Source organism: Nocardia aobensis NBRC 100429, assembly GCF_000308375.1.
In the GTDB taxonomy this organism is placed as follows: Bacteria; Actinomycetota; Actinomycetes; order Mycobacteriales; family Mycobacteriaceae; genus Nocardia; species Nocardia aobensis.
On record NZ_BAFQ01000062.1, the window covers coordinates 1 to 57,671 of the forward strand.

Here is a 57,671-nt window from a genome sequence, read left to right on the forward strand (position 1 = left end):
CAGACCGTGGCGGGTACCGTGGAACCCACTGCGGCACAGTCGAATCAGGTCGCCGACACGCAGATGTCGGATCTCAACCAGGCCGTCGCGGCGGCCGGACCGCACATGGGTCTGGCGATGGCGGTCGGCGGTATGGCCGGTTCGGTGATCGGCGCGGCCATCGGCTGCCCCCTCGGTATCGCCACCGGCGGCACCCTGATCTCCGTCGCCACCGCCGGCACCATGACCGTGCCCGCGATGGCCGCGGCCTGCCTGGTCGGCGTGGTCGCGGTGGGCGGCCTCGGTGCGAGTGTCGGCGGAATCGCGGTCGCCATTCCGGTCGGAATCGCCGCGGGCACACAGAAGTACAACCAGCTGCAGGCCGAACACGCCCAGGGCGTGACGCACTGAGCCATCGCCGTGCCCGGCTCTCCGCGCATGCGGCCGGGCACGGCGCCGGACAGCAGGCGACGGCGTGTCGGCGTGACCGGGAGTGTTGCGCGGCGGACAGTGTGCACGACGTCGAGCGGCCGAAGGTCGAGCGGAAGAAGTAGGCACCGATGAGTTTGTCCACCCTGGCCCTGGTGCTGGCGCTCGGGCTGGCGGGACCGCTGCTGGCGTGGCGCGCAGCCTGGCACATACCGGTGATCGTCGGCGAACTGCTCGCCGGAATCATCTGCGGCGTCACCGGATTCGGGCTGCTCGACGCCTCGGATCCGGTGTTCGCCTTCCTGGCCGATATGGGTTTCGCGCTGGTGATGTTCGTGGCCGGCACCCATGTCCCGATCCGTGATCCGCGGATCCGCTCGGCACTCGGAATCGGCGCCGTACGCGCCGTGCTGGTCGGTGCGGCCGCGGCCGTCATCGGCTACCTGCTGGCCGGATTCTTCGATACCGGACACGGCGCGATCTATGCGGTCCTGCTCGCCTCCTCCTCCGCGGCACTGGTGCTGCCGATCATCGATTCCCAAGGGCTGCAGGGCAGATCGGTGCTGGAGCTCACGGCGCAGGTGGCCATCGCCGACACCGCGTCGATCGTCGCGCTACCGCTGGTGATCGACGCGGGCAATGCCGCCCGCGCGGCACTGGGTGCGCTGGCGGTGATCGGCACCGCGCTGCTGTTGTTCTTCCTGCTGCGATGGCTGGAACGATCCGGTCTGCGCCGGCGTGCGCACCGGGTCTCCGAGCGCCGCAAATTCGCCCTCGAACTGCGGGTCAGTCTGGCCATCGTGTTCGGGATGGCCGCCCTCGCCACCCGCACGCACGTCTCGATCATGCTGGCCGGGTTCGCGGCCGGACTGGCCGTCGCGGCCGTCGGCGAACCGCGCCGCGTGGCGCGGCAATTGTTCGCCGCGACCGACGGATTCCTGGCTCCCCTGTTCTTCGTCTGGCTGGGCGCTCGGCTGAATCTGCGCGAATTCGCCGACCGCCCGCGGCTGGTCCTGCTCGGACTCGCGCTGGGAGCCGGTGCGCTGCTGGTGCATCTGCTCATGAGGATGCTGGGGCAGCCGGTTGCCTTCGGTGCGCTGGCCGCCGCGCAGATCGGTGTGCCGGTCGCGGCCGTCACCGTCGGCACCCAGCTGCACGTGCTGGTTCCGGCCGAGGCGGCGGCGATGATGCTGGGCGCGCTGGTGACGATCGTCGCGGCGGCGCTGGCCGCCGCGCTCGCGGCACGACGGCCGCCGGTGGCGGATCCGGTCGCGCCGTGAGCGAGGGTCAGGGTTTGTGCGCCACCACCGCGAACATGGTCACCGAGAAGTGATAGTCCCCGGTCTCGGCACCACGCCGGATTTCGGCGAGAACGTACTCGCGCTGGGCAGCGGTGATCAATCCGTCGGCCACACCTCGCTCGGTGACCGCCGTGAACATCGGGAGGATCGACTCCGGCTCCCAGATCACGGCCTCGGAACCGATATCGTCGATCACCAGCCCCGCGTCGACCAGCCGGCCTCGTAAACGCCTGCCGGAGTTGCGATTCGGGCTGTTGGTTTCCATCCGCTGCTGCAAGGCGGCGACGACCTCCGGATCGCCGGGATGGAAGATGGCCGTCGACCAGTCGCTGTCGATCAGCACCACCCGGCCGCCCGGCCGCAGCACCCGCGCGATCTCGGCGGTGGCCTTCGCCGGATCGTCGAGGTGCTGATAGACCCGCTCGCAGCGAACCGCGTCGACGGAGGCGTCCGGCAGCGGCAGATCGTAGGCCGATCCCTCGATGAATTCGGCCTTCACGTCGGCGGCGCGCTCGCGAGCCACTGTGAGCATCGACGGATTCGGATCGATACCGATGGCACGACCGGACTCCCCCACCAGAGCGGCCAGCTCCACCACTTCGGTGCCGGTGCCCGAGCCGAGGTCGAGGGCGGTTTCGCCGGGGCGCAGGGCCAGCGCGGCGCGCGCCCATTCGCGCATCCGCACCACGCCGGGTAGCGCGGCCTGATTGTCGAGTATTCGGACGATCAGGTCTTGTTCCGGGTGGTCGACCTGGTCGATGTGGAAGGACGGAACGCCTTGTTCATCGCTCACCCCGCCAGTATGCCCGCGCGGTCAGTCGAACAGCAGCTGCGCGGCGTGGGCGAGCACATCCGATCTGCTCTGTCCGGGGTGTTCGGCCTTGATCAGGCGATTGGCGATGACAATCGAAAAAGACAGCAGCGCAACCGCTTCCACGTCTTCCGAGGCGACACCGGAGTTCCGCAGGAGGGTGCGCAGGTAGTCCATTCTGGCGTTGTCCACTTTCCGCAACCGCGCCTCCACGTCCGGGTCGCGCCGGGCCCAGGCCCGGATGGCGAGGTCCAGCGGCGTCAAATCCTCGGCGAAGGTGAGCGTGCCGGCCCGCCGGATCTTGCGCTTCGGATCGCCGCCCTCGCGTTCGACCTGTTCGCGCACATCGTCGACGGCTCGCCGCTCCCAGTCGTCGAGCATCGCCTCGAGTAGTTCGTCGCGGGAACGGAACTGCCGGTAGAAACCACCGCGGGTCACGCCGAGCTGAGCCGCCAGCGCTTCCACCCGGACCGCGTCGGGGCCGTGGTGCTCGAGCACGGAGAGGCCGGCATCGACCCACGCCTGCCGCGGAGTGCGCACCGGTGGTGCCATCACGTCCTCCTTTCGACAGGCTCGCTACGCCCTTGATTAGATCACCCTCCAATAGATACAGTACTGTTCTGTATCTATTGCGCAGTATCGAAACCAGAAGGTTCTCGTCATGTCCGTGCACACCTCCCCCCGCGTCCGGCAATGCGGAATCACCGCCGAGCTGCTCACCCTCACCACCCTGGACGACGTCGTCTACATCGACAGCCACGTGCTGGAAACCCCCGCCGCCACCGGCCGCACCGCCGAGCAGTGGGCCCGCACGATCATGGAGGACGTCCCCGAGGAGGTCCGGGCGCGATTGCGTGCGGCGTGGGCCGGCATCGAACTCGACCTCACCCCCGGTGCGCCGGAGACCGTCGCCGGCTGGCGCATCACCTTCTCCGCACCGGATTGCCTTCTGCTGCGGGCCGATTCGGGACTCGGCTTCCACGGCGAACTGGCACTCGAGGTCCGCGACGGCGTCGTCGCGCTGTCGACCTTCGTGGCCATGCGGGGCACGCGCGCGCCGGATGTGTGGTTCGGCGTGGTGCCCGGCCATCTGGCGTTCGTGCGTTCACTGCTCGAACGAGCCGGCAGTACGGAGCCGGCGGCAAGCTGACGAACGCGCGGGTCAGTACCTCCACCGGCACGCGTCGGTGATCTGCTCGGGCGTGGCGTCGGCGAACAGCGCGATCTCACCGCGCCGGACGCTGCCGATGGTGTCGGCGAGGTCGTCGCCGAATGCCTCCCACAGCACCTCGTCCGCGTCGAAAGCCGCCACCGCGTCCGCGAGCGTGGTGGGCAACGGAGTGATCCCGCGCGCCGACCGGGTGGCGGAGTCGAGGCGAGCCGGATCGCCGGCGACCGGTTCGGGCAGGGTCGCGCCCGCACCCAAACCCGCCCGGCCCGCCGCCAGCAGGCCCGCGAGCGCCAGGTAGGGGTTGGCGGCGGCGTCGAACGTCTTGATCTCGATATTGGCCGCGCGGTCGCGTTCCCCCTCACTTCCGGTGACGTAGCGCAGGGCGGCCTCGCGGTTCTCCAACCCCCAGCAGCGGAAGACCCCGGCCCAGTGACTGGGCTGCAATCGCAGAAAGCTCGCCACCGCCGGGCAGCCGACGGCCAGCAGCGCGGGCAGATGGTCCAGGATCCCCGCGGCGAAACGCTCCCCTTCCGCACCGATGCCGAACGGACCCGGACCGCCGCACATCCGATTCACACCCTCGCGCCACAGGCTCAGATGGACGTGGCCGCCGTTGCCGACGACCCCGGGCACGACCATCGGGCTGAACGTCGCCCGCAATCCGTGGGCGTGGCTGACGGCCCGGACGACCTCGCGCACCAGCACGGCGTTGTCGGCGGTGCGGACCGGATCGGCGGAGGCAATCGACAGTTCGAACTGGCCCACCTCGTATTCGGGATGGATCTGCTCGACGCCGATGCCGCTGTCGCGCACGTTCGTCACCACATCGCGCAGATACGGGGCCAGTTCGCCGAGTCTGGCCATGCCGTAGGCGGGCGCCGAGGTAGCAGGGATGAAAGTGTCCGGGTCGAGTGGATCGGGGCGCGATATCGTCCATTCGAATTCGATCGCGGTGCGCAATTCGTAGCCGTCGCCGGCCAGTTCGGCGACGAGCCGGCGCAGCAGCAACCGCGAATCGCGTGCATGCGGCGTGCCACTTTGCGTGTAGCGATCCGCGGGTGCCCATCCCCAGCCCGGTAGTGCGGCCACGGCGGTGGCCCGGTCGACGTCGGGGTACAGCCGCAGGTCACCGGTCGGGCCACCGGCGACGTGTTCGGTCAGGATGGAGTCGTCGACCAGGAAGGCGTCGAAAACCGGCGACGCCCCGATGCCCCAGGCGGCCGCGTGCGAGAACCGTTCCACCGGAACGGCTTTCATCCGGACGATGCCGCCGGTGTCGACCCAGGTGACGGCCACGGCGTCGACATCCCGGGCACTCAGGGCGGCAGCGACGGCGCTCGCCCGATCCGCGCGGTCGCGGCGCAGCCGCTCGGTCAGTGGTTCCACGTCGACTCCCGGGAGTTCGAGGGAAGCCGGCACAACCAGACACAGACGCCGGCGGGTTGCCGCGTTCGAGACTACGCGCCGACATCCCGATCGCTCGCACTTCCGCCCCTGCCGCTCCGGATCCCCCGACCACCCCACACCCGTGCGGAACCGGCACGAGGACCGTGGCGTGGCGGTGTGTGGTCACCGCATCGACAGGCAGCCCTGGAAGGTCTGGAAATCGCCCGCGAAGCCCGGGCCGCCGGTACATACCGGGGTCCCCACGCCGGAGACGGTGACCGTGGCGCCCGGCCCCGCGATGCCGATGGCAAGACCCGGCCGGACCCCGGACAGGTCGGCGGTCGCGCCGGAACCCACCGCGATCGCCGCGGGCCCCGACCACGGACCCGAGGCGGACCGGGCGGTGCCACCACCTTGCGCGATGGCCAGCGACAAGCTCGTCGGCCCCGCGTTCGCGGTGGCCGTACCGTTGATGCCGTAGGCGGCAGCCGCGCTCCCGCCGGTGCTGGTGGCCGAACACGCGGCATCGGCTCCCGTATCGGCGACCGATGTGGCACCCGGCGCCGGGCAGCTGGTGGAGTCGGCTTGGGCCGGCGCGGCCGACAACGCGGCCGAGGTCAATGCGATACCGCCGCCGGAGATGAGAGCGAACAGCGCGCGACGCGCGGAAGAACGAGACATGAGGGCCTCCTCTGATTGGTTCGTCTCAGCCAGAATACCCGCAATTCGATGCATAAACGATGCAATTTCCCTTTTGCCGCCTCCGGCTGCAACGGCAACCTGCCGAACCAGGCCCACCTCGTACGAGTCGACCAGCAGCCCTCCTGCGCCTACACGACACACAGTCGACCACGGCAGATGAATACGGTTTTCACTGCATCATTTATGCATCGTTTGCTGTAGCCTTGGGGTCGGAAGTCGAGGGAGGATCGTTCACCCGGACCGGAAGACGCGGTCCCGATCCCGCCTCGCAGACCCGGCCGGCACCCGCATCGCCGCACCACCGAACCGAGGAGTGGACGTGAGCGTCACCATCGACAATTCACGCCGATTGTGTTCCCCCGCAACAATTCTGGCCGACCACCCGGTGAACGTGGCGGACGGTGTGGCATGGTGGCGCGCCGCGGTGCGGGATCGAGTGCTGACCGAACTGGACGCCTTCCTGCGCGCGAACCGGATCGGCGCCGTCCACGGGATCGCGGTCGACGACATCGCACGCCGATACGTGGCAGGCGGCAAATGCCTTCGATCGACGTTCATGTACATCGGCTGGTTGTGCGGCGAGGCCCCGGATGCGGCCGCGCTGCGAGCCGCCGCCGCGCTGGAACTGGTCCACGCCTTCGCGTTGATCCAGGACGATGTGATGGACGAGTCGGCGCTGCGTCGCGGCGCGCCCACCGGACACGTCGCCTTCGCCGACGCGCACCGGGATCGGCGAATGCCCGGCGACGCCGCACGATTCGGCGAGTCGGCGGCCGTGCTCCTCGGCGATATCTGCCTGGTCTGGGCGGACAAGATGCTGCGCGACAGCGGAATTCGACCCGATTGCCTCTACCGTGTGTGGCCCCGCTTCGACGCGATGCGAATCGAGCTGGCAGTGGGACAGTTCGGCGATCTGCTCAACGACGTGCGCACCGAACCGGATTTCGGGCAGGTGCTGGCGCTGGCGCGCGCGAAATCCGGCAACTACACCGTGCGCCGGCCACTCGAACTCGGCGCGGCGATGGCCGGATGCGACGAGCCGACCCTGTCGGCGCTGAGCCGGTACGGACGCGCCGTGGGCGAGGCGTTCCAGATGCGCGACGACCTGCTGGGGGTCTTCGGAAGCGCCGATGCCACAGGCAAACCCGGCGACGGAGACCTGACTCAGCACAAGGCGACCACCGTGGTGATCGCCGCCCGGCAGCTCGCCGAACCCGCCGCCCGCCGCGAACTCGACACCCTGCTGTCGGCGCCGGTCGTCGACGCCGGCGCCACCGACAGACTGCGCGCCCTGATCACCGCCTCCGGAGCGCCCGCCCGGATCGAGGCGATGATCAGCGACCGCATCGGCGAGGCGCGGCACGCCGCCGAGAGCGCGACCCTGCCCGAACCGATGCGCCGCGTACTCGACGGCATGGGACTCATCTGCGTCACCCGCCACCCCTGAGGAGGAAGACCAATGCGCACGACCACAGGTCGCAGCGACCATATCGTCGTAGTCGGAGCGGGGCTGGCCGGACTGTCGGCGGCACTGCACCTGGCCGGCCGCGGCCGTACCGTCACTCTGCTGGAACGTGATTCGGTTCCCGGCGGCCGCACCGGTCGCGTCGATGTGGACGGCTACCGCCTGGACACGGGTCCGACCGTGCTGACCATGCCGCATCTGGTCGAGGAGACGTTCGCCGCGGTCGGTGAGCGGATGGACGACCGCCTGGCGCTGGTGCCGGTGGATCCGGCCTATCGTGCCCATTTCGCCGACGGGCGTCACCTCGAGGTCCACAGCGACGCCGATCGCATGGCGGCCGCGATCACCGAGTTCGCCGGACCCGGGCAGGCGGCGGGATACCGCCGACTGCGCGCCTGGCTGACCCGGCTCTACCGGGCCGAATTCGACTCGTTCATCGCGGCGAATTTCGATTCCCCGCTGTCGGCGCTGCGTCCCTCGCTGGCGCGGCTGGCGGCGATGGGCGGATTTCGCCGCTGGGACCGTGCGGTCGCCCAGCACATCCACGATTCGGAATTGCGGCGCCTGTTCACCTTTCAGTCCCTGTACGCCGGAGTCGCGCCCAGGCGGGCGATAGCGGCGTACGCGGTGATCGCGTATATGGACACGATCGCCGGTGTCTGGTTCCCGCGCGGCGGTATGCGAGCGCTGCCCGACGCGCTCGCCGCGGCCGCGCACGACGCCGGTGTGGAGATTCGCTACGACACCGCCGTGACGAGCCTGGACCGCACCGGATCCCGGATCCGCGCGGTCGTCACCTCGTCCGGCGAGCGCATCCCGTGCGATGCGGTCGTGCTCACCACCGAGTTGTCCGAGACCTACCGGTTGACGGGCCACTCCCCGCGCCGCCCGCTGCGTCCCACGGCGGCACCGTCCGCCTTCGTATTGCACGTAGGCTGCGAGGCGATGCCCCGGGCTGCCCACCACCATCTACTCTTCGGCCGCGCCTGGGACGAAGCCTTCGACGACATCATCGCCCGCGGCAGCGTGATGACGGATCCTTCGCTGTTGCTCACCCGGCCCACCGCAGGAGATCCGAGCCTCGCCCCACCCGGTCGCGACCTGCTCTACATTCTCGCTCCGGTACCGAATCTTGTTCGGGGGCCGATCAATTGGGATCGCTTCGGTCCCGCCTACGCCGAGGAGATCCTGACCACGGTCCGGGATCGCCTGCCGTTCCCGCTGTCGGATCCCCGGTTGCTCCACATCACCACGCCCGCCGACTGGGCTCGGCGCGGCATGCTGGCCGGCAGCCCGTTCGCGTTGGCGCACACCGTCACTCAGACCGGTCCCTTCCGCCCGTCCAATGTGATCCGCGGACTCGAGAACGTGGTGCTGGCCGGTGGCAGCACCGTCCCCGGCGTGGGCATACCGCCCGTGCTGATCTCCGGGCGGCTCGCCGCGGACCGCGTCACCGGGCCGATTTCTTCGCCACGGCCCGCACGCCGACCCGCGTCTGCCCTTACCGCACCGGCCGCCGCCATCGTCCGCTGATCGGAAACTCATGTCCCCCATCGCTTTCCTCGACAACGGCCGCACCGATACGCAGTTGCAGCGGTCCTATCGCGCCTGCCGGACGCTCAACGCGCGCCACGGCAAGACCTTCTTCCTCGCCACCCGGTTACTCGCCCCCGATCAGCGTCCGGCGATCCACGCGCTCTACGGCTTCGCCCGCCGCGCCGACGACATCCTCGACGACATCGATCCGAGCCGCCCGGTCACCGAACGCGCGGCGCGACTGACTGCGCTGGCCACGCAGTTCACCACCGAGGACGCCGATGCCGACGCGGTCCTCCCGGCCGTGCTGCACACGGCACACTCCTACCGCATCGCTGCGTCGCTGTTCGACTCGTTCCTGGAATCGATGCGGATGGATCTCACCGTCACCGACTATCCGGATCGGCGCGCGCTGGACCACTACGTCTACGGTTCCGCCGAAGTCATCGGGTTACAGGTGCTGCCGGTGCTGGGCACGGTGTGCCCGGTGGACGAGGCCGCCCCCTACGCCGCCGCGCTCGGAAAAGCCTTCCAGCTCACCAACTTTCTGCGCGATGTGGACGAGGACCTGGTCCGGGACCGGGTGTATCTGCCGGCGGACGAACTGGCCGCCCACGGCGTCGACCGGGATCTGCTGCTGTGGTGCCAGGCGCACCGCCGCACCGACGCCCGAGTCCGGCGTGCCCTGATCGCCCAGCACGCCCACACTCGCGGCATCTACGACTACGCCCGTGCCGGTATCGCCCTGCTCGATCCGCGGTCGCGCCCGTGCGTCACCACCGCGCTCACCCTCTATTCGGAAATCCTGGATCGCATCGAGAGCCTGGACTTCGACATCTTCGCTCATCGTGCCCGCGTCGGTATTCCGCGACGTGTCACGGTGGGCACCCGCGGTCTCGCCGCTGCCGTCCGGTCTCGGAGTCGCGTTGGCGGCGCTATGAAACCGACTGGGACACAGCCTCTTCGGCCGCTCCGGTGATATTGCGGGTCATTCCGCCGAAGATGAGCGCGTGGAAGGGAGCGATCGCCTTCCAGTAGAGGTGACCGGCCAGGCCGTGCGGGTCGAATACGGCCCGCTGCCGGTAGACCGTGCCCCGCGCATCCGTGTCCACGCTCAGCTCCAGCCACGCCCGCCCCGGCACCCGCATTTCCGCGCGCAACACGAGGGTGCGCGGGCGTTCGATGCGTTCCACTCGCCACCAGTCCAGCGCCTCGCCGGCGTGCAGCCGATGCGGATCCCGTCTCCCCCGGCGTAATCCGGCACCGCCCGCGAGCCGGTCGATCCAGCCGCGCAACGACCAGGCCAGCGGAAACGAATACCAGCCGTATTCGCCGCCGATGGATTCGATCACCGCCCACAGCGTCGCCGGATCGGCGCGGGTGTGGCGTTCTCGCACATCGACGTAGAGGGAACCGCCCGACCACGCGGGATCGGTAGGCAGCGGGGACGACGGTTCACGACCGAGCTGGTCGGCATCCGACCAGCGGGTGGGGACGTCGAGGTCGCGGATACGAGTCAACGCCAGTTCCACCGCGGTGCGGTAGTCGATCAATCCGCGCGCCGGGTCGGGGATGTGCTCGGCGATCGTGTGGTCTTCGCAGACCACGTCGTTGACCAGCGATTCCATCAGCGGCACCGCGATCGCCTTGGGGACCGGGGTGACGAGATTGACCCACTGCGCCGACAGCCACGGGGTGAGCACCGGGACCGGGACGATCACGCGCCGCGGCAGCCGCGCCACTTCGGCGTAGTCACGCATCATCTGCTCGTAGGTGAGCACGTCCGGGCCGCCGATATCGAAGGCGCCGCGCACGTCCGGCGGTAGTTCGGCCGCCCGCGTCAGGTAGTACAGCACATCGCGCACCGCGATCGGCTGGATGCGGTTGCGCACCCAGCGCGGCGTGACCATCACCGGCAGCCGTTCGGTGAGATACCGCAGCATTTCGAAACTGGCCGAACCGGATCCGATGATCACCGCGGCCTGCATCGCTATCGCCGGAACCGACCCCGCGAGCAGGATTCGCCCGACTTCGGCACGGGAGGACAGGTGCCGCGACAGTCGCTGACCGGGCGGAACGATGCCGCCCAGATACACGATCCGGCGTACCCCTGCCCGGGCCGCCTGCTCGGCGACCAGTGTCGCCGCGCGGCGGTCGACATCGTCGAAATCCGTACGCGTCAGCGAATGCACCAGGTAATAGAGCACATCCGTCCCGGCGCAGGCCGCGGCCACATCGTCGGCGCGGAGCACATCACCGCGCAGGACTTCCACGCTGTCGCGCCAGGCGGCGTCGTCGAGTTTGGCCGGGGTGCGGGCCAGCACCCGCACCTCGTGGCCCGCGGCCAGTAGCTCGGGCACCAGCCGGCCACCGATGTAGCCGGTCGCACCGAACACCACACATCGCATACCGTCTCCTGATCACCGCATCGATTACATGCCGGGCACTTCCACGATCGGCGCCGGATAGGTCGCATTGTCGACGTCCTCGCGCCACGGGCGGTGCACCGCCGCGCCGGACAGGTGGGCGAGTTCGGGCAGCCAGCGGCGTACGTACTCACCCTCCGGATCGAAACGGTGCGCTTGCCGCAATGGATTGAGCGTGCGATTGGGGCGGGTGTCGGTCCCGGTGCCCGCGACCCACTGCCAGTTCATCTGGTTGTTCGCCACATCACCGTCGACCAGCCAATACCGGAAATGGGCTGCGCCGATTCGCCAATCCAGCCGCAGGGTTTTGGCCAGGAACGATGCGGTGATCAGCCGCGCGCGTCCCGGCATCCACCCTTCGTCACGCAGTTGGCGCATCGGCGCGTCGACGATCGGAAAACCGGTGCGACCGTGCGTCCACGCCTCGAAGGCCTGCTCATCCTTGCGGATCTCGACCGGACCCGAGCGGTAATCGGACCACGCCGCCGCGGGGCGGGCCGCCAGCACCTGATGATGGAAGTCGCGCCAGGCCAATTGCCGGGCGAAACTGTGCGCGCCCGGGTCCGACATGTCCAGCCTCGACACCACCTCCGCGGCGGACAGGCATCCGAAATGCAGGTACGGCGACAGGTGTGACGTGGCGTCGGCGGCGAGGTCGTCATTGGTCTCGTCATACGCGGTGACCCCATCGGACAGCCAGCGGCGCAACATCTTTCGCCCGGTGGTCTCGCCGCCGACGCGCAGATTCGGTGAGGTCCGCGCGGTGCGCAGTTCGTCGAGACCCGGCTGTTCGCCATCCAGCCGCGGCACCTCGAGATTTTTCGGCGGCGGCAGCGGACGCCGATGGCGAGCGCTTTCCCAACGCCGGAAGTACGGCGTGAACACCGCGAAATGATCGCGTCCGGTGCTCGGCTCGATCGCGTCGAGGTCGACACTGGTCACCGTGGCGGCGTGCGTCTGCACCTGGCAATCGTGGGATTCGAGCCTGTCACGCAGAGCCGACTGGCGTCGTTTGCCGTAGTAGCTGACTTCGGCCGCGAGGTGGACCGACTCCGCCTGCGTCTGGGCGACGATCCGCTCGACCTCGTCGACCACCTTGCCGTGCCGTAGAACGAGATGCCCACCGCGTGACTGTAATTCGTCGTCGAGTTCGTCCAGGGCCGCGGCGAGGAATCGCACCCGGTTGGGTGCGGCCCCTGAGCCGGTGATCAGCGATTCGTCGAGGACGAACAGTGGAACCACCGCATCGCCGGCACGCTGCGCCGCGGTCAGCATCGGATTGTCGTGAACCCGCAGATCACGAGTGAACAAAGCTACCGCCACACCCATCGCTACTCACCTCCACTCGCCGGAGCGGCCATGGCTTGTACGCACCGAGCCGGGTTCACAGCCGGCACAGTGGGGTGATGTCGCCGCGTCCACCCGTCACCGGCGAGGTCAGGTACAGGCAGGGTTGCTCACCAGCCGCCACGATCGCCGCGACGACCTGGTTCCACTGATCCGCATCCAGTGCGGGCGTGCGGGAGAGCACGAATCCGGAGATCCGGTAGGGGTCTGTGACGAGGGCCCAGGAGTAGTCCGGACCGAGTGCGGTCACGACATAGTTGGGCGGACCGTCCAGGCTTTCCTGGGTCGGCACTCCCGGGAACGCCACGCGTAATTGCGCTCCCGTCACCGGATCGACCACGCGCGCCGCACCCTGGATCTCGTTTCCCGTACCCGACCAGGTGGTGCACGAATTGTGCACCGACACATCACCGTTCGGCAGTGCCGCGTACTCGGCGCGCGTATCGCGGGCGCAGACGAGATTGAAATACTGAGGAACCGCGGCGACCTGATACCACGTGCCGACGTAACGGCTCAGATCCAGCGCGGGAACGGGAGCCGGACCGGCCGCCGGACTCGCACCCGCGGGCGCCGCGACGGCGCCGAATACGACCATCGCCGAGACAGCGACACCGGCCAGCCGAGCCGGGCGCATCGCTGCCGCAGCGAACGCGGTCACACGGCGAAGGGCGCCGGTCAGCATTCGCGCCACCTTCCCTTCGAAGCCACCGGGCCGATCTACCTGCGAACGATGTTCGAGCACCTGCGACTCCTCTGTTCGATGAGCATGGGTTCGACGACACAGACGATCCTACAGCAATCGATGCGTAATCGATGCATACTGGAGGTGCCACCCGCGCATCACTCCCACCGCGCGGGTGCCGCAGCACTGTGACGTTGCGGTGCCCATGCCCGCGAAAGGCAGAATGATCGTCATGTCCGATGCCTCGCCTCCCGACAACGACGCGACCGGATTCTCGGTACGCACCGTCGCGGAGCGCATCGGCATCCCCACCGCGACACTGCGCAGTTGGAATCAGCGCTACGGCATCGGCCCCTCCCAGCATCGGCGCGGTCGCCACCGCCTGTACTCCGAGGCCGATATCGCCCGGCTCGAGCGCATGGTCGTACTCGTCCGAGGCGGATCGAGCCCCGCGCGAGCGGCCGAGTCCGTGCGCGGACCATTGCCGGTCGCCGGAGACCACGCGTCACTCCTGGAAGCCGCCTTCGCCTCCGACCCCACCACACTGCAGTCGTTGCTGCTCGCCCACATTCGCGCCTTCGGCGTGGTCGACACCTGGGATCGACTGTGCCGCCCGGCCTTCGCCGAGATCGTCCAGCGGCAAGGAGCGGGCATCGGATGCATCGACGTCGAACACCTGCTGTCCTGGTGCATTACGGCCGCACTGCACCGCGCGGTCCCGCCACCGGCCGACGCGCCCGCCACCCCGGTACTGCTCGCCTGCACCAGCGGTGAAGCGCACTCCCTGCCACTCGAGGTCCTGCGCGCCGCCCTCGCCGAGCGCGACGTCCCGGCCACCATGCTCGGCCCCAACGTCCCCACCCCCGCCCTCGGCGACGCCCTGGATCGCAGCGTGCCGGAGTCGGTAGCGGTGCTGTGGTCCCAGCAGGAATCGACCGCCCTCCTCTCGGCCGTGCGCACCTGCGCCGACCGCGGCGCCCGCGTCCTGCTGGCAGGCCCCGGCTGGTACGACATACCCGCCCCCGACACCGCCGAAATCGTCGACGACCTCCAGTCCGCACTGGCGGAACTGACCCACGCCCACCCGGCAGAGGTGTCGGCTCAACCACGCTGATCGGGAATCACCGGTCGGCCGGCCCGCAGCGCAGTACCCCTTGCTCCGCCGCCGAGAACTTGCCGGACCTTGTCCCGCGGCATGCGTGATGCTAATTTTCGTATACGAGAATTACATTCTCATCTGGCCGACACCGGCAGCTCGAAAGGTCGATCACGTGCGCGTCATTCAGTGGACCACCGGGAAGGTCGGAAAGCTCAGTCTGCGAGGGATTCTCGACGATCCGCGACTCGAATTGGCCGGTGTCTACGCCTATTCCGACGACAAGGCCGGGGTGGATGCGGGCACGCTGTGCGGGCGGCCCGATACGGGAGTGCTCGCCACCACCGATATCGATGCGCTGCTCGCCCTCGATGCGGATACCGTCATCTACACGCCGTTCATGGCCGACCTCGACCATGCGACACGATTGCTCGAGAGCGGCCTCGATGTCATCAGCACCAACCTGTTCCTCAACGTCGGCGGAATTCAGGGCGAGACGGAACAGAAACTCGCCGCCGCCTGCGAACGCGGCAACAGCTCGCTGCACATCACCGGCATCAACCCGGGCTGGATCAACGCCGTGACCACCGCGTTGACCGCGGTGTGCCGTGACGTCCGATCGATCTCGATCTTCGAATCGGCCGATGTCTCGGTCTACGAATCCGCGGAAACATGGCAGGCCCTGGGTATTTCACGACCCGAGGCCACCCCGGAGCTGATCGAGATCGCGAAACTGTGGATGAGCACCTTCCGTGATTCGGTGCGGCGCATGGGCGTGGCTCTGGGCTACGAATTCGACGATATGGATTTCTCCATCGAGTACGCGACCGCCGCCGAAACGGTGGATCTGGGCTGGATCCGCATCGAGAAGGACACCATTGCCGCTGTGCGCGGCGGATGGGCCGGCAAAGTCGGCGAGAAATCCGTCGTCCGCTCGAAGGTCGCCTGGTATCTGACCGAAAAGCTCAACGAGAGCTGGGAATTCGACGACGACCACTATCACATCGTCATCGAGGGAGAACCCGAAGTGCGGACCCGGATCAGGTTCGTCCCGCCGGACAGCTGGGGAAATCACGAGTGGGACACCATGACCGCGATGCCCGCGGTGAATTCCGTCTTCGACGTCGCCCGAGCGCCCGCCGGCATCTCGACGCTGAAAGAAGTGGGATTGCCGTGCGCGCCCGCCGATCTGTGGTTGTCGAGGTGACGCGGTGGGATATGCCGACGAGCTGTTCGATCTGACCGGCAAGGTGGTTCTGGTCACCGGCGGCAGCCGCGGCCTGGGGCGTGAGATGGCCTTCGCCGCCGCACGCTGCGGCGCCGATGTCATCATCGCCAGTCGCAACTACGACACTTGCGTAGACACCGCCGGCGGGATCGCACGCGAAACCGGTCGCGCCGCCATGCCCTACGGCGTGCACATCGGCCGCTGGGACCAGCTCGACGGGCTGGTCGACGCCTGCTACGACCGGTTCGGCAAGGTCGATGTCCTCATCAACAATGCCGGGATGCAACCGGTCTACGACGATCTGCCGTCGGTGAGCGAGAAACTGTTCGACGCCATCATCGCCCTGAATCTCAAAGGGCCCTTTCGTTTGTCGGCACTCCTCGGCGAGCGCATGGTGGCCGCGGGCCGCGGATCCATCGTCAACGTCAGTTCCACCGGTTCCATCCGGCCGCGCCCGTCGATCGTGCCCTACGCCGCGGCCAAGGCGGGACTCAATGCCATGACCGAGGGCTTGGCCCTGGCATTCGGCCCGGCCGTCCGAGTCAACACCCTGATGGCCGGCCCCTACCGCACCGACGCCACCGCCGGATGGGATCTCGACAACCTGGGCCCAGACGACAACCCGTTCGCCGCCCATGCGCTCCAACGCATCGGCCACCCCAGCGAAATCGTCGGAGCCGCTCTATTTCTCGCCTCCGACGCTTCCAGTTACACCACCGGATCGATCCTCCGCTCCGACGGCGGCATGCCGTAACGACCTGCGCGGCTGCAGGCCTCAGCTCAACGGCTCTGTTCCGACGTCGACGCGCCCGCGGCGACCGGTGACGCCGACAGTTCCGAATCGACCGGCGCCACATCCCGAATCCAGCGTCCCGGCCACCAGATCCTCGGACCGATCAGCGCGAACAGGGCGGGGATCACCAGGGTTCGGATGACGAAGGTATCGAGCAGAATTCCGACGCCGACCACGATGCCCAGCTGGGTCAGCGTGATCAGGGGAAGGACGCCGAGGACGGCGAACACTGCCGCCAGCACGATTCCGGCGCTGGTGATCACCCCGCCTGTGGAGCCGACCGCGCGGACGATGCCGCCGGTCACGCCGTGGCCGGGCGTCTCCTCGCGCGCTCGCGTCACCAGGAAGATCGTGTAATCGACACCGAGCGCCACCAGGAACAGGAAGGCGAACAGCGGCACGTTGGTGTCCAATGCCGGGAACCCGAAAACGTAAGTGCTGAGCAGGCTTCCGATCCCCAGCGCGGCCAGGGCGCTGAGCACCGTGACCGCCACCAGCAGTATCGCGGCCGGCAGTGCCCGCAACAGCACCAGCAGCACCAGCAGGACGACCACCAGAATGAGCGGAATGATCACGTGCTGATCGCGCCGGGCCGCGTCCCGGGTGTCCATGGCGACGGCGTCGGAGCCGCCGACCAGCGCCTCGGCGCCGGGCACCGAGGACAGTGCGGTGCGCAGGCGACTCACATCGGCGAATGCGGCGTCGGAGGCCGGTGGCGCGTCCAGGATCACCGACCAGCGCGTCGACCCGTTGTCCGACACGCCGGCGGGGGTCGCGCGCACGACGCCCGGGGTGCCGTCGAGGACCGCCTGCACCCGCTGCGCGGTTTCGGTGCGCGCCAGCACTATCGCGGGATCGCTTGCGCCGGAGGAGAAATGCTCGCTGACAGCCCGCAGGCCGTCGACCGATTCCGCGTGTACGCGGAACTGCTCGGACTGCGCGAGGCCGACATGAGCGAACGGCAGCGCGGCGGCACAGGCGGCCGCGACCACCAGGAAGACGCCGGCCACCGTCGCCGGTCGCCGGACGACCTTTTCCGCGACGGTATGCCAGGCGCCGGAGGTCGCGGTGTCATGACCGTCGACTCGGGGAATGAACGGCCAGAACACCTTTCGTCCACACAGGGCCAGCGCGGGAGGCAGCGCGACCAGGACGAAGACCGCAGCGATCACCAGCCCCAGTGCACCGAACGCGCCCAGGCCGCGGGTATTGGGGAGCAGCGCGAGCAGCAATATCAACAGGGCCAGCACAACCGTCAGGTTGCTGGCGAGCACCGCGGGCCCGGCTCGCCGCGCGGCGATCCGCAGCGCGGCCCGATGGTCCTCGGTCCGATACAACTCGTCGCGATAGCGAGACACCAGCAGCAACGCATAGTTCGTGCCGGCCCCGAATACCAGCACGCTGGTGATTCCCGCGGTCGAACCGTCGAACGTCAGACCACTCACCTGGGCGAGCGCGTTTCCCGCCGCGGAGGCGACCCGGTCGGCGACCGCCACCACCGACAGCGGAATCAACCACAGCACCGGGGAACGGTAGGTCGCTATCAGCAGCACCATCACCACGGCGGCGGTGACCGCGAGCAACAGGGTGTTGGCGCCGGAGAAGGAGTCGGCGATATCGGCGCCGAAGGCCGGGCCGCCGGTGATGCGCACCTGCAGATCGGCGGGTGCGCCGGCCCGCGCGGCCGCACGCAATTCATCGATACGGTCGGTCAGGGCGAAGCCGTTCAGCTCGGACGGAATCGGAGTCTGCCCGAGTGCGGCGCGCTGGTCGGGCGACAGCACGAGACCCGGCCCACTCGCGCCGGAACGAATCCGGGCCAGCGCCGCCTCGGCCTGCGCTCGGTCGCCGGGGGTGAGGACTTCGCCGTCGGCGCGGGTGACGATCAGGACCGCCGCCGCCGAATCCCCGCCGGGAAACTGCCGCAGCAACCGCTGCACCTGCGCGGATTCGGCGTCGTCCGGTAACGAGTTCGGTGCCGAGCCACCCGACTCGCCCCCACCGGACAGGCCGAGGACCGCGACGGCGGCGACCACCATCGCCGCGAGGATGATCCACCCTCTCCGTCCGGAGACGATCCGCGCATATCGGTCCCATCCGCCCATCCCGGAACTATTTCAGAAACTGAAATAGTTTGCAAAGGGTTCGCCCCTCGGTCCGATTACCCTGTGTGCACGCCCACCGGCGGGAGAAGGGAGACAGAGGTGACCGAGCGCTCGACCGACGCGGCGCCCATCGAGCGCGACCGCGACGAACTCGAGACGGCGATCGCCCGCGACATCCGCGCGCTCAGCGCCGTCTCGGATCAGATCTCGCACCTCTTCGCCCATTCGAACGATCTGCGCCCCAACGACTTCCGCGCCCTCATGCATATCGCCACCGCCGACGCGGAAGGAACGCCCCTGACCGCCGGACGACTCGGGGCGCTGCTGGGCGTCTCCCCCGGCGCGATCACCTACTTGATCGAGCGCATGATCGAGTCGGGCCATATCGAACGCGAAGCCGACGACACCGACAAACGCCGTGTGCTACTGCACTACAGCGACCACGGCATGACCGTGGCCGCGGGCTTCTTCACCCCCATCGGCATACAAACCCGAGCCGCACTCGCCGACCTCCCCGACTCCGACCTGCAGGCCACCCACCGCGTACTGACCGCCATAGTCGGCGCTCTACGCGACCACAGCGCGGCGATCACTTCCGAGCGACCACACGCAGAACGATAAGACGCCTGCATCTACGCTCGACCAGCGGCCAAGCCGCGGCCCACCTTGCGAATACCCTCGGCGCAGATTGCGACCTTCTCCAGAACTGAATCCTCGGACACGACCGAAGGGACGAAGAATTTCACTGCCTGGCCGGTGATTCGCAACGAGTTCGAAAAGCCATGTCCGTTCTGCCCGAACCCTGCATCCTGGACCAGTGGGTAATGGTGCATCGAACGCATCTGAAGGGGAACATCCGCTATCTGGATGTTCTCCGCGCGGAGCGCAGCCACGAACTGTTCACGCGGATAACCACATTCCGCAGGATCGAACAAAGCCACCAGGCTGTAGTACGAGTGCCTCGTCGAGCCGGTCGATCTGCTGAGTACGCGCACTCCCGGCAATTCGTTCAAAGCGGCACAGATCATATCTGCCGGTTCCTGTCTGGCATCCACAAGCGCAGCAAGGTCATCCAACTGCGCGAGCGCCATCGCCAAAGCCAGTGGATGCGCACGGTACTTCAGACCGGTACCGGTGAATGCATACCTGGCATTGCTCGAGTCCGGCCGGATACCCTGCACAGCGCGCTGGTTGAAATGTCCGAGCAACAAAGCGCGTTCGAAGATGTCCTCGTTATTCGTTGCCAGCACACCACCTTCGCCCGCGCACAAGGTCTTCTTCGCCTGCATGCTCCACGCCGCACCGTCTCCGAAAGAACCGACCACACGCTCACCGATCCTGCTGTCGTAGGCGTGTGAACAGTCCTCGAACAACAACAGCCCGCGGTCGTCGCAAATTCGGCGAAGAGTCACGACGTCGGCCGGCTGACCCCACATGTGCGTAGCCACAACGGCCTTGGTCCTGCCGGTACACGCACTGTCGATCTGCGCCACATCGATGGTGCCATCTGCGGTCGAGTCGACCAACACCAAACGCACCCCCAGGTGCAGCAACGGCGTGATGGTGGCGAAAAACCCGTAGTCGGAGCAGATGACCTCATCACCCGCCCCGAGTCGAGAACCGTAGTACAACGAATGTAACGCCGCTGTTCCGGAACACACAGCGAGCGTTCTCGTCTGCGACGAGTAGCACGCGAAGGCATCCTCGAAACGACCGACAATGCCACTCCGGTCGTACAGCGAAGTAGCCTCGCGCAACTGCGTTACGACAGCCGATGCGATGCGGTCCGTCATGACAGGCCATTCAAACCGGATCGGAGACGACGCCAGCGGTGGACCACCCTGAATCGCTAGCCGACTTGAATCAACTGTCATAGCAGGGTACCTCGCGCGCCGAGTCGGAGTGGCGGTAGAGAGACTCGATGAGGGCGAGCACCGATTCCTGTTCATACAATGCAGCACGCCAGTTTCCCTGGCCGGTCAGGAATCCCGCTTCTACGAGGTCTCGGATCTGTACGAGTACCGGATCACTCACAGCATGCGCAGATGCTCGTGCCGGCACCACGGGGACGGAACTCCATCCACCAGGGCCGGGGGCGGCACCATCCCGGACCATTAGTCGCCTTCTGGACTCCCGTCTCGACCAAGCACCCAGCAGCAGTTGGACTCGGATTCCGGTCGATGCGTACTCCAGGGAAATGCGCGCTTCTCGCTCGCACGCGCGTGCTTCCGCACCTCGCGAATCGAGCACGGCATGAGCGATGGTGGGCGTACCCAGACATAGGTTGATCAGATCAAAGTAGTGGTAACCGAGGTCGATCAATACCCCACCACCGCTTCGACTACGGTCCGTGCGCCAACCGTGCACCCCAGGATCGAACGGAACTTTGACGTCGATCATAAATTCTGCGGGCCCGTGTTGCGCGCCGAAGGCAGTTACTATTGCCATACCGAACTCACTGTGCCGCATCGACAACAACGGCGCCAAAGGCGTCTCGAAATCGATTGCCGCGCGACGTAACAACACCAGATCCGTCGCTTTGGTCACCAACGGCTTCTCGATCAGAGTAGGTACCCCCGCGCGCAGCAGGGCTATTCCGATCGGCAGGTGCGTGTCGTGCGGAGTAGCGACCACCGCCAGATCCGGACGTACGATCCGAACTGCATCTGCAAGATTCTCGAATACCGGTACTTCCATCACACTGCGTTGCAGACTCCACGCCCTGTGCCGCTCCTCCACAATCGCTACGACTGCCATGTCGGCCATAGCCGCCATCGCCGGATAGTACGTTTCCAAGCCCCGTTTTCCGGCGCCGACGAGGAGGACACCGATGTTCATCGCTCTGCACTGCCCGGAGACTTGTTCATGATCTGGCGGGTTGCGTCCCGCGCAAATTCAAGCCAGTCGCGAGCGCGAAGTTCGTAGGGATGTGCGACGAACTTCTCATCCGTAAAGAACGGCAGAATGTGAGCGCCGCCGTCATTCGCAATGAGGCGAATTCCGTCGTGTGACCATTCACCGCGAGAAACTACTCGACCGATCACTGCTGCCGACGGATATTCGCTAGCGACTTTCGGGGCGGCGAGAGCTTCGAACTCCGCCGCCCTTTCGGGTTGTACGGTTACCAATACCTCCCAATCGTGGCCGGCATTCATCGCGAACAGAAAAGGGGCGATACCCAGTTCGGCAGCCAGCCGACGGACGTCATCATTGATCAAGCGATCCAGCCTGCTCACGTCGATCTCCAATCCGACGCCGGACGCCTCACCGACGAGCTGAGCGCACGCCAGCAGACCGTCGCTGGTATCGATGGCCGCCGTCGCGATATTTCGATTCGCGATCTCGCGCATGATGTCGACGGCCAGACCGAGGTCGTTGAATTTTGCATTCCGATCGACGAGCGGCCTCGTCGCTGCCTTCATCCGCTCGGAGAGGTGGGGAAGCAACTCGTGCGCCCATCGGGTGCCCAACCCGTTTACTACTCCGTCGGCGCCGGCGGAAAGGGTGAGAACCACCGCGTCACCCACCCGCGCCCCAGAGCGGCGCAAGGCTCCCCCACGCGGAATCTTGCCAACTACGGTGGTGGTGAGACTGTCGGCCGGACGTTCTTTGAGGTCGCCGCCGATCACCGCCGCGCCGAACTTCGCGGCTTCCATGGCGACCGCTTGGAGGAGCGCGCGTGTCCACGACGCGGCGGTGGTGCGCTGAAGGTGCAGATTGAGCAAAATTCCAAGCGGCTCGCCGCCCATCGCAATGATGTCGGACAGCGAGCTGACGACAGCGAACCGGGCAGCGTAGTGAGCCGATTCCAGATCGCTGGTACGCAACAGCGCGGGCGGCACAGAGTCGGTCGAGACGGCGAAATCCTCGGTGGGACTTATCCGCAATATGGCGGCATCGTCACCAACGCTCAACACGATGTTGTCGGAATTCATCCGGTGGCGGCTGATGAGTCCGTGGGCGATCCAGTTATGTACCGAAAATTCGCCGACTCCGGTCATCTCGATATCATCATCTATTTGATTCGGCAAAACCATATTGTGAGTAAGGTGCGCCATCTCGGCACGAATTGCCGCCTGGGCTACCTTATGGTCGTTGTCACCGAGGGAGCCCAGCGTTTCGGTGAGTAGCCGCATAGCCCCGTCTAGGTCGCCGATATGCGCGAGACAGCGGGCGACGAGACGGGCAGAGTTCGCAGCTTCCGGCACCTTGCCGAGCCGGTTGAACTCACGTTGCGCGAACTCGTAGCGGTCCATCGCCTCAGGCGAATTGCCGAGAGAATACTCCAGATCTCCCATACCTGCAGTAACCCGGGCAATCATATAGTCGTGCCCCCGCCGTTCCCCGACACGAAGTACTTTCCGCAGAGTCGGGCGCAACATACCCACCTGCGTATCACTGTGACTAGAGAAATCCATTTCGAGCCGCACAATCGATTCGAGGACACCAGCCAATCGAATCGGGTTGTCGTATTGCTGCAGCTGCTTATAGCTGGATTGAAGGATATCTTTCGCGGATTCGTAGTCATGATCGATCGCGTAATTTACGCGAGCCAATTGGTACGCGATTACGCTGGTGAGATACCCTGCGGAACGCATATTCACAGGACGGGTCTCTTCCAGCGCGCGATTGAGCAGTCGCTGTGCGGAATCGAGGTTTCCTGCTCGCCGCTCCAGAGTGGCGAGCTCGCGCAGGCAGTCGGCGTGCAGCATCCTGCGAGCACCCGAGGAGGGTATCCGAGACTTCAGCAATGCCGTATCTCGCAGGTCTTCGGAATAGTGGGACGCGCGCTGGAGATGCTCTCGCGCCGAGGAATACCGTCCCTGTTCTTTATGAATCATCCCCAACAGCCGGTGAGTGCAGATGATCATCGGCCAATCGGATGCTGCCAGGCATTTCGCCAGAATCGTTTCGCCTCGCCCGACGGCTCCATAGACTCGGCCGAGCTCGAACTCCAGCGATAACAGATCCAAGCTGATCGCCAGCGTAGTGGAGGTCTCTTGGGCGATCATCTCGGTCAAGGGTTCCGCGGTGAGCACTTCGAGCGCGGTTGTCCAGTCACCCACGAAACGCCGGACCGCCGCATAGGCCAGGACCGTAGCAAGGCGATGTTCATGCATTGGTGGCATTTCGTAGACCGCAAATCGGTATGCCTCCTCGGCCGCTCTGGCCGCCGCCCGATCGAGGCAGAATTTATCAGCGAGCAGATGAAAGGGAGTACCGTCGTTCAACCTGAGGGAGCGTTCGGTCAGGTCGGTGTCGATGGCGGCGTCGAACCGCCGTCGCGGTTGACGATGCTGAGGTCTACGGTGCCGCGCCAGCCCGCTCGTCACCGCACCGTTCAGTTCGAGCACCGACGCCCCCGCCGGCGGCGGATGCCCGTTCGCCAATGTCAAATAGATCACTGCCTGGACCCGCGTTACCGCATTTCGCAGCACCTGCGCTATTTCTGGGCTTTCTCTCGCCGCCGACGTCCACAGCACGGCTACTGCGCCATCCTCGCCACCCGCCGACGTGGCGACGCCGGCACTGTAATACTTGACATCATCGACACCCAATTTCACCAATCGCTCGTGCACTGTGTCGACGAGATAGCTGTCCTCCCAGTCGTACACGACGGTGAAATCGGCCGAGCTTATACTTTCGACCTCAACCTGGGCTTGTTTCCGCGCCGGATGGCGATAGTTTTCGCGAATAGCCGCTACCAATTTGTCGAACGAGTTCGGGGTCATTTCGAGGCGAAAATAAGTACGCCCCTTGATCACTCGCAGAAGATCTTTACCTGCCTCTGTTTCGGGCTCGGGGTCGGCGCCGATCACAATAGGTATCAGGTTGCTGTCACGATTCGCCAGAGTTGTCGACACCTCGATTTCCGTAAAGTGTCGGTCGAGATATTGAGAGGACACGAGGGCGAGTACGACCGTCGCTCGATGCAGCGCTCTTCCGATGTTGACCATCACGGAACGACCAGGCTCGAACTCATCGTCCATGATTACGTCGATGCCGCGTGAGGCCAGTTCCGCGCGGACTGCCATCGCCCTGCTCCGCTCCGATCCGGCGTAGCTGAGAAACACCTGCGGCGCGGTGACCGTGTCGACCATTTATTGCCTCTCTGCCGGTTTTTCCTGACCCATTGGCGAGCAACCATCGTAATGCGAGAAGTTCAATAATATCTGCACAGGCACTTGCACCTTCACCCCCGAATGGCCGGTGCCCGATACCTGACGTAGAGTCATCGGCAAACTTCGACGAGATGAGGTATGGAAAAGATGATCGACGACGGGCTGCTGCACACTCTGACGACGCAGGCCGCCACTGAGGGCATACAGCGATTGATCGTGGGTGCGGTGGTTCCTTGTGATGCCGGCGTGCTGCTTCTCAAACGTCCCGAAGGCGACTTCATGGGCGGTATCTTCGAATTGCCCAGCGGCAAAGTTGAACACGGCGAAAGCCTGACCGAAGCGCTGGCTCGTGAAGTTCACGAGGAGAGCGGGCTGATCGTCACTGATATTCGCGGATACCTGGGTAGCTTCGATTACATATCGGGCAGCGGCAAGAAGAGCCGGCAGTTCAATTTCGCAGTGAACGTGGACCGGACGGAACCTGTCGAGTTGTCCGAACATGACGCCTTCCTCTGGGCCGCACCGACCGGCGACCTACCGGTCACTGATTCCGTCGAGCGAATTATTCAGGCATACCGCCGGACGTTCAGCTGACGCCGCGTAGAACGATCTTCCGTCGACGATCAACACCCCAGCCGTCGACTCGACATCCGGCATCCCGATCCCCTACCGACTCTTGCTCGATGCGGCACTGTTACCGGCACATCTTACGCCACACCGGCTGAACTTGTTGGGGCGGCGAACATTTGGCGTGCCACTTCTCGGCCAGTAGCCTATCGCTCGCGCCACCTGCCGATCGCACTTGTCCGGTAGGTCGCGCTTGTCTCTCACCACACCCAGGCGTAGAGCATTGCGATCACGAGCCCGGTCACTACCAACGGCACGTAGACCGGTGCGACGGACCAAGATTTCCAGTCTCGTAGATCGGGCCAGTAGTTGCGCCGCTTTCTATCGGCCCCGGCCACTGCGGGATTCATCGAGAACGCGGGGACAGGGCCATCGCCTGCAACCTCGTCGTACAGCTGACGAAATGCGCGTTCCTCTTTGAGGTAGTTGGCGTCCAGGAGCGCAAAGACCATCACAGCGACAACTCCGAGCAATGCGATCCCCGGCGCGTTCTTCGTGATGGCGTAACCGTACGTTGCGGTCACGATAGGGAGGAGCCACGCCTTGGCGGTGGAGGACGCCTGCGCTAGTCGCGCGACGACAGACTGGACGAATACCAGATGTTGCCGACGGTCCTCCGCGGACGTGGTCGAGGTGCCTCCGGGAAGGGCTGCGGTGATCCGGCGTGCGGCACTTGCCATATCGGTGCTGGTCTCCTCGGTGCCGGCAGGCCAGAACTCGGTCATCCGATCGTTCTCCCACCGGGGCACCACATGCACGTGCACGTGCCCGACTGTCTGGGCCGCGGCACGCCCGTTGGACTGGATGATGTTGAGCCCTTCAGGAGCCAGCGCGGTGCGGATCGCTTTCGCCACTTTGATCGTCACGAAAGACAACGATGTGAGGTCTGAATCCGCTAGTTCCCACACGTGCCGAACATGCCTCGTCGGCACTACCAGAGTGTGACCATGTGTGGCCGGCTCCAGCGGGAAGAACGCGACGGTGTTCGCATCGCGGTAGATCTCACGAGCAGACGGGTCTTCCCCAGAGACAATGACACAAAAGGGGCACGCAGCATCCGTCACGGTCGAACACGCCTGCGGTCAGTCCGATCCTCGGTCACGCCTCGATCCTCCCTGTCGAATCTGATGGCGATCAGACTACGGTCTCTCGCTGTCACGTTCAGAAGTACTCGACAACTGAAATACGAAAGACCCTCTCGCACGGGCGGTTGCGTCGACCGATCAGCGCCACGATGATTCCCGGCCCGACAGGCCACCTTCGACCCGATGGATCAGCCGGCCAGGAATTCCACGCGATTGCCCACCGGATCGGCGGTGTGGAAACGGCGGCGACCGGGGATTTCGGCCGGATCCGCCCATCGGACCTCATATCCGGCAGCCGTGACCGCGTCCGCCGTCGCGTCGACATCGACGACGAAGGCGGGATGAGCTTTGCGTGCGGGATGGAAGGACTCCTCGACACCCACGTGGAGTTCACCGTCCGGACCGCCCACTCCCAGGACCAGGAACCAACAGCCGCCAGTGGCTGCGAGTAACGGGGGTTTGGGGAGTTCCGCCCAGCCGAGTACGCCGGTGTAGAAGGCTCGCATGCGGGCTTCGGCGCCCGGCGGACAAGCGATTTGCACGTGATGGATCACAGCATCTCCTGACATCCGTTGCAGGACAAGAATAGTCGGCGCGACGAGCTGTGAGCACGTCACCGCCGGAGCGCGAAAGCCGCGCTCGAGAACGGCGGCATCGGCCTGCCGGCGCATTCGATCAGGAGTGCTGCGGCGCCGGGCACTGCCCGGTCTGCTCACCGATCGAATTGATCTCCGCATTCGGCCGCGGATCACCCGCATAGTTGATCTGATCGGTGCACTTCACGGCGGCGGGTGCTGCTTCCGGTGGCGGCCCGGCGGGTGTCGCGGCGGGCGGGCCGGAGGGGTCGCGCGGCCCTTGGGGCGACGCCTGCGGCGGGGCGGAATCTGTCCCATCCGTACCTTCGTGCGCCGAGGGCGACGGGACTTGGGCGGCCGCGGTGGTCGAGGCCGGACCTGTCGAAGCCGGAGCCGTAACGGACGTCCGAGCACTCGAACCGGCCGACGTCTCAGGTGCGGAAGTGCTTCCCCCGGAGGAGCATCCGGCGATCGCGAGCGCGCATGCGGCGAATACCGCGAGGCCGATCCGGGAGATCGTTCGCGTCGGCCGTGCGGCCGGTGCGGAATCGTCGAATGTCATGCGCGGCATCGCTTTCTGTCGAGGGCCGAGACGAGGTGGCTACGTTCGAGAGATACGCCCACTTCGGCCGGCCGTTAACAGTCGCAGAGAATTCGCCGTGCGTTCCGGTCGCGACTACGGTGCGCGACGAGCGGCCGGACGGTGCTCAGCATCGTCCTCGTCGTGGTCCTCGTCGTCGTCGTGAATACGGTTGCGGGTCAGCGCAAGTCCGGTACCCACGACACCGATGAGGCTCAGCGCGATGGCAATGCTCGACCAGCCGTCCCGGTGCCAGTACACATCTTCGAGCGTGATCAGCAGCGCGGCCTCGTCCACGATCAGCGCCAGCGCGATACCCAGTGCCAGACCCATCCATGTCCGCGCCCGGGGACTGCGATCGACCATGCCGAAGATGGCGACACCGGCCAGCAGCACCAGCCCCCACAGGTAATGGTGCAGATGAGTTCCGCCGGTGGACACATCGCCGACGTTGCTGGTGTCGATGTGGATCAGCCAGGTCACCAACCGGGCGCCACCGAAGGTGACGGTGAACGCCAGCCAGGCCAGCACGATCCCGCGGCGAGATTCCTCGATCTGGTTCCATCGGCGCGGAAACCGAAAACGAGCAGGTCCAGTCATGGCGCCGATATACCCCCGCCGGGCACCGCCAAGCGGTCACGAAGGGCTGGTGCTACCTCACATCGACTGCCGAAACCGTCACCGTGCCGACCGACCGGCTTCCTCCGCGCATCCCCTCTCGACGTACTGTGGCCGTCGTGGCGCCCGCAGGAATCCCCGATCAAGTGCCCGACTCCGCGGAGTTGGCGAGGGCGTGCGGGAGCGATATCGCCGAGCTCACCGCACGGCTCATGGCGGCGGTGTTCACCGACAATCCGGAGTGGACCGACTATTCGGCGGTGAGCAGAACGGATCTGCGGGAGGGGTGCCGGCGGTTCCTCACGCGGGTGCTGGAGTTGCTCGCGGCGAAGGGGGCCGGCGCCGAGCGCGACGATGTGGCCGCCGCGATCGGCCGGCAGCGCGCCGCGCAGGGTGTTCCGCTCGAGGCCATGCAGCGCACCTTCCGCCTGGGCGGGCGCATCGTGTGGGAAGCGCTGATGGATCGTGCCGGCGATATGTCACCTGCCGATTTCCGTGAAATCGGGACCGCCATGTGGGCGGTTGTCGACGGGATGTCCTCGGCGCTGGTGACCTCCTATCGCGGCGCCGAACTCGACCGGGTCCGACGCGACGAGCGCCGCCGTCACGCCCTGATCGAAGATGTCCTCTCCGGGCGTGGCCGCGACGCCGCCTTCGCGGCGTATGCGGCGCGGGAACTCGACCTCCCCGCCGGCGGCGACTACCTGGTGGTCGTCGCTCGCGGGGAACAGCCGCTGCGGCTGGGCACCGAAAGCGCGTTGGCGGCCATGGGGATTCGTTCGGTCCGCCACGATCGGGGCGACCACACGGTCGGCATCGTCGCGTTGGAACAGCGTTCGCCGCAGCAGGTGGCGGAGCTGCTGGGTCCGCTCGTGCTCGGACGCGCGGGGCTGTCCCCGGCGGTCGACGGTCTGGCCGAGATCGACGTCGCCCACGCACTCGCCACGCTGGCACTCGATACCGCCCCGCGAGACCGCGAACCCACTCTCACGCTGCTCGAAGATCGCTACCCGGAGGCCCTGCTGGTGCGCGCGCCCGATCTGGCGCAGCGATTGGTCCAGCGATGCTTGGGCCCGATTCTGGCGCTGCCCGCCAGAGAGCGCGACATCCTGCTGCGCACGCTGACGGTCTGGCTAGCCGAGAACTGCTCGGCCGCGCACGCCGCACCGCTGTTGCACTGCCATCGCAACACCGTCATCAACCGGCTCCAGCGCGCCGCGACGCTGCTCGGGCGGCCGCTGGAAGGTCAGCGTCACCAATTCGAACTCGGCCTCGCGCTCACCGCGCACGACCTGCTCGAACGCCCCACCGACTGAACGTTTCGCCCGGCGCAGCCGCAAGCGATATTGGGCGCAGCGCCCAATTCCGGGTCGCAAAACCTGGGCTTGCCGGGAATTGTCCGGCGTCCGTGCGCGGATAAGACTCCACACCTGATGGCCCACACCGCAACCGGATTCGGGTCACGCAATTCAGGACGAGGAGCACCACAAGTGCCGGAATTCGATCTCTTGATCATCGGCGGCGGGCCGGGTGGGTACGTCGCGGCGATCCGCGCGGCCCAGCGCGGCCTGCACGTCGCCGTGGTGGAGAAGGAACGCCCGGGCGGGGTGTGCCTGAACTGGGGCTGCATCCCCACCAAGGCCATGCTGCGCTCGGCAGAGGTATTCGAAACACTGAGCGCCGCAGCCGATTTCGGTGTGCTGGCCGACAACGTGCGGTTCGACTTCGCGGCCGTCCGCCGGCGCAAGGACGGGATCGTCGGCAAACTGACCGGCGGCGTGGCCGGGCTCCTGCGGGCCAACGGCGTCACCGTGATCGAGGGGCATGCCCGTTTCACCGGACCGACCACGGTCGAGGTATTCGAGCCGGGTCCCTCGCCGGTCTTCACCGACGGTCCGCGTTACGCGGCCGCCCCCACCGGCACTCCGACGCGAACCGTGACAGCCACCGACATCATCGTCGCGACCGGGTCCGTGCCCGCGGCCCTGCCCGTGCCGGGCGCCGACCTGCCCGGCGTGATCACCTCCGACGGCGCGTTCGGGTTGACCGAGGTGCCGCGGCGGCTGGTCGTCATCGGCGGCAGCGCGGTCGGCGTCGAATGGGCCGGCCTGTTCGCCGCCTTCGGCGCCGAAGTGACCGTGGTGGAGATGCAGGACCGGCTGGTTCCCGCGGAGGACACCGAGATCGGCGCCGCGCTGGGCCGCTCGTTCACCGAGCGCGGCATCACCGTCCTGACCGGCTGCACCGTCACCGGCATCGACCGGACCGGCGATGCGCTGGAGGTCGACGTGAACGGCGCGACGACTCGGAAAATTGCGGCCGACGTCGTGCTCGTCGGTGTGGGACGACGGCCGAACACCGCCGATCTCGACCTGAAATACGCCGGAATCGACACCGACGCACGAGGTTTCATTCCGGTCGACGACCGGCTACGGACCACGGTCGAGCACGTCTACGCCATCGGCGATGTCACCGGCAAGGCGCTGCTGGCCCACGTGGCATCCCATCAGGGGCTCACCGCCGCCGACGTCATCGCCGGTCACGACGCCCACATCGACTACACCGTGATCCCCGCGGCGACGTTCACCCATCCGGAGATCGCGAGCGTCGGCCTGACCGAGGACGCGGCTCGCGCCGGCGGCCACGAGGTGGTCACCGCGAAATTCCCGTTCGCCGCACTCGGGCGAGCCGAAGCGCTCGGCGAGACCCAGGGCTTCTGCAAGATCGTCGCCGGGGCACGCCATCGGGAAGTGCTCGGCGTGCACATCATCGGCCCTTCCGCGAGCGGTCTGATCGCCGAAGGGGCACTGGCGATATCACTCGAAGCGACGCTCGACGAACTCGCCGACACCATCCACGCCCACCCCACCCTCGGCGAGATCGGTATGGAGGCAGCCCTGACCGGGCTCGGCCTGCCGATCCACATCGCGCCGCGTTCACGTTGAGGAGCACCACCGTGACTACCACAACCCCACAGAAGGCCACGCGCACGTCGACCCGGCGCGCACCGAAACGACCGGCCGCGACCACCGAGCCGTCCACGACCGTATCGAGCGAAGCTCTGCTCGCCGACCGAACCGCTTCCCAGACAGCATCATTCGACGCACGGGTGGCGGCCGAGGACCCGGGCACGCTGCGGCAGCTGTATCGCGACATGCTGTTCGTGCGCCGATTCGAGGAGCGCACCGCGCAGAGCTATCAGCAGGCCAAGATCGGCGGCTACTGCCACCTCAACCTCGGCGAAGAGGCCACCGTGGTAGGCCTCGGCGCGGCGATGCGGCCCACCGACTACCTGTTCACCAACTACCGCGAACACGGCTACGCCCTCGCCAAGGGCATCGAACCCGGCCGGGTCATGGCCGAACTGTACGGCCGATCCACCGGCACCTCCAAAGGGTGGGGCGGATCGATGCACATGTACGACACCCAGACCCGGCTGCTCGGCGGCTACGCCATCGTCGGCGGGCAGGTGCCGCTCGCCGTCGGCGCGGCCCTGGCGATCGACTACCGCGGCGGCGACGACGTCGTCGTCTGCCAAATGGGTGAGGGCACAACCAATATCGGCGCCTTTCACGAATCGCTGAACCTGGCCGCGCTGTGGAATCTGCCGATCGTGTTCCTGGTGGTCAACAACCAGACCGGCATGGGCACCACCGTCGAGAAGTCCTCCGCCGAACCCGATCTGTGGAAACGCGCCGCCGCCTACCGCATGCGTGGCGAACGAGTCGACGGCACCGACGTCCTCGCCGTCCGCGATATCGCCGAGCAACTCATCGACACCGCACGCCGGGAGGGAAAGCCGGCCCTGCTGGAAGCGGTCAGCCACCGCCTGAAAGGCCACTCGGTGGTCGACCCCGCGAAATACCGCACCGAGGAAACGGTGACGGCGGCGCGATCCCACGACCCGATCGAGATCTGGAAGAGCGCGCTGCTGAAAGCCGGTGTGCTCAGCGAGGATTCGGCCGCCGCCCTGGACGCGGAGATCATCGCCGAGGTCGCCGCCGCCGTCGAGTTCGCCGACACCAGTCCGCATCCGCAGCCGTCGAGCTTGTTCGACTACACCTACGCCACCCCCGTGCCCGGCGATTCCCGCCGCCTGCCCGCCGACCCGCTCTTCACCGCCTGAGGACCATCCCGTGCCTGTCATGACCTACCGCGAAGCACTGCGCGAGACCCTGCGCGAGGAAATGCGCCGCGACGACGACATCTTCCTGATCGGTGAGGAGATCGGCGTCTTCGAAGGCTCCTACAAGATCACCGCCGGACTGCTGAACGAATTCGGCGACAAGCGAGTTCGCGACACCCCGATCGCGGAGGAAGGGTTCGTCGGCGCGGCCATCGGCGCCGCCATGCTGGGGTTGCGCCCGGTCGTGGAGATCATGACGATCAACTTCTCGCTGCTCGCGCTGGATCAGATCGTCAATCACGCCGCCAAGATCTACGGTATGTTCGGCGGGCAGACCAGCGTGCCGATGGTCATCCGCACCCCGGGCGGCGGCGGACAACAACTCGGCGCCACCCACTCCCAGAACATCGAGCTGTACTACGCGTTCGTGCCCGGTCTCAAAGTCGTCGCGCCCAGCACTCCCGCCGACGCCCGCGCTCTGCTCAAAGCCGCCATCGACGACGACGATCCGGTGCTGTTCCTGGAGAACCTGTCGCTCTACAACACCAAAGGCGACGTACCGGACGATCTCCCGCCCGCACAGATCGGCAAGGCCGCCGTCACCCGCGAGGGCACCGACATCACGCTGATCGGCTACTCCCGCATGGCTACGGTCTGCACCCAGGTCGCGGAAAGGCTTGCCGCCGAGGGCATTTCCGCCGAGGTGATCGACCTGCGCAGCCTGCGCCCGCTCGACCGCGACACCCTCGTCCGCTCGGTCCGCGGCACCGGATGCGCGGTCATCGGCGAGGACGACTGGCTCACCTACGGCATCGGCGCCGAAATCGCGGCCTCGATCTCCGACGGCGCCTTCGACTATCTGGATGCCCCCGTACGCCGCGTCGCCATGGCCGAAGTGCCGCTCCCCTACGCCAAGCCGCTGGAGAAGCTGGCCCTGCCGTCCGTCGAATCGCTCTACACCGCCGCCGTCGAAACCCTTGCGGCCGTGGGCAAGCGACGCTGAGAGGAAAGACCGTTGTCCGACATCACCATGCCCCGCCTCTCCGACACCATGGAGGACGGCGTCGTCGCCACCTGGCTCAAACAGGTCGGTGACACCGTCACCCGCGGCGAAGTACTCGCCGAAATCGAAACCGACAAGGCCCTGATGGAACTCGAGGCCTACGACGACGGCATCCTCGAACGCATCATCGCCGCACCCGGAACCCGCGTGCCGATCGGCGAACCCATCGCCATCCTCGGCGACGGCAGTGGGACCGCCGCATCACCCGCACCGCCTTCGACTGTTCAGCGGACCGAGACGGCATCGGCACGGCAGCACACCGAACAGCCGCACGAGCCGGCCGATATCGCATCGGCACAACCTCAGACCGCGGTGGCGGCGGGAATCGTGCCCGCCGGTCAGGCCGGCGACGGCGGTAGATCCCTCCGCACGACCGAGCAACCCGCGACGCCGGCCCCGCAGTCCGCCGCAGACGCTGTGCGCCGCAAATCCTCGCCGCTGGCGCGCAAGATCGCACAGGAGCTCGGTCTCGACATCACGACCGTCACCGGAACCGGCCCCGGCGGGCGCATCACCCGTCTCGACGTCGAAAACGCTCACGCGGCAAGCACTTCCGGCACGGCGCAAACGACCGCCGCGCCGGAACACACGGCACCGGGCACCCCGGCGACCGGCGACTACGACGAAATCCCGCTGACCAGCATCCAGCGCGTGTCAGCCACTCGCCTCACCGAGAGCAAACAGCAGGCGCCACACATCTACCTGACCAGCGCCATCGACGTCACCGAACTCCTCGCCTTCCGCACCCGGATCAACGAGACACTCGCCGACACCGGGGCCGGCAAGGTCAGCGTCAACGATCTGCTCGTCAAAGCCGTCGCCACGGCACTGCGCGCCAACCCCGCGGTCAACGTCTCCTTCGCCGGTGACACCCTGCGCCGCCACCACGGCATTCACCTCGGCGTCGCCGTCGCCACCCCCGCCGGCCTGCTCGTCCCGGTCATTCGCGACGCCGACCGCAAAACGGTGTCGGCCATCGCCGCCGAAAGCCGCGACAAGGCCGAACGCGCGCGCGACCGCAAACTCCGCGCCGAGGAGATGACCGGCGGCACCTTCACCCTCTCCAACCTCGGCATGTACGGCATCGAGCATTTCACCGCGGTCATCAATCCGCCCGAAGCCGCCATCCTCGCGATCGGCGCCGCCACCGACGAACTGCGACTCGACGGTGACGAGGTCGTGAGCCGAAAGGTCCTGCGCGTCACCATGTCCGCCGACCACCGCGCCATCGACGGAGCCGTCGCCGCGCAATTCCTCGCCCAACTGAAGGAGCTGATCGAGCACCCGCTGCGGATCGTGACCTAGGGTCACGACGATGTGCGCAGGGTCCCGAGAGCTCCGGAAAATGATCTGAAATGCGTTCGAACCGTTGAGTCGGACGCGGGAACGGCGTTCAATCGAAGGCACGGTCCACGAGTCGGGGCACGAGAATCCTGTGGATCGCGTGCGCACAGCGCGCAATACGGAGAGTGATCGACATGATGGGGACAGTGCATCGAACCGCGGCGCGAGTGCTCATGGTGACCGCCATCGCGGTCGCGCCGATACTGCCTGCCGCGCCGGCTCTGGCGGAACAGCCGGCCGGAGCACCGGCGGTTCAGGTGGCCCACGACACCGGCTGGTACGGGAATCCCTGCAATTGGGGCTTCAACTGGCTGTACCCGCAGTGCTGGTTCGGCTGGGGTAACTACGACGGTTTCCACGGCTGGTGGTAGTAGGCCGATAGCCGCGGGGAGGGACAGGTCGGTCGCCGCTCGCGTGGTGACCGATGCTGTTTGCGGCCCGAGGCGAGTATCCGGTGGCCCGCGGACGGGTGCTGAAGCCCGGCAAGGCGTTACTGTTTCTCATGACCAACGACGCGCACCGGCGTAGGGAACAGCTGCGCGAATTCCTCCGCAGTCGCCGAGAGCGGCTCGCGCCCGCCGAGGTCGGGCTCGCGCCGGCCGGACGGCGCCGCACACCGGGACTGCGGCGCGAGGAGGTCGCACAGCTCGCCGGGGTCGGCGTGTCCTGGTACACCTGGCTCGAGCAGGGTCGCGATATCAAGGTGTCGACCGAAGTGCTCGACGCGGTCGCGAGAGCACTGCGATTGACCGAGTGGGAGCAGGCCCACCTGTATGTACTGGCAGGGATGAATCCGCCTCGGGCCGTGGGTAATCGGAATGCACGGGTCACCGACGAACTGCGACATCTGCTGACGGTATGGTCGCCGCGGCCCGCGGTGCTGCGTGACCGGTACTGGAACATCCTGGCCGTCAACGACGGGGCGCGCACGGCCTTCGGATACGACTGCGACGACTACAACTGCCTCGTCTCGTTTTTCACCAACACGAGCTACCGGGAGATGCATCTGCACTGGACCGCCGCCGCACCGGCGGTCGTGGCCGCCTATCGTGCCGATGCGGCGCAGGGCGATCCCGAATTCGAACGGGTGATCACCGAACTCTCCACGCTCAGTACCGAATTCGCCGAGTTGTGGGCACGGCACGACGTGGGCGCCCCGACGCAGGCGGTCCACGCGGTGCGCCATCCGGACGCGGGCGACCTGTACTTCGACACCACCACGCTGATCGTCGCGGACCATCTCGATCTGCATCTGGTGCTGTACAACCCGCGACCGGGCACCGAGACCGAGCAGCGACTGAGCCTGCCGGCGCCGGAACGGTCGGCCGCACCCGCATAGCCTGGTGGTAGTGATCCCACGTTGACCTCGCACTGGTTGTCCAAGGCGATCCTCGGCAGGCTTCTCGCCATGGCGCACAACAGATTCGACGGCAAGATCGCACTGATCACCGGCGGTACGAGCGGTATGGGACTGGCCACCGCGCGGCGGTTGCGCGACGAGGGCGCGCGAGTGATCGTCACCGGACGCGACCCGGCACGGCTGGCCGCAGCGGCCGATGATCTCGGACCGGAGGCGCTCGCGATCGCGGCCGATACGACCGATCTCGCCGCTCTCGATGCCCTGTTCCACACCGTCCAGACCAGATACGGCCGGTTGGACGTGCTCTTCGTGAACGCGGGCATCGGATTCTTCCCGCCGACCGACGCGGTGACCGAGGCCGATTTCGAGCGCGTCGTCGGCGTCAACCTCAAAGGAGCGTTCTTCACGATCCAGAAGGCGATTCCGCTGCTGTCGTCCGGCGCGACTGTCGTGATCAACGCCTCGTGGGCACTGCATCGCGGCATGCCGTTCGGCTCGCTGTACTCCGCGACCAAGGCCGCCGCACATAATCTCGCGCGCACGCTCGCGGCGGAATTGGGCGGCAAGGGGATTCGGGTCAACTCGGTGAGCCCGGGATATATCGACACCCCTGCCCTGCGGTCCGAACTGCCCGCGGCCGCGCAGAGCGCTGTGGCCGGCGAAATCGTCGCGGGGAGGATCGGCTCAGCCGAGGACGTCGCGGCCGCGGTGGCATTCCTCGCCTCGCACGAGGCGTCGTACATCACCGGCCAGGACCTGCTCGTCGACGGAGGCCTGGTGGGCCTGGTTCCGGGCGCGGCAACCTGATATCCCGGTCCACAGTGGTCACCGCTGAGCGAGACCTTGCGCTACGGGAGGATTGAATCGACGTAGCCGCCGTCGACGCGCAGGGCGCCGCCAGTGGTCGCCGAGGCGAAGGGCGAACTGAGGTAGACGACCATGTTGGCGATCTCCTCCGGCTCGATCAGCCGTTGGATCAATGATTGCGGACGATGCTTGCGCATGAACTCCCGCTGCGCCTCGTACCACGGCAGGTCGCGGTCCACGAGCTGATAGACGAAGTCCTCCACCCCACCGGTGTGCGTCGGACCGGCGATGACGGAGTTGACCGTGACACCGGTACCGGCCGCATCCTTGGCGAACCCGCGCGACAACGCCAGGATCGCCGTCTTGGACACGCCGTAATGGATCATCTCCTCGGGAATGACCACAGCCGAATCACTGGCGATCTGAATCGCACGCCCCCAACCCGCCGCGATCATCCCGGGCAGATAGGCACGGATCAATCGAGCGGCTGACAGCACATTGACCTCGAAGATGGTGCGCCACTGGTCATCCGAGATCTCCCGGGCCGGCACCGCACCGAAAATCCCCAGATTGTTCACCAGGACATCGACCTCGGGAAGTTCCGTCAGCAACTGTTCCACCCCCGCGATCGTCGTGACATCGGCGGCGACACCGATCACGTCACCACCCGCCTCGCGCAGCGCGGACACCGCGCCCTCGACCCGGTCAGCGCTTCGGCCGTTCACCGCGACCCGAGCACCGCTGCGCGCCAGCCCACCGGCGATCGCCAACCCGATCCCCTGCGTCGACCCGGTCACCAGCGCGGTCTTACCCGTCAAGTCGATGTGCACAGCTGACACTCCTTCACTGTCGGGGTGGCCGGGGCAGTCGCCTCCGCCGCCGGCACACGGGCGCGTACCCCCGAACCCTACGTGGGAGGCGCGGGGTGTTCGTGGACGCGCGGAGGCGCGACATCAACCGTTGGACTGCCGGCTGCCGACTTCACGAAGCTCGATCGCCGTTCCCAAAGTCCACCATCAGGGCCGGGTCACGACTGGGATTCCAGGCGTAGTCCAGTGCTGCCAGCAGATGCTGCTTCAGCCCTCTCGTCTCCCTGTTGTCCGTCCGGCCCGGCGCCAGCGCCGCCTGCAACATCTGCAGGAACCGTCGTCTGGCGACACCGAAGCGCACCAGCAACTCGCTGGAGTCGGCACCGCCGAACGGCGCCCAATGAATGGCGAATACGACTATCGACCGCGCATGCGGATCGAGAAAGCCGTCTCTCTCGAGAAGTCGACTTTGCCGCAGCGAGGTCCGGACCCATGCCTGGCTGTAGCACCGCGCGACACCAGGTTCACCGCGGCGCATGGTCTCGTCCGTCGGAGCCGAAGGAAGTCACCGATTCGCCATGCCGGCGATCAGCACTGACGACGAAGACCGGGAACCTGTCGTCTCGCGGACGCGGTTGGAAATGCACACGCACCGGCCGATCCGCGAGCAACGGCACCTCGCCCTCCAGCGAGGTGTAGACCCACGGACCCTCGTCGAGTTCGACGATCGCGACCGTCGACTGAGCCAGCACACCACCCGCACCGGCACGTTCCACCACCCGCCACGACACGATCGAACCCGCACCCGACGACGGCACCCGTTCCAGGACATCCGACGCACACGAGGAACATCCCGCCGTCAGCGGCGCGAACAACTTGTCACATTTCGCGCATCGCCGAATCATCAAGACCTCTTCCGAGGCCGTCGTACCGATAGGAGACCTGTGCTGAAGCGTGGGCGCAGACATCGAATCCTCCGCAACGTGACCGATAGAACGCACTCCAGCCTCGTCACCGACGAGCACCACCGCGACGGTAGAACTACCCGTGCGTATACCTATTTCTCGGCAGTCGGCTTGCCGAGCGACACCGCGCGCGCGTCGAACAGCCTCGCCGGCAGTCAAGTGATTCCATCGTGCGATGGCCCGTTATCGGCCACTTCACGACTCAGGCCACCCGGCATGGGGCGCGGGATCACGGAAGAAAAGGTCTTCTAGCTGGGAAAATGAAGTGGGCGCAGAGGGGTTCGAACCCCCGACCGCTGGTGTGTAAAACCAGTGCTCTACCACTGAGCTATACGCCCGGACTTCACCGGCCGGGCGGCGGTGAAGATGGTGTGCTGCGCGGGCCGGGTGTCCGGGTCCGTGCGCGGCGGTTCATGAATCTAGTGCAGTGAGCGCTTTCTCCCAAGCCGCCTGGTCACGGGGCTCTCCGGGGCCGTTCATTTCGGCGAAACGGATGATTCCGTCCTTGTCCACGACGAAGGTGCCGCGGTTGGGGAAGCCGGTTTTGTCGTTGAAGACACCGTAGGCCTGGGTGACAGCGCCGTGCGGCCAGAAGTCCGACAGCAGCGGGAAGGTGTAGCCCTGCTCGGCCGCCCAGATCTTGTGGGTGGGCGGGGGTCCGACGGAGATGGCGAGGATCTCGGCGTTGTCGTTCTGGAACTTGGGCAGTTCGTCGCGCACCTTGCACAGCTCACCCTGGCAGATGCCGGTGAACGCCAACGGGTAGAACACGATCAGGACGTTCTTGTCGCCCCGGTAATCGGCGAGACTCACATCCTGGTTGTTCTGATCCTTCAGCGTGAAATCCGGTGCGGCCGTACCCACTTCGAGCGGCATGCGCAGTCCTCCTGTCTTCGACGGCGGGCTGTTCCGGTACTCGGCGGCCGCCCGTGCGAAACAATAGTCACGCGGTGGATCAGCGCTGCTTCGAGGGCGTCTTGGGCTGCATCAGCTTGGTACCGGTCCAGGTGCCGAGGCTTACCGGTGTGGTCGACGTCAACCCCGCGGTGGGGGCGGATTCGGCGATCTCGCTGGGATCGACATGCCCGGGCTGGCCGGTCTTGGGGGTGAGTACCCACACGACACCGTCCTCGGCGAGCGGACCGATGGCATCCATCAGTTCGTCGACCAGGTCGCCGTCTCCGTCGCGCCACCACAGCAGTACGACGTCGATCACCTCGTCGGTGTCCTCGTCGAGTAGTTCGGAGCCGGTCGCGTCCTCGACAGACGCCCTCAACTCGTCTGCGGTGTCCTCGTCCCAGCCCAACTCCTGAACCGCCATGCCGTGGGCAATGCCAAGCTTCTGAGCGTAGTTCTGCGCGTCCGCCGCGGCGACCACGGTGGTGTCCTCCTCAACTCCCGACAACAGATAGTTGCAAGCGAACATGGTTATCGGCCGCAACGCAAGCCGATCCGCTCAAATAACCTCCGAAATGTCGCGGATGCATGCCCCGGGACGAAGCGTGCAGAGGCGGTTCGCAACGCCCTGAGCGGCCCCGGGACATCCGTTTCCCGGCTATCGCGCCGGGCATGCGGTACGCACCGCGTTCAGCGCGTCGTTGACTCGCTTGCTGGCGTCGTTGAGCGTGCCGACGGGAGCGGTGTAGGTCATCTTGCGGGATTCGCCGGCCAGTCCGCGGGCGGCGTTCACATAATCGGTGAACTTCTGCGCGAGATCCGCGGGTAACGCGTCGCCGGCGGCGGTGACCCGTCCCTCCACGGTCCGCGCGGCGTCCTCGAGGGTCTGGGCGGCGGCATCGCGCTTGGCGTCCTGGTCGGGGGCGTTCGCATCGTGCGCGTCGACGAAGTCGTTGTACTTCGTCACCGCGGCGCCGGTGGTCTCACGGAACGGTGTGCAGTTGTCGGCGACGGCTTTCGTCTGTGCGGCAGCCTTTTTCGACGAGGTGGCCGCGGCCGAGGACGAGGCCATCTCGGTGCGGAACGCGGCCGCGTCCGCCTGGTTGACCGTCGCGGTACCGTGGACAGCGGTAGAGCATCCTGCCACCACCAGTCCGGTGCCGACCGCCAAGGTCGCGCACATCAGTCCGAACCCACGTGGGTTCAGCAGTTTCATCGTCCTCCCCGCTTCTCGAGCAGTCGAAAGAATGTTCTGTGGCGAGCTTCGCTGCAACGAGCGTCACAGCCTAGCGAACGGTACTGGATTTACGGCTGACATGATGACCTGGGACGCATCATCGACAAGGATGTGAGGTGCGCCCCAAACCGTGAGCGACGGACGGCCCGCACACCAGCGGTGCTGCCCGGGGTTAGAGCCATCAGCTTGTCCACCCCCTGTACGAGGAGCATTGATTTTGACCGACCTGATGCACCCGATTTCGTCAAGTTCTGCATCCGACCCCGAGCCGACGAGCAGCAACGGTTCCGCCGATCACCAGTCGGCGCCCGCCCGCCCGGCCGGTGCGCGGGTGCGTGTGATCCGCGAGGGGGTGGCGTCATATCTACCGGACATCGACCCGGAGGAGACGAGCGAGTGGCTCGATTCCTTCGACGAGATGCTCGAGCGCGAAGGCCCCGGCCGCGCTCGCTATCTGATGCTGCGCCTGCTCGAGCGCGCCGGTGAACGTCACGTCACCATTCCTTCGTTGACCTCGACCGATTATGTCAACACCATCCCCACCGAGAACGAGCCCTGGTTCCCCGGCGACGAGGAGGTCGAGCGCCGCTACCGCGCCTGGATCCGCTGGAACGCCGCGGTCATGGTGCATCGCGCGCAGCGGCCGGGAATCGGTGTGGGCGGCCATATTTCGACCTACGCGTCGTCCGCGGCGCTGTACGAGGTCGGCTTCAACCACTTCTTCCGCGGTAAGGACCACCCCGGCGGCGGCGACCAGATCTTCATCCAGGGCCACGCCTCCCCCGGCATCTACGCCCGCGCCTTCCTCGAGGGCCGCCTGACCGAGGATCAGCTCGACGGGTTCCGCCAGGAATACAGCCACGGCGGTCCGGGCCACGGATTGTCGTCCTATCCGCACCCGCGACTGATGCCCGATTTCTGGGAATTCCCCACGGTCTCCATGGGCTTGGGTCCGATGAACGCCATCTACCAGGCGCGCTTCAACCACTATCTGCACGATCGCGGGATCAAGGACACCTCCGATCAGCACGTGTGGGCCTTCCTCGGCGACGGTGAGATGGACGAGGCGGAATCGCGCGGTCTGGCCCATGTGGCGGCGCTGGAGGGTCTGGACAACCTGACCTTCGTCATCAACTGCAACCTGCAGCGGCTCGACGGCCCCGTCCGCGGTAACGGCAAGATCATCCAGGAGCTGGAGTCGTTCTTCCGCGGCGCCGGCTGGAACGTCATCAAGGTGATCTGGGGCCGGGAGTGGGATGCGCTGCTGGGCGCCGACCGCGACGGGGCGCTGGTCAACCTGATGAACTCGACCCCGGACGGCGACTACCAGACCTACAAGGCCAACGACGGCGCCTACGTGCGTGAGCACTTCTTCGGCCGCGATCCGCGCACCAAGGATCTGGTGAAGGACCTGACCGATCAGCAGGTCTGGAACCTCAAGCGCGGTGGCCACGACTACCGCAAGATCTACGCGGCCTACGCGGCGGCGCTCGCGCATCAGGGCAAGCCGACGGTGATCCTGGCCAAGACCATCAAGGGTTACGGCCTCGGCAAGCACTTCGAGGCGCGCAACGCGACGCACCAGATGAAGAAGATGACGCTCGACGATCTGAAGGCGTTCCGCGACGTGCAGCGCATTCCGATCACCGACGCCCAGCTCGAGGCCGATCCGTATCTGCCCCCGTACTACCACCCGGGCATGGATTCGCACGAGATCGGCTACATGCTGGACCGGCGCCGTGCCCTGGGCGGCTACCTGCCCGAACGGCGTTCGGTCGCAAAGCCTTTGCAGCTGCCCGGCGACGCGCCCTACGCCTCGGTGCGCAAGGGGTCGGGCAAGCAGAACGTGGCGACCACCATGGCGTTCGTGCGGCTGATGAAGGAACTGTTGCGCGACAAGGAGATCGGCAAGCGCATCGTGCCGATCATTCCGGACGAGGCCCGCACCTTCGGTATGGACTCGTGGTTCCCGTCGCTGAAGATCTACAACCGCAACGGGCAGTTGTACACCTCCGTCGACGCGGAATTGATGCTGGCCTACAAGGAAAGCCAAGTCGGCCAGATTCTGCACGAGGGCATCAACGAGGCCGGCTCGACCGCATCGTTCACCGCGGCCGGTACGTCCTACGCCACCCACGGCGAGCCGATGATCCCGCTCTACATCTTCTATTCGATGTTCGGGTTCCAGCGCACCGGCGACGGCCTGTGGGCGGCCGCCGACCAGCTGGCCCGCGGCTTCGTCCTCGGCGCGACCGCCGGGCGCACCACGCTGACCGGTGAGGGTTTGCAGCACAACGACGGCCATTCGCTGCTGCTGGCCTCGACCAATCCGGCGGTGGTCTCCTACGATCCGGCGTTCGCCTTCGAGATCGCTCACATCGTGCGCGACGGCCTGCGCCGGATGTACGGGGGCGGGCGACCGCAGCTCGGGCCGGGCGGAACGCCGGCCTCGGAGGTACCCGGTACCCATCCGGTCATGAAGGACGACGTCTTCGGCGGCGAGAACGTCTTCTACTACATCACCCTCTACAACGAGCCGTATCAGCAGCCGGCCGAGCCGGACGACCTCGACGTCGAGGGCCTGCTGAAGGGTATCTACCTGTACCGCCGGGGCGGCGAGGGTGACGTACGCGCCCAGATCCTGGTCGCGGGTGTGACGCTGCCCGACGGCCTGCGCGCTCAGGAGCTGCTGGCGCAGGACTGGGGTGTGCAGGCGGACGTGTGGTCGGTGACCTCGTGGAGCGAGCTGCGCCGGGAGGCGCTGGCCAAGGAGATCCACACGCTGCGCCATCCGGACGCCGGAACCGATGCGCCGTATGTGACGCGGGTGCTGTCGCAGGCGCAGGGGCCGTTCGTGGCGGCCTCCGACTGGATGCGCGCGGTGCCGGACCAGATCCGCAAGTGGGTCCCCGGCGACTACACCACGCTGGGCACCGACGGATTCGGATTCTCCGACACCCGGCAGGCGGCGCGACGGGTATTCAACGTCGACGCCGAATCCATCGCCCTGGCGGCGCTGGAGGCCCTGGGACGCACCGGCGGTATCGATCCGGCGGTGGTCGCGCAGGCCGCGGCCCGCTACCGCATCGACGACGTCGACGCCGCACCGAAATCGATGAGCAGCGAAGAACAGCTCGCGTGACCGGTCCGGTAGGGGCGCGAATCGCGCCCCTACCGGGGGGTTGCGGAGACCGACCAGCGCGATGACGGAATATTGAACAGTGGAACGTAAACCGCCGCGGCCTCGCCGGGTTTCCGAGGGGTCGTCCGAGCACGAGGTCTATCTGCCGACCGGGGCACTGTCACCCAATCGGCAAACCCGCGATCCGCTGCCGGACACCCTGCTGAAACGGGTGAAGCAGTTCTCCGGGCGGCTGTCCACCGAGGCCATCGCCTCGATGGAGGACCGGCTACCGTTCTTCGGCGACCTGGACGCCGCCCAGCGGGCGGGCGTGCAGATGCTGGTGCAGACCGCGGTGGTCAATTTCCTGGAGTGGTTGCAGGATCCGGAAAGCGATATCCGCTTCAGCCTCGACGCGTTCCAGGTCATCCCGCAGGATTTGGCCCGGCGCCTGACCCTTCGCCAGACCGTCGACATGGTCCGCGTCGCGATGGAGTTCTTCGAGCAGTGGCTGCCAGCGCTGGCCCGCAACGACCGCCAGCTGGTGGCGCTCACCGAGGCGGTGCTGCGCTACGGCCGCGAACTCGGTTTCGCCGCGGCCTCGGTCTACGCCTCGGCGGCCGAATCCCGCGGCGCCTGGGACACCCGCCTGGAGGCGCTGGTCGTCGACGCCGTGGTGCGCGGCGACACCGGCGCCGAAATGCTCTCGCGCGCGGCCACATTGAACTGGGACGCCACCGCCGCGGCGACGGTGCTGGTCGGTACGCCGCCGAAAGATCAAGTGGCCGTGGTGAGTTCGGTACACGTCATCGCCGCCCGGCACGGCCGGGCGGCACTGGCGGTGGTGCAGGGTTCGCGGTTGGTGATGGTGGTCAGCGGCAATCTCGGTGACACCGGCTACCCCTCGCCGTTCCTGATGGACCTGCTCGCCGAAGCGTTTTCCGACGGTCCCGTGGTGATCGGCCCGACCATGCGCACGCTGTCCGCGGCCCACGTCAGCGCGGTGGAGGCGATGGCCGGAATGGAGGCCGTGGTGGGCTGGCGGGCGGCGCCGCGACCGGTGCACGCCTCCGAACTTCTGCCCGAGCGAGCACTGCTCGGCGATCGGGCTGCGGTCGACGCTCTGAACGAGTATCTTGTGCTACCGTTGGCCGCCGCCGGGTCGGCCTTGTCGGACACCCTCGACGCCTACCTCGATTGCGGTGGAGCCGTCGAGACATGTGCCCGTCAGCTGTTCGTTCATCCAAATACGGTCCGCTACCGGCTCAAGCGCATCGCCGAGGTCACGGGCCGGGATCCGATGAATCCTCGTGACGCCTATGTGCTCCGAATCGCGGCAACAGTAGGTCGTTTGACACGAACCCGTAACGAATCGTCAACACCTGCCCCAGAAGACTCGCCGGCAACTTTCTACGAAGATCGCCTGTAACGGACATCGGGGCGCGGTCGATCGCCACAACCCACGTGCCGTTTTGTGGGGTCCACACAAAAGCGTCGCTCAAACATCATCGGCGCCGACATCTCCACGGAGCCCCCTCACAGTGTTTTGTTAGAGGCGTGATCGCGTTGTTCGCCCCTGGACAGGGCTCCCAGACACCCGGCATGCTCGCGCCATGGCTCGATCTTCCCGGCGCGCGTGACCGCCTCGAACTGTGGTCCAAGGCCTCCGGCCTGGATCTGCTCCGCCTCGGCACCACGGCCACCGCGGAGGAGATCACCGATACCGCGGTGACCCAGCCGCTGGTCGTCGCCGCCGCGCTGCTGGCTTTCGCCGAGATTCCGCACGAAGCGGTTCCGGCGGATACCATCGTCGCCGGACATTCGGTCGGCGAGCTCGCCGCCGCAGCCGTCGCCGGAGTCGTCTCCCCCGATGACGCGGTGAAACTGGCCGCGATCCGCGGTGCGGAGATGGCGAAGGCGTGTGCGCTGGTTCCGACCGGCATGTCCGCCGTGCTCGGTGGCGACGAAGCCGCCGTGCTCGACCGGCTCGCCGAGCTCGACCTGGTCCCGGCCAACCGCAACGCGGTCGGCCAGATCGTGGCGGCAGGCCGGCTGGATGCGCTGGCGGAACTGGCCGCGAACCCGCCGGAGAAGGCGCGGATTCGCGCGCTGCCCGTCGCCGGGGCCTTCCACACCGCGTTCATGGCACCCGCCCAGGACGCCGTGGCCGAAGCCATCTCCCAGATGGTCCCCGGTGAGCCGACCCGTACCCTGCTGTCGAACTACGACGGCAAGCCGGTCGACTCGGGCTCCGACGCCATCGAGAAGCTGGCGGCACAGGTGACCCGGCCCGTCCGGTGGGATCTGTGCACCGAAACCGTTCGCGCGGCAGGGGTTTCCGCGGTGGCCGAATTGCCACCGGCCGGAACCCTGGTCGGCATCGCCAAGCGGGAGCTCAAGGGCACCCCGAATCTGGCGCTGAAGACCCCCGAGAACATCCCCGCGTTTGTCGAGCTCTCGGCAACCGGCTAGCTTTCCTCGCGGCTCGCAGTGACGCGACCGTGAGTGAGCAGGACGAAACATTCGTCCACCTCGTACCGAAGAAATAATCGGACCTCCGATTCACGTCGGACCAACGAAAGAACAAGAAGGGAGCCACCAAGTGGCCGCTCTGACCCAGGAACAGATCGTCGAAGAGCTCGGCAAGATCATCGAAGAGGTGACCGGCATCGAGCCCTCCGAGGTGACGATCGAGAAGTCTTTCGTCGATGACCTGGACATCGACTCGCTGTCGATGGTCGAGATCGCCGTGCAGACCGAGGACAAGTACGGCGTGAAGATCCCCGACGAGGATCTCGCCAGCCTCAAGACCGTGGGTGACGCCGTCTCCTACATCCAGAAGCTCGAGGCCGAGAACTCCGACGCGGCCGCCGAGCTCAAGGCCAAGTTCGACGCCCAGTAAGGCCGACACCGTGACCACTCCTTCCACTTTGAACGGGAACTTCCCGAACGTCGTCGTCACCAGCATGGCGGCGACCACGTCGATCGCGGGTGACGTCGATGCGACGTGGAAGGGACTCCTCAACGGCGAGAGCGGCATCGACGTTCTCGAGGATTCCTTCATCGAGGAATACGACCTGCCGGTTCGCATCGGCGGCCACCTGAAGGTTTCGCCGGACACCTTGCTCAGCCGAGTCGAGATCCGCCGCATGGCCTATGTCGAGCGGCTGGCGATGGTGCTGGGGCGTGAGGTGTGGAAGAACGCCGGCAGCCCCGAGGTCGACCCCGAGCGCCTGGCCGTGGCGATCGGCACCGGTCTCGGCGGCGGCGACGCGCTCATCGACTCGGTGGACAAGCTGAAGAACGGCGGCTACCGCAAGATCTCGCCGCTGGCCGTTCAGATGGTCATGCCGAACGGGCCGTCCGCTGTCGTGGGCCTCGAACTGGGCGCCAAGGCGGGAGTGGTCACCCCGGTCTCGGCATGTTCGTCGGGATCCGAGGGCATCGCCAACGCGTGGCGGATGATCGTCATGGGCGACGCCGACATGGTCGTCACCGGCGGTGTCGAGGGATACATCTCCGACGTGCCGATCGCCGCGTTCTCCATGATGCGCGCGATGAGCACCCGCAACGACGACCCCAAGGGCGCGTCGCGGCCGTTCGACAAGGATCGTGACGGCTTCGTCTTCGGCGAGGCCGGTGCACTGATGGTCGTGGAGACCGAAGAGCACGCCAAGGCGCGCGGGGCCACCATCCACGCTCGCCTGCTGGGTGCCGGCATCACCTCCGACGGCTTCCATCTGGTCGCCCCGGATCCCACGGGTGCCGGTGCGGCGCGCGCCATGGAGCGCGCCATGCAGACCGCCGGACTGACGAAGTCCGACATCACGCACATCAATGCGCACGCGACCGCCACCCCGATCGGGGACACCGCGGAAGCGAACGCGATCCACAAGGCCGTGGGCACGCACGCCTCGGTCTACGCGCCCAAGTCCGCCCTGGGCCACTCGATCGGCGCTGTGGGCGCCCTCGAGTCGGTACTCACAGTGCTCAGCATTCGCGACGGCATCGTTCCGCCCACGCTGAACCTGGAGAACCAGGACCCGGAGATCGACCTGGATGTCGTGCACGGTGAGGCCCGTCGCCAGGACATCGAGTACGCGATCAACAACTCGTTCGGTTTCGGCGGCCACAACGTGGCGCTCGCCTTCGGACGGTACTGATCCGACTCGTCGACAACGTCTGTCGACAACTTCAGCGAACCCGGTGGGGCTTTTCGGCCAAGGCAGATCCCCTCGTCGAAAAGCCCCACCGGGATTTTCATCTTCGCAGCCGCGTCAGCGACTCCACATTCCCTCGAGGAGAGACCGCGATGACCATCATGGCCCCCGCGCAGGCGGACGCCACGACCGATCCCCGGGATCCGCTGGGTCGGTTGCAGCGCTTCTTCGATCCCGGAACGGTCCTCCCGCTCCACCCCCGCGACAAGTCCGGCGTGCTGGCCGCCATCGGCGAGGTCGACGGCGTGCGCACCGTCGCGTACTGCTCCGACGCCACCGTGATGGGCGGGGCCATGGGTGTCGACGGGTGCAAGCACATCGTGGACGCGATCGATACCGCCATCGACTCCCGGATTCCCGTCGTCGGCATCTGGCATTCGGGTGGTGCGCGCCTGGCCGAGGGCGTCGAGGCACTGCACGCGGTGGGCACCGTCTTCGAGGCGATGGTTCGCGCGTCGGGCCTGGTCCCCCAGATTTCGATCGTGGTCGGCTTCGCCGCCGGCGGCGCCGCGTACGGTCCCGCGCTGACCGACGTCGTGATCATGGCGCCCGAGGGCCGCGTCTTCGTCACCGGTCCGGATGTCGTCAAGTCGGTCACCGGTGAGAACGTCGACATGGCCACCCTCGGTGGTCCCGAGACCCACGGCAAGAAGTCCGGTGTGTGCCATATCGTCGCCGACGACGAGAACGACGCGATGCACCGCGGCCGCCGCCTGGTCTCGATGTTCGCCGAACAGGGCGAATTCGACCTGTCCGCCGCCGCCCACGGCGATGTGGACCTCAAGGCGATGCTGCCGGAGTCGGCCAAGCGCGCCTACGACGTCAAGCCGGTCGTGCGCGAGCTGCTCGACAAGATCCCCTCGCCGGACGGTAACGACGAATCCTCCTTCGAGGAGCTGCAGGGCGGTTACGCCCGCAGCATCGTCACCGGCCTGGGCCGCCTCGGTGGGCGCACGGTCGGTGTGCTCGCCAACAACCCGCTGCGCATGGGCGGCTGCCTCACCAGCGAATCCGCCGAGAAGGCAGCGCGTTTCGTGCGCCTGTGCAATTCCTTCGGCATTCCGCTGGTCGTGATCACCGACGTGCCCGGCTACCTGCCCGGTGTCGGCATGGAATGGGAGGGCGTGGTGCGCCGCGGCGCGAAGCTGCTGCACGCCTTCGCCGAGGCCCGCGTTCCGCGCGTCACGCTGGTGACCCGGAAGATCTACGGCGGCGCCTACATCGCGATGAACGCCCGCTCTCTGGGCGCGACCGCGGTGTACGCCTGGCCGGAGTCCGAGGTCGCCGTGATGGGCGCCAAGGCCGCGGTCGGCATTCTGCACAAGAAGGCCATCGCGAAGGCCCCCGAGGAGGAGCGCGAGGCTCTGATCGAGCGCCTCACCGCCGAACACGAGACCATCGCCGGCGGTGTCGGGCGCGCCCTGTCCATCGGCGTCGTGGACGAGGTCATCGACCCCGCCAAGACCCGGTCCACCATTGCCGCCGCGCTGGCCTCGGCGCCGGCCAAGGCCAGCCACAACAAGAACATTCCGCTGTAAAGCTCTCGGCGGCAACACATTACGGGTGGTCTCCCGCGCGGAGGCCACCCGTCGTGTTTCCCGGGACCGATGCGGAACTCAGCCGACGTCGCGGCGGAGCCAGGTGACCTCGGCGCCTTCGCCGCCGGTGCGGAAGGGTTCGAGTTCGTCGTCCCAGGCGGTGCCCAGGGCGCGATCGATATCGGCGGAGATGTCGCCGTTGCGGCCACGAGCCCGGGCCGCGCGCACGATTTCCCGCAGGCGCATCTCGCCGACCATGACGTCGCCGTTGGCGCTCATCGCACCGGTCCACAATCCGAGGCCGGGAACGAAACTGTAGCGTTCGCCGTCGACCCCTTCGGAGGGATCCTCGGTGACCTCGAAGCGCAGCACCGGCCAATCCCGCAACGCCTTGGCAATTCGCCCCGCGGTGCCGACCGGGCCCACCCAGTCGGTGGTTGCGCGCAGTTGTCCCGCGGCGGCCGGCTGGGCGGTCCAGCGCAGCGACGCAGGCGATTTCAGAGTGGAGGAAAGCGTCCATTCGATGTGCGGGCACAGCGCGGCCGGTGACGCGTGGATGTACACCACACCACACGTCACATCCGCGAACTGATCAGATGCGCGCACCTGTACACCTCCAGCCTCGACGTCGGACGTCTTCCCCAACATCCCGTCGAGCGCAGGCGTTGCCCGAGTTTACTGGAGTGCCCGATGTTACGGCTGTTACTTTTCTGCCGTGTCGCGAATCCGCTGGATATCGGCGATGACGGCGTCGCTGAGCGTCGGCCACACCGCTCGGGCCCAATCGCCGAAATTCTCGTCGCTCAACGCCACACACGCCACCTCGATCTCCGGATCCACCCACAGGAAGGTGCCGGACTGCCCGAAATGCCCGTAGCTTCGCGGCGAGTTGGCTCCCCCCGTCCAATGCGGAGTCTTGTGGTCGCGGATCTCGAATCCCAGACCCCAATCATTGGGGCGCTGCGATCCGTATCCGGGAAGGACTCCGCCGACGCCCGGGAATTGCACGGAAGTCGCCGCGGTGAGCATGTCACCGGATATCAAGATCGGGTTCAGCAATTCTCCAGCGAAACGCAGCAGATCGTTCACCGTGGAGCGGGCGGCGTGCCCGGCGGATCCGGCCAGTACCGAGGATTTCATTCCGAGTGGCTCGAACACCGCTTGCCGCAGATATTCCGGGAATTCGATTCCGGTCTCGCGCGTGAGGAACTCGGCGAGTACCTCGAATCCGGCGCTGGAATAGATGCGGCGCTGCCCGGGCTCGGCCATGATCACGGTGGTGTCGAACGCCAGTCCGGCCGTATGCGCCAGCAGGTGCCGCACGGTGGAGCCGGGCGGGCCGGCGGGCTGGTCGAGTTCGATCGCACCTTCTTCGACCGCCACCAGAACGGCGTAGGCGGCAAGGGGTTTCGTGACCGACGCGAGGGAGAACACCCGATCGAGGTCTCCCTCGGTGCCGACCACGCCATGGGTATCGACGACGCCCGCGGCGGCGTGCCGGACGGGCCAGTCGCGAATCTGTTCCAGTGCTCGCACGGCACCGAGCCTACGAGAAGGGCCCGACCCCACCGCCGCGGGGAGTCCGGTTACGCCGGGCCGTCGCTGCGATAGGGCGCGGCCACCAGTTGCTCGTCCTGACGAGCCAGCAGCGTGCGGCGCCGGGACAGCTCGGCGATCTGCGCGTCGAGGTGAGAAAGGCCCTCCCGCATGATCTTTCGGGTGTGATCGCAGTGCTGCAAGCCCGTGGCGGTCGCACACGGCAGCAGTTCGCGGATGGCGCTGGTCGGCAGTCCGGCAGCGAGTAGTTCGCGAATGCGATGCACCCGCTGCGGTGCGTCGTCGGTGTAGACGCGGTAGCCGTTGCCGTCGCGGCGGGCGCTCAGCAGACCCTGTTCCTCGTAGTAGCGCAGCAGGCGGGTGCTGACGCCGGTGGTGTTCGCCAGCTCGCCGATCAGCACCGCACCCTCCCGGGCTTGACCTTCACACTCATGTCAATCCCTAACGTCGCGGCCATGACGAACATTTCACTGTCCACCTCGGTCACCGGCAGCGGTCCCGCGGTCGTGCTCGCGCACGGCGCGGGCGGCGGGATCGAGGCCAACTTCGGTTCTCTGATCCCGTTGCTCGCCGAGCGGCACACCGTGATCGGCTCCGACTATCCGGCCGACGACACCGTCCTGACTCTCGACGGGTTGGCCGACGCACTGGTCGGGGAGGCCGTGGCGGCGGGCGCCGAGCGCTTCCCGATCATCGGGTTCTCGCTCGGCACGGCGGTGGCGGTGCGCGCCGCCGTGCGTCATCCCGATCGGGTCAGCGGGTTGGTGCTCGCGGCCGGGCTGGCGCGAGCCGACCATCGGGCCCGGCTCGTGCTGGATCTGTGGCGCGGCGCGCTCGCCGCCCGCGATCACGACGCGTTCGCGCGCGTGGTGCTGCTGTCCGGATACAGTGCCGCGTTCACCAATTCGCTACCGGACGAGGTGTTTTCGCAGTATCTGGCGCAGATCGCGGCCCAGGTACCGGGTGGGGCGGCGGCGCAGGCGGATCTGGTGGCCCGGGTGGACACCCGTGCCGATCTGCCGCGGGTCGCGGTGCCGACCCGGGTCATCGCGGCCACGGCGGATCTGCTGGTCGATCCCGCGAATTCGCGCGAGCTGGCGACGGCGATTCCGGGCGCCGATCATGTCGAGGTGGCGGCGGGACACGTGCTGATGCACGAGGCGCCGCAGGCGTGGCATCGCGCCGTCCTCGACTACTTCGCGGACAGCTCCCGGATCCACGCCGCCTGATCGGTTTCCGATCCGGGTGGACACCGTACGACGCCGCAGCGATGACCGTTACCATCGGTTGCACTATGGGCGAGGTTGCTGAGGTACACGGTGAGGTGGCGAGCGGTTTCGAGCCGGTCGCGGACGCGTTTCGGCGCAACTTCGCCCGGTTCGGCGAAATCGGCGCGGCCGTGGCCGTGTACGACGGGGACCGGCCGGTGGTGGATCTGTGGGCGGGGTTCCGCGATCGCCGCGGACAGCTGCCGTGGGAGCGCGACACCATGGTTCCGGTGTTCTCCTCGACGAAGGGGATGACGGCATTCGCCGTGGCGAGTGCCGTCTCGCGTGGGGTGCTCGACTACCAGGCGCCGGTCGCGCAGTACTGGCCGGAATTCGCCGCGCACGGCAAGGAATCGATCACCGTGCGGCAGCTGCTCGACCATCGCGCGGGTCTGCCGGTGCTGGATCGGGTGGTGCGGCTGTCGGATATGGCCGACCGGGATCGGCTCGCGGGAATTCTGGCCGACCAGAAACCACTGTGGAGCCCGGGCACCCGGCAGGGTTATCACCCGATCACCGCCGGGCTGTATCAGGGCGAACTGCTCCGCCGCGTCGATCCGCGGCACCGCACCCTGGGCCGCATCTTCGCCGAGGACTTCGCCGGCCCGCTCGAGCTGGACTTCTTCATCGGACTGCCGCAGGAGCAATCCCTCGATCGCATCGCCACGCTCGCGTCCACCTCCGGGCTGGACGTGCTGAGGTACGAGCGAGACGTGCCGCTGCGCATCGCGATTCAGATGTTCCTGCGGCGCGGCCTGACCTATCGCGCCTTGAGCAGCCCCCGCACGGGCGCGCCCGCACGTGCCACCCGCCGTGAATTCCTCGGCGTCGAGAGCCCGGCCGCGGGCGGCGTGGGCACGGCACGGTCCCTGGCGCGGGTCTACGGCGCGGCGGCCGGACGCACCGGTGAATTGCCCATCGCACCGGGCATTCTCGACCGGCTGGCCACCGCCGACACCGTCGACGATGTACCCGCCGACGATCTGGTGCTGCTCACCCGCAGCCGCTACCACCTGGGGTTCCGCAAATCCTGTGGCAGCTTCCGTTTCGGCAGCGACAAGCGCGCCTACGGCACCACCGGTTACGGGGGCTCGTTCGGATTCGCCGATCCGGCAACGGGTTTGGGTTTCGGCTATGTGATGAACCGCCTCGGCACCGCAGTCCTCGACGATGCGCGGGCCCGTGCCGTCCGGGAGGCATTACTCCGCTGCGGCTGATCTCGCCACCCGCGCCGACTTACCACCACTGACGATGACCTCTTCCGTGCTGTTAACTCACTCGTTGCCGGCAGGTGACCGGGTGTGCGAGCGGATCGCACACACTGTCCGAGCCGGACGGCGAGAAGAAAGCGCGGATGCGAATGGTGATCGGACACAGGCCAACCCACGCCACCACTCGGGACGGCATCCGAGACCCCGGTAGATTCGGTGCCTTCGGCGGGCGATACGTTCCCGAAGGACTGATGGCGGCGCTCACCGACGTGGAGAACGCCCATCGAGCGGCCTGGGCGGATCCGGAATATCACGGTGAACTCGACCGGTTGCTGCGCGAGCGCGTCGGCCGGCCGACGTTGCTGCATGCGGCGCCGCGGCTCGCGCGGGCGCTGGGAGTGCCCGGGGTGCGGGTATTCCTCAAGCGCGAGGATATGACGCACACCGGCGCCCACAAGATCAACAATGCGCTCGGGCAGGCACTGCTGGCCGTGCGGATGGGCAAGACCCGCATCATCGCCGAAACCGGGGCGGGGCAGCACGGCGTCGCGGTGGCTACCGTCTGCGCGATGCTCGGACTGTCGTGTGTGATCTACATGGGCGCCGACGATATGGCCCGGCAGCAGAGCAACGTCGTGCGGATGCGCCTGCTCGGGGCGGACGTGCGCGCCGTTCGTGCCGGTGATCGCCGCCTGAAGGCCGCGGTGACCGAGGCCGTGCGAGATTGGGTGGCGCACACCGAAACCACGCATTTCCTGTTCGGCACCGCCACCGGGCCCGCACCCTATCCGCGCATGGTGCGCGACCATCAGAGCCGGATAGGCATCGAATCCCGGGCACAGCTGCTGGCGGCGACAGGGCGGCTGCCCGACCACGTCATCGCCTGCGTAGGCGGCGGCAGTAACGCGATCGGCATGTTCCACGCGTTCACCGGCGATGCGCAGGTGCGGCTGACCGGCGTGGAAGCCGGGGGCCACGGCTTACACACGGGCGAGCACGCGGCCACCCTCAGCGCGGGCACACCGGGTGAGATGGACGGCTCGTTCAGCTACGTCCTGCAGGATCACGAGGGTCAGATCGCGCGAACCCACAGCATCGCGGCCGGGCTGGATTATCCGGGGGTGGGCCCGGAACTGAGCCATCTCAAGGACATCGGCCGCCTCGACCACGCCGTCGCGACCGATACGGTGGCGCTGCGCGGACTGGATACGCTGTGCCGGACGGAAGGCATCATCACCGCGCTCGAGTCCGCGCACGCCGTGGGATATCTGCTGGAGTCGGCCGAGCAGGGCGGGATCGCCGAGGACGCGCTGATCCTGCTGTGCCTGTCCGGCCGTGGCGACAAGGATCTGGCCATCGTCGCCGATCTGCTCGACGCCGGCTGAGGCCGTGCCACATCGGCTCATTCGCAGAGCCGGGCGGCCTTCTCGAACAGTTCCAGCGTGATGGCGTGCAGGAAATCGCCGGTCTGCTTGGGCGCCTTGCCGGCGAAGGCCCGGGCGTGCGTGCCCTCGAGCACGATGCCGAGTTTGAAGCAGGCCAGCACCGTGTACCAGGTGGCGTGGCCGAGGTCGCGGTCGGAGAAGTGCGCGTAGTGGGCGATCATGTCCTCGGCGGTGGGCAGGCCGCCCGCGGCGCCGAGCTTGCCGACCAGGGCGGCGCCGGTGGTTCCGGGTTCGGGCCGGGTGGCGATCTGCCAGCCCAGATCCAGCAGCGGATCACCGATGGTCGACATCTCCCAGTCGACCATGGCGGCAACCTCGGGCCCGTCGTAGGAGAACATCATGTTGGCGAGGTGGCAGTCGCCGTGCAGGATGCCCGGCCGCCACTGCGCGGGCCGGTTGCGATCGAGCCAGTCCCCGACGCGGTCCACACCCGGAATCTGCGGGCCGGGGTAGCCGTCGTTGCTGTTGTAGGACTCGAGTTCGCCGAGCCAGCGCGGCACCTGACGTTCCAGGAAACCGTCCGGCTTGCCGTAATCGGACAGGCCGAGCGCCTCGTAGTCGAGCGATCCGAGCCGGGCGATGGCCTCGACCGCCGACAGCCCCATCTGCCGCCGCACCTCCGGATCACCGGCATGCAGGACGGGCAGTTCGTTCTGCGGGTTGAAGCCGGTGATCGGCTCCATGAGATAGAAGACCGCGCCGATCACCGATTCGTCGGCGCCCGCGGCGATCACTCGCGGGGCGCGCGCGCCGGTGCCGGCCAGCGCGCCGAGCAGGCGGGATTCGCGGCGGATGACGTCGTTGCTCTTGGGACGCAGATGTTTCGGCCCGCGGCGCAGCACGAAATCACGACCACCCCGGCGGAACCGCAGCATGATGTTCTGGGTGCCGCCACCGAGCGAGGTCACATCCTCGAAGTCACCGCCGGGCAGGCCCTGTTCATCCATCCACTCGCCGACGGCCGCGAAATCGACGACCTCGCGCTCGACCTCGGCCGGTTGCACCACAGACATGCCCCACATTGTGCACCACCACGACCGGTCAACTGAAGGCATATGCCCTCACTGCATGGTCCGAGATGCCCGATACGGTGATGCACATGAGCACGTCCTGGTCTCGGCATTCGAGCGAGACCACTGTCGACCACGGGGTGCAGGCCCGGACCCCCGTGCGCACGCTGCTGGTCGACAACTACGACTCGTTCACCTACAACCTCTTCCAATTGATCGGCACGGTGAACGGGGCCGAACCGACCGTGCTGCGCAACGACGAGATCGACACCCCGGCCGAGCTGGACCTCGGCCGATTCGACAACATCGTCGTCTCCCCCGGGCCCGGACGCCCCGATGTGCCAAGGGATTTCGGGATCTCCCAGGCGCTGATCGAGCGGGCGGAGCTCCCGCTGCTGGGCGTCTGCCTCGGCCATCAGGGCATCGTGCTGGCGGCCGGTGGGCAGGTGATTCCGGCGCCCGCACCCCGGCACGGTTATCCGGACCGCATCAGCCACGACGGTCACGACCTCTTCGCCGGCATTCCCGCCGACTTCCTGGCCGTGCGCTACCACTCGCTGTGCGCCGCCCAGCCGCTACCGGACGCGCTGGCTATCACCGCGACAGCGCCCGACGGGGTCGTGATGGGCGTTCGGCATCGCCGTCGCCCGCAGTGGGGTGTGCAGTTTCATCCGGAATCGGTGTCCAGCGAATTCGGCGCCGCATTGCTGGGGAATTTCGCGCGGCTGACGCGCGAGTGGTGGGCGCGCCGGGAGATGCGGCGATCGTCGGTCGTGGTTGCCGCACCGGCCGCAGGGGCGCGTCCGACCCCTCCGGCCGAGACCACGACCGAGGCGTCCGCTTCCGCGCGGACCGCGGGGCCGTCGGCATCCGATACGAGGACCGTGCTGGTGAACACCGGTTCGGGGCTCGAACCCGACCGCGGTGCGGCCGGCGCGCCTGGCGACTCGGAAGCGCGAGCCCACGTCCCCGCGTCGGCATCGTCGCCTGATGTGTCCGAACCGGATTCCGGTGCGGCCGGGTGTGCGGGGAAGGCCACAGCCGGACGTTCCACCATCCGGTCCCTCACCGTTCTGCACGAGGTGATCGACCGCGCAGTGGACACGGAATCCGTTGTACTGCATATTTATTCGGATTCGCCCACGGCGTTCTGGCTCGACAGCTCGCATGTGGAGCCAGGCCTGGATCGGTTCAGTTTCGCCGGTGATGCGTCCGGGCCACTGGCGGAGGTGGTGCGGTATCGGGTCGGCGCGGGATGTGTGATCGCGGATCGATCCGGGACCCGCACCGATCCGCGGCCGGTGCTCGACTATCTGTCGGCGAGGCTGAGTGAGCTGAACATCCGATTCCCCGATGTGCCTTTCGATTTCGTGGGCGGCTACGTCGGTTACCTGGGCTACGAGATGAAGGCCGACTGCGGTGCGCGGGCCGGACATCGATCGCCCTATCCGGATGCGCAGTGGATCTTCGCCGATCGGCTGGTCGTGGTCGATCACGTCGCGGGCCGCACCCATCTGCTCGCCGTCACCGACGCGGAGTCGGCCGAGGCGAATCACCGCTGGCTGGCCGATACCCGCGCGATCGTAGCGACACTGCCGGATCGGCGGAATCCGGAACCGCTCACCCTGC

Annotated in this window: 52 protein-coding genes, 1 tRNA gene and 1 pseudogene (1 of these 54 running past the window's edge); 29 read left to right on the forward strand and 25 right to left on the reverse strand. The window is 67.0% G+C overall.

The window, feature by feature from the left end; translation table 11 throughout:
- Together RJ03_RS34910 and RJ03_RS08205 are read left to right on the forward strand one after the other, a co-directional pair.
- Positions 1 to 390, forward strand: a pseudogene (locus tag RJ03_RS34910) (hypothetical protein); the annotation flags it as partial.
- A gap of 149 nt (positions 391 to 539) precedes the next feature.
- Positions 540 to 1,688: a cation:proton antiporter gene (locus RJ03_RS08205; RefSeq protein WP_036499778.1), complete on the forward strand. Its 1,149-nt coding sequence runs from the start codon at positions 540 to 542 to the stop codon at positions 1,686 to 1,688.
- Between the two features lie 7 nt (positions 1,689 to 1,695).
- Here RJ03_RS08205 and RJ03_RS08210 read toward each other — a convergent pair whose 3' ends face one another.
- Together RJ03_RS08210 and RJ03_RS08215 are read right to left on the reverse strand one after the other, a co-directional pair.
- A complete protein-coding gene (locus tag RJ03_RS08210) occupies positions 1,696 to 2,502 on the reverse strand; it encodes a methyltransferase domain-containing protein (protein WP_036499779.1) in 807 nt (268 codons plus the stop codon).
- A 21-nt stretch (positions 2,503 to 2,523) separates the two neighbouring features.
- Positions 2,524 to 3,072, reverse strand: coding sequence for a TetR/AcrR family transcriptional regulator (locus RJ03_RS08215; protein ID WP_036499780.1), 549 nt, complete (start codon positions 3,070 to 3,072; stop codon positions 2,524 to 2,526).
- A gap of 109 nt (positions 3,073 to 3,181) precedes the next feature.
- Between RJ03_RS08215 and RJ03_RS08220 the strand changes: the two genes are divergently transcribed.
- Entirely contained in the window at positions 3,182 to 3,670 is a 489-nt protein-coding gene (locus RJ03_RS08220; protein ID WP_051024459.1) for a hypothetical protein, read from the forward strand.
- A gap of 12 nt (positions 3,671 to 3,682) precedes the next feature.
- Here the strand turns inward: RJ03_RS08220 and RJ03_RS08225 are convergent, their stop codons facing one another.
- Positions 3,683 to 5,077: a type I glutamate--ammonia ligase gene (locus RJ03_RS08225; protein WP_245552213.1), complete on the reverse strand. Its 1,395-nt coding sequence runs from the start codon at positions 5,075 to 5,077 to the stop codon at positions 3,683 to 3,685.
- Between the two features lie 183 nt (positions 5,078 to 5,260).
- Positions 5,261 to 5,758 carry a DUF6764 family protein gene (locus RJ03_RS08230; protein ID WP_036499781.1) on the reverse strand — a complete coding sequence of 166 codons (498 nt, stop codon included), beginning with the start codon at positions 5,756 to 5,758 and terminating at the stop codon, positions 5,261 to 5,263.
- A 340-nt stretch (positions 5,759 to 6,098) separates the two neighbouring features.
- Here RJ03_RS08230 and RJ03_RS08235 point away from each other — a divergent pair, with 340 nt between their 5' ends.
- The 3 genes from RJ03_RS08235 to RJ03_RS08245 are packed head-to-tail and all read left to right on the forward strand — an operon-like array spanning position 6,099 to position 9,759.
- Positions 6,099 to 7,226, forward strand: a complete 1,128-nt coding sequence (locus tag RJ03_RS08235; RefSeq protein WP_371507197.1) for a polyprenyl synthetase family protein — start codon at positions 6,099 to 6,101, stop codon at positions 7,224 to 7,226.
- Between the two features lie 12 nt (positions 7,227 to 7,238).
- A complete protein-coding gene (gene crtI / locus RJ03_RS08240; RefSeq protein ID WP_036499782.1) occupies positions 7,239 to 8,777 on the forward strand; it encodes a phytoene desaturase family protein in 1,539 nt (512 codons plus the stop codon).
- A gap of 10 nt (positions 8,778 to 8,787) precedes the next feature.
- Positions 8,788 to 9,759 (forward strand): phytoene/squalene synthase family protein, encoded by a 972-nt coding sequence (locus tag RJ03_RS08245; RefSeq protein ID WP_036499783.1) that lies wholly within the window; start codon positions 8,788 to 8,790, stop codon positions 9,757 to 9,759.
- On the opposite strand, the gene RJ03_RS08250 is transcribed toward RJ03_RS08245, so the two are convergent.
- From RJ03_RS08250 to RJ03_RS08260, 3 genes are read right to left on the reverse strand one after another with little or no spacing between them, the layout of a single operon-like run.
- Positions 9,716 to 11,188, reverse strand: a complete 1,473-nt coding sequence (locus tag RJ03_RS08250; protein WP_036499784.1) for an SDR family oxidoreductase — start codon at positions 11,186 to 11,188, stop codon at positions 9,716 to 9,718. The two genes, RJ03_RS08245 and RJ03_RS08250, sit on opposite strands and share 44 nt — an antisense overlap.
- Before the next feature lie 24 nt (positions 11,189 to 11,212).
- Entirely contained in the window at positions 11,213 to 12,535 is a 1,323-nt protein-coding gene (locus RJ03_RS08255) for a cryptochrome/photolyase family protein (protein ID WP_036499786.1), read from the reverse strand.
- 55 nt (positions 12,536 to 12,590) lie between these two features.
- Complete coding sequence (locus RJ03_RS08260; protein ID WP_373281681.1) at positions 12,591 to 13,295, reverse strand: lipocalin family protein; 705 nt, start codon at positions 13,293 to 13,295, stop codon at positions 12,591 to 12,593.
- Between the two features lie 172 nt (positions 13,296 to 13,467).
- Here RJ03_RS08260 and RJ03_RS08265 point away from each other — a divergent pair, with 172 nt between their 5' ends.
- From RJ03_RS08265 to RJ03_RS08275, 3 genes are all read left to right on the forward strand, one after another.
- Positions 13,468 to 14,349: a MerR family transcriptional regulator gene (locus RJ03_RS08265; RefSeq protein ID WP_051024461.1), complete on the forward strand. Its 882-nt coding sequence runs from the start codon at positions 13,468 to 13,470 to the stop codon at positions 14,347 to 14,349.
- A 157-nt stretch (positions 14,350 to 14,506) separates the two neighbouring features.
- Positions 14,507 to 15,538, forward strand: coding sequence for an NAD(P)H-dependent amine dehydrogenase family protein (locus RJ03_RS08270; protein WP_036499863.1), 1,032 nt, complete (start codon positions 14,507 to 14,509; stop codon positions 15,536 to 15,538).
- 4 nt (positions 15,539 to 15,542) lie between these two features.
- The gene (locus RJ03_RS08275) at positions 15,543 to 16,313 is read left to right on the forward strand and encodes an SDR family NAD(P)-dependent oxidoreductase (protein ID WP_036499788.1); all 771 of its coding nucleotides are present in this window, start codon (positions 15,543 to 15,545) and stop codon (positions 16,311 to 16,313) included.
- 26 nt (positions 16,314 to 16,339) lie between these two features.
- Here the strand turns inward: RJ03_RS08275 and RJ03_RS08280 are convergent, their stop codons facing one another.
- Complete coding sequence (locus RJ03_RS08280; protein ID WP_051024462.1) at positions 16,340 to 18,457, reverse strand: MMPL family transporter; 2,118 nt, start codon at positions 18,455 to 18,457, stop codon at positions 16,340 to 16,342.
- A 99-nt stretch (positions 18,458 to 18,556) separates the two neighbouring features.
- Here RJ03_RS08280 and RJ03_RS08285 point away from each other — a divergent pair, with 99 nt between their 5' ends.
- Positions 18,557 to 19,078, forward strand: coding sequence for a MarR family winged helix-turn-helix transcriptional regulator (locus RJ03_RS08285; protein WP_051024463.1), 522 nt, complete (start codon positions 18,557 to 18,559; stop codon positions 19,076 to 19,078).
- Between the two features lie 11 nt (positions 19,079 to 19,089).
- Here the strand turns inward: RJ03_RS08285 and RJ03_RS08290 are convergent, their stop codons facing one another.
- The 3 genes from RJ03_RS08290 to RJ03_RS08300 form a co-directional block, all read right to left on the reverse strand.
- Positions 19,090 to 20,250 (reverse strand): DegT/DnrJ/EryC1/StrS family aminotransferase, encoded by a 1,161-nt coding sequence (locus RJ03_RS08290; protein ID WP_051024464.1) that lies wholly within the window; start codon positions 20,248 to 20,250, stop codon positions 19,090 to 19,092.
- Positions 20,251 to 20,320: 70 nt separating this feature from the next.
- Entirely contained in the window at positions 20,321 to 21,295 is a 975-nt protein-coding gene (locus tag RJ03_RS08295) for a Gfo/Idh/MocA family protein (protein ID WP_036499790.1), read from the reverse strand.
- The gene (locus RJ03_RS08300) at positions 21,292 to 24,558 is read right to left on the reverse strand and encodes an AIR synthase related protein (RefSeq protein WP_036499792.1); all 3,267 of its coding nucleotides are present in this window, start codon (positions 24,556 to 24,558) and stop codon (positions 21,292 to 21,294) included. The genes RJ03_RS08295 and RJ03_RS08300 overlap by 4 nt, the downstream gene beginning before the upstream one ends.
- Before the next feature lie 159 nt (positions 24,559 to 24,717).
- Between RJ03_RS08300 and RJ03_RS08305 the strand changes: the two genes are divergently transcribed.
- Positions 24,718 to 25,173, forward strand: a complete 456-nt coding sequence (locus tag RJ03_RS08305; RefSeq protein WP_245552214.1) for an NUDIX hydrolase — start codon at positions 24,718 to 24,720, stop codon at positions 25,171 to 25,173.
- A 233-nt stretch (positions 25,174 to 25,406) separates the two neighbouring features.
- On the opposite strand, the gene RJ03_RS35545 is transcribed toward RJ03_RS08305, so the two are convergent.
- The 3 genes from RJ03_RS35545 to RJ03_RS08325 form a co-directional block, all read right to left on the reverse strand.
- Positions 25,407 to 26,270: an HIT family protein gene (locus tag RJ03_RS35545; protein WP_063820346.1), complete on the reverse strand. Its 864-nt coding sequence runs from the start codon at positions 26,268 to 26,270 to the stop codon at positions 25,407 to 25,409.
- Between the two features lie 209 nt (positions 26,271 to 26,479).
- Entirely contained in the window at positions 26,480 to 26,860 is a 381-nt protein-coding gene (locus RJ03_RS08315; RefSeq protein WP_245552215.1) for a VOC family protein, read from the reverse strand.
- A 682-nt stretch (positions 26,861 to 27,542) separates the two neighbouring features.
- Positions 27,543 to 28,046 (reverse strand): hypothetical protein, encoded by a 504-nt coding sequence (locus RJ03_RS08325; RefSeq protein WP_051024465.1) that lies wholly within the window; start codon positions 28,044 to 28,046, stop codon positions 27,543 to 27,545.
- 137 nt (positions 28,047 to 28,183) lie between these two features.
- Here RJ03_RS08325 and RJ03_RS08330 point away from each other — a divergent pair, with 137 nt between their 5' ends.
- The 8 genes from RJ03_RS08330 (at position 28,184) to RJ03_RS08365 (ending at position 36,764) form a co-directional block, all read left to right on the forward strand.
- Positions 28,184 to 29,380: a PucR family transcriptional regulator gene (locus RJ03_RS08330; protein WP_036499881.1), complete on the forward strand. Its 1,197-nt coding sequence runs from the start codon at positions 28,184 to 28,186 to the stop codon at positions 29,378 to 29,380.
- Positions 29,381 to 29,554: 174 nt separating this feature from the next.
- The gene (lpdA, locus tag RJ03_RS08335) at positions 29,555 to 31,009 is read left to right on the forward strand and encodes a dihydrolipoyl dehydrogenase (protein ID WP_036499795.1); all 1,455 of its coding nucleotides are present in this window, start codon (positions 29,555 to 29,557) and stop codon (positions 31,007 to 31,009) included.
- An 11-nt stretch (positions 31,010 to 31,020) separates the two neighbouring features.
- On the forward strand, positions 31,021 to 32,190 hold the full coding sequence (gene pdhA / locus RJ03_RS08340) for a pyruvate dehydrogenase (acetyl-transferring) E1 component subunit alpha (protein WP_086007207.1): 1,170 nt from the start codon (positions 31,021 to 31,023) through the stop codon (positions 32,188 to 32,190).
- Between the two features lie 19 nt (positions 32,191 to 32,209).
- The gene (locus tag RJ03_RS08345) at positions 32,210 to 33,193 is read left to right on the forward strand and encodes an alpha-ketoacid dehydrogenase subunit beta (RefSeq protein WP_218000938.1); all 984 of its coding nucleotides are present in this window, start codon (positions 32,210 to 32,212) and stop codon (positions 33,191 to 33,193) included.
- A gap of 12 nt (positions 33,194 to 33,205) precedes the next feature.
- Positions 33,206 to 34,558, forward strand: coding sequence for a dihydrolipoamide acetyltransferase family protein (locus RJ03_RS08350; protein ID WP_174372273.1), 1,353 nt, complete (start codon positions 33,206 to 33,208; stop codon positions 34,556 to 34,558).
- A 185-nt stretch (positions 34,559 to 34,743) separates the two neighbouring features.
- Positions 34,744 to 34,968 carry a hypothetical protein gene (locus RJ03_RS08355; RefSeq protein WP_157121741.1) on the forward strand — a complete coding sequence of 75 codons (225 nt, stop codon included), beginning with the start codon at positions 34,744 to 34,746 and terminating at the stop codon, positions 34,966 to 34,968.
- A gap of 53 nt (positions 34,969 to 35,021) precedes the next feature.
- Entirely contained in the window at positions 35,022 to 35,936 is a 915-nt protein-coding gene (locus RJ03_RS08360) for a helix-turn-helix transcriptional regulator (RefSeq protein ID WP_232329304.1), read from the forward strand.
- Positions 35,937 to 35,957: 21 nt separating this feature from the next.
- Entirely contained in the window at positions 35,958 to 36,764 is an 807-nt protein-coding gene (locus tag RJ03_RS08365) for an SDR family oxidoreductase (protein WP_245552216.1), read from the forward strand.
- A gap of 41 nt (positions 36,765 to 36,805) precedes the next feature.
- Here the strand turns inward: RJ03_RS08365 and RJ03_RS08370 are convergent, their stop codons facing one another.
- The 7 genes from RJ03_RS08370 to RJ03_RS08400 form a co-directional block, all read right to left on the reverse strand.
- Positions 36,806 to 37,594 carry an SDR family NAD(P)-dependent oxidoreductase gene (locus tag RJ03_RS08370; RefSeq protein WP_036499801.1) on the reverse strand — a complete coding sequence of 263 codons (789 nt, stop codon included), beginning with the start codon at positions 37,592 to 37,594 and terminating at the stop codon, positions 36,806 to 36,808.
- Between the two features lie 151 nt (positions 37,595 to 37,745).
- On the reverse strand, positions 37,746 to 38,111 hold the full coding sequence (locus RJ03_RS08375) for a hypothetical protein (protein ID WP_051024466.1): 366 nt from the start codon (positions 38,109 to 38,111) through the stop codon (positions 37,746 to 37,748).
- Positions 38,098 to 38,478 (reverse strand): Zn-ribbon domain-containing OB-fold protein, encoded by a 381-nt coding sequence (locus RJ03_RS08380; protein ID WP_245552217.1) that lies wholly within the window; start codon positions 38,476 to 38,478, stop codon positions 38,098 to 38,100. Before RJ03_RS08380 ends, RJ03_RS08375 begins: the two co-directional genes overlap by 14 nt.
- A 326-nt stretch (positions 38,479 to 38,804) precedes the next feature.
- Positions 38,805 to 38,876 (reverse strand) — tRNA-Val (locus RJ03_RS08385).
- A gap of 73 nt (positions 38,877 to 38,949) precedes the next feature.
- Positions 38,950 to 39,414, reverse strand: coding sequence for a peroxiredoxin (locus RJ03_RS08390; RefSeq protein ID WP_036499803.1), 465 nt, complete (start codon positions 39,412 to 39,414; stop codon positions 38,950 to 38,952).
- Positions 39,415 to 39,493: 79 nt separating this feature from the next.
- Entirely contained in the window at positions 39,494 to 39,916 is a 423-nt protein-coding gene (locus RJ03_RS08395) for a DUF3052 domain-containing protein (protein WP_036499893.1), read from the reverse strand.
- Between the two features lie 177 nt (positions 39,917 to 40,093).
- A complete protein-coding gene (locus RJ03_RS08400; RefSeq protein WP_036499805.1) occupies positions 40,094 to 40,651 on the reverse strand; it encodes an Rv2240c family protein in 558 nt (185 codons plus the stop codon).
- A 238-nt stretch (positions 40,652 to 40,889) separates the two neighbouring features.
- On the opposite strand from RJ03_RS08400, the gene aceE reads away from it, so the two are divergent.
- The 6 genes from aceE (at position 40,890) to RJ03_RS08430 (ending at position 49,551) form a co-directional block, all read left to right on the forward strand.
- Positions 40,890 to 43,814 (forward strand): pyruvate dehydrogenase (acetyl-transferring), homodimeric type, encoded by a 2,925-nt coding sequence (gene aceE / locus RJ03_RS08405; RefSeq protein ID WP_036499895.1) that lies wholly within the window; start codon positions 40,890 to 40,892, stop codon positions 43,812 to 43,814.
- A 142-nt stretch (positions 43,815 to 43,956) separates the two neighbouring features.
- On the forward strand, positions 43,957 to 45,222 hold the full coding sequence (locus RJ03_RS08410) for a PucR family transcriptional regulator (protein WP_036499897.1): 1,266 nt from the start codon (positions 43,957 to 43,959) through the stop codon (positions 45,220 to 45,222).
- 128 nt (positions 45,223 to 45,350) lie between these two features.
- The gene (locus RJ03_RS08415; protein ID WP_036499807.1) at positions 45,351 to 46,265 is read left to right on the forward strand and encodes an ACP S-malonyltransferase; all 915 of its coding nucleotides are present in this window, start codon (positions 45,351 to 45,353) and stop codon (positions 46,263 to 46,265) included.
- Positions 46,266 to 46,395: 130 nt separating this feature from the next.
- On the forward strand, positions 46,396 to 46,695 hold the full coding sequence (acpM, locus tag RJ03_RS08420) for a meromycolate extension acyl carrier protein AcpM (protein WP_030518485.1): 300 nt from the start codon (positions 46,396 to 46,398) through the stop codon (positions 46,693 to 46,695).
- A 10-nt stretch (positions 46,696 to 46,705) separates the two neighbouring features.
- Positions 46,706 to 47,956 carry a KasA/KasB family beta-ketoacyl-ACP synthase gene (locus RJ03_RS08425; protein WP_036499810.1) on the forward strand — a complete coding sequence of 417 codons (1,251 nt, stop codon included), beginning with the start codon at positions 46,706 to 46,708 and terminating at the stop codon, positions 47,954 to 47,956.
- A gap of 149 nt (positions 47,957 to 48,105) precedes the next feature.
- The gene (locus RJ03_RS08430; protein WP_036499812.1) at positions 48,106 to 49,551 is read left to right on the forward strand and encodes an acyl-CoA carboxylase subunit beta; all 1,446 of its coding nucleotides are present in this window, start codon (positions 48,106 to 48,108) and stop codon (positions 49,549 to 49,551) included.
- Positions 49,552 to 49,629: 78 nt separating this feature from the next.
- Here the strand turns inward: RJ03_RS08430 and RJ03_RS08435 are convergent, their stop codons facing one another.
- The 3 genes from RJ03_RS08435 to RJ03_RS08445 form a co-directional block, all read right to left on the reverse strand.
- A complete protein-coding gene (locus RJ03_RS08435) occupies positions 49,630 to 50,157 on the reverse strand; it encodes a DUF3145 domain-containing protein (protein WP_036499814.1) in 528 nt (175 codons plus the stop codon).
- 96 nt (positions 50,158 to 50,253) lie between these two features.
- Positions 50,254 to 51,087: a serine hydrolase domain-containing protein gene (locus RJ03_RS08440; protein WP_036499816.1), complete on the reverse strand. Its 834-nt coding sequence runs from the start codon at positions 51,085 to 51,087 to the stop codon at positions 50,254 to 50,256.
- Between the two features lie 50 nt (positions 51,088 to 51,137).
- Positions 51,138 to 51,509, reverse strand: coding sequence for a MerR family transcriptional regulator (locus tag RJ03_RS08445; RefSeq protein WP_051024470.1), 372 nt, complete (start codon positions 51,507 to 51,509; stop codon positions 51,138 to 51,140).
- 54 nt (positions 51,510 to 51,563) lie between these two features.
- On the opposite strand from RJ03_RS08445, the gene RJ03_RS08450 reads away from it, so the two are divergent.
- The 3 genes from RJ03_RS08450 (at position 51,564) to trpB (ending at position 54,972) form a co-directional block, all read left to right on the forward strand.
- Positions 51,564 to 52,337 carry an alpha/beta fold hydrolase gene (locus RJ03_RS08450; protein ID WP_036499818.1) on the forward strand — a complete coding sequence of 258 codons (774 nt, stop codon included), beginning with the start codon at positions 51,564 to 51,566 and terminating at the stop codon, positions 52,335 to 52,337.
- 65 nt (positions 52,338 to 52,402) lie between these two features.
- Positions 52,403 to 53,593 (forward strand): serine hydrolase domain-containing protein, encoded by a 1,191-nt coding sequence (locus RJ03_RS08455; RefSeq protein ID WP_036499820.1) that lies wholly within the window; start codon positions 52,403 to 52,405, stop codon positions 53,591 to 53,593.
- 143 nt (positions 53,594 to 53,736) lie between these two features.
- Positions 53,737 to 54,972, forward strand: coding sequence for a tryptophan synthase subunit beta (trpB, locus tag RJ03_RS08460; protein WP_051024474.1), 1,236 nt, complete (start codon positions 53,737 to 53,739; stop codon positions 54,970 to 54,972).
- 17 nt (positions 54,973 to 54,989) lie between these two features.
- Here trpB and RJ03_RS08465 read toward each other — a convergent pair whose 3' ends face one another.
- Positions 54,990 to 56,054, reverse strand: coding sequence for a phosphotransferase family protein (locus RJ03_RS08465; protein WP_083870673.1), 1,065 nt, complete (start codon positions 56,052 to 56,054; stop codon positions 54,990 to 54,992).
- 77 nt (positions 56,055 to 56,131) lie between these two features.
- Between RJ03_RS08465 and pabB the strand changes: the two genes are divergently transcribed.
- Positions 56,132 to 57,671, forward strand: the 5' portion of a protein-coding gene (gene pabB / locus RJ03_RS08470; protein ID WP_083870683.1) for an aminodeoxychorismate synthase component I. The gene runs 893 nt beyond the window's last position; the window shows 1,540 of its 2,433 coding nt (coding positions 1-1,540); its start codon is at positions 56,132 to 56,134; the stop codon falls past the right edge of the window.

What these genes read in the sequence shown, in the direction of transcription:
- RJ03_RS08205 (WP_036499778.1), top strand. Translation starts at nt 540, where the DNA reads ATGAGTTTGTCCACCCTGGCCCTGGTGCTGGCGCTCGGGCTGGCGGGA.
- RJ03_RS08215 (WP_036499780.1), bottom strand. Translation starts at nt 3,072, where the DNA reads ATGGCACCACCGGTGCGCACTCCGCGGCAGGCGTGGGTCGATGCCGGC.
- RJ03_RS08220 (WP_051024459.1), top strand. Translation starts at nt 3,182, where the DNA reads ATGTCCGTGCACACCTCCCCCCGCGTCCGGCAATGCGGAATCACCGCC.
- RJ03_RS08230 (WP_036499781.1), bottom strand. Translation starts at nt 5,758, where the DNA reads ATGTCTCGTTCTTCCGCGCGTCGCGCGCTGTTCGCTCTCATCTCCGGC.
- crtI (WP_036499782.1), top strand. Translation starts at nt 7,239, where the DNA reads ATGCGCACGACCACAGGTCGCAGCGACCATATCGTCGTAGTCGGAGCG.
- RJ03_RS08245 (WP_036499783.1), top strand. Translation starts at nt 8,788, where the DNA reads ATGTCCCCCATCGCTTTCCTCGACAACGGCCGCACCGATACGCAGTTG.
- RJ03_RS08250 (WP_036499784.1), bottom strand. Translation starts at nt 11,188, where the DNA reads ATGCGATGTGTGGTGTTCGGTGCGACCGGCTACATCGGTGGCCGGCTG.
- RJ03_RS08255 (WP_036499786.1), bottom strand. Translation starts at nt 12,535, where the DNA reads ATGGGTGTGGCGGTAGCTTTGTTCACTCGTGATCTGCGGGTTCACGAC.
- RJ03_RS08265 (WP_051024461.1), top strand. Translation starts at nt 13,468, where the DNA reads ATGTCCGATGCCTCGCCTCCCGACAACGACGCGACCGGATTCTCGGTA.
- RJ03_RS08280 (WP_051024462.1), bottom strand. Translation starts at nt 18,457, where the DNA reads ATGGGCGGATGGGACCGATATGCGCGGATCGTCTCCGGACGGAGAGGG.
- RJ03_RS08290 (WP_051024464.1), bottom strand. Translation starts at nt 20,250, where the DNA reads ATGACGGACCGCATCGCATCGGCTGTCGTAACGCAGTTGCGCGAGGCT.
- RJ03_RS08295 (WP_036499790.1), bottom strand. Translation starts at nt 21,295, where the DNA reads ATGAACATCGGTGTCCTCCTCGTCGGCGCCGGAAAACGGGGCTTGGAA.
- RJ03_RS08300 (WP_036499792.1), bottom strand. Translation starts at nt 24,558, where the DNA reads ATGGTCGACACGGTCACCGCGCCGCAGGTGTTTCTCAGCTACGCCGGA.
- RJ03_RS08305 (WP_245552214.1), top strand. Translation starts at nt 24,718, where the DNA reads ATGGAAAAGATGATCGACGACGGGCTGCTGCACACTCTGACGACGCAG.
- RJ03_RS08315 (WP_245552215.1), bottom strand. Translation starts at nt 26,860, where the DNA reads ATGTCAGGAGATGCTGTGATCCATCACGTGCAAATCGCTTGTCCGCCG.
- RJ03_RS08325 (WP_051024465.1), bottom strand. Translation starts at nt 28,046, where the DNA reads ATGACTGGACCTGCTCGTTTTCGGTTTCCGCGCCGATGGAACCAGATC.
- RJ03_RS08345 (WP_218000938.1), top strand. Translation starts at nt 32,210, where the DNA reads ATGACCTACCGCGAAGCACTGCGCGAGACCCTGCGCGAGGAAATGCGC.
- RJ03_RS08360 (WP_232329304.1), top strand. Translation starts at nt 35,022, where the DNA reads ATGCTGTTTGCGGCCCGAGGCGAGTATCCGGTGGCCCGCGGACGGGTG.
- RJ03_RS08375 (WP_051024466.1), bottom strand. Translation starts at nt 38,111, where the DNA reads ATGCGCCGCGGTGAACCTGGTGTCGCGCGGTGCTACAGCCAGGCATGG.
- RJ03_RS08380 (WP_245552217.1), bottom strand. Translation starts at nt 38,478, where the DNA reads ATGATTCGGCGATGCGCGAAATGTGACAAGTTGTTCGCGCCGCTGACG.
- RJ03_RS08390 (WP_036499803.1), bottom strand. Translation starts at nt 39,414, where the DNA reads ATGCCGCTCGAAGTGGGTACGGCCGCACCGGATTTCACGCTGAAGGAT.
- RJ03_RS08400 (WP_036499805.1), bottom strand. Translation starts at nt 40,651, where the DNA reads ATGAAACTGCTGAACCCACGTGGGTTCGGACTGATGTGCGCGACCTTG.
- RJ03_RS08430 (WP_036499812.1), top strand. Translation starts at nt 48,106, where the DNA reads ATGACCATCATGGCCCCCGCGCAGGCGGACGCCACGACCGATCCCCGG.
- RJ03_RS08450 (WP_036499818.1), top strand. Translation starts at nt 51,564, where the DNA reads ATGACGAACATTTCACTGTCCACCTCGGTCACCGGCAGCGGTCCCGCG.
- RJ03_RS08455 (WP_036499820.1), top strand. Translation starts at nt 52,403, where the DNA reads ATGGGCGAGGTTGCTGAGGTACACGGTGAGGTGGCGAGCGGTTTCGAG.
- trpB (WP_051024474.1), top strand. Translation starts at nt 53,737, where the DNA reads ATGGTGATCGGACACAGGCCAACCCACGCCACCACTCGGGACGGCATC.
- RJ03_RS08465 (WP_083870673.1), bottom strand. Translation starts at nt 56,054, where the DNA reads ATGTGGGGCATGTCTGTGGTGCAACCGGCCGAGGTCGAGCGCGAGGTC.